Below are 57671 nucleotides of genomic sequence, written 5' to 3'. Positions count from 1 at the left end.
GCTCTTTCTTGTGCGTGCCGGAATCATCTCCCCGAGAAACGAATAGCGCGTCACTATCGGCAATCTGCTTGAACGCCTGGGTAGCCTCTTCGAGACCTTGAATACTGGCCGGATCACTCTCCGGGCCAACAACGATGAAGTCATTGTACATCACACCCTCGGGCTCGATGCCATAACCCGCATCGACAAAGGCCTTTTCTGCTGCCGGTGCGTGGGTCATCAACAGGTCTGCATCGCCGTCCTGGCCCATACGTAGCGCCTTGCCGGTGCCCACGGCGATGACTTGAACCTGATAGGGATGTTCGGCTTCGAACCGAGGCAGCAGCTCGTCCAGCAGCCCAGAGTTATAGGTGCTGGTGGTAGTCGCCAGTCGAACGATCTCGTTGTCCACCGCTAGCACCGGTGACGTCAGTAGCGTAGCGCCTAGAATAATCGCGGCGTTTCGTAAAGTAGCAGGTAAGTTCATTGAGGTTCCTTTTCCTTTGCGTTCCTGAACCCTTGGCTTGCAAGTAACATGCCTATTCTCATTATACCGGTGGATTGCCCTTTAAAATCGCCTTCTTTACCATGAAAAAAATCAAGGACGCATTTAAAGTGCATCACATCGACCCAAATCGGGACAAACTGACTCGCTCGGTGGAGGGTTGCCTGAATGACCGCTGCTAGTGAACTACCCACCGCATCAATACTGATCGTCGATGACGAGCCTGGCATGCAGCGTTATCTGAGCAAAGCGTTATCGCCGCGCTTCGCCATGCTCGAAACCGCCGGCACTCTGGCGGATGCGGAAGCACTGCGCCAGCGGTTGCATTTCGACTTGTTGCTGGTGGATGTCCGCCTACCGGATCGTAGCGGTATCGAATGGCACGAAGCATTGGAAACCGATCGGCGTAGCGACATCATCTTCATGACCGCCTACGCAGACCTTGAAATGGCCATCCATGCGCTAAGAGTGGGCGCCAGCGACTTCATCATGAAGCCGTTTCGTCTCGAGCAATTGCTCAGCGCCGTGGACCGTTGCCTAGAACGTCGCCGCCTGGCCCGCGAAAACTTCGTTCTACGCCGGGAAACGACGCAGCGACACTCCGCTCAAGGCGGCATGCTAGGCAACAGCCCTGCCATTCGCGAGGTTCAGGCAATCATCGAGCGTGTCGCCCCCACCCCCTCCGCGGTAATGATTACCGGCGAATCGGGTACTGGCAAGGAGCTGGCCGCCCGGGACCTGCACCGTCTATCCCGTCGCTTGGGCGCCTTCGTGCCCCTCAATTGCGGTGCAGTCGCCAGTGAGCTGATCGAGTCCGAGCTGTTCGGGCATGTCAAAGGCGCCTTCACCGGCGCAGTCAAGGCACGCGAAGGCCTGTTCACCTACGCCGATGGCGGCACGCTATTCCTCGATGAAATCGCCGAAATGCCCTTGGCCATGCAGGCCAAGCTGCTAAGAGTCATAGAGTCCAAGCGAATTCGCCCCGTGGGGAGCGAGCAGGAACAGCCAGTGGATGTGCGCATCGTCACCGCCACCCATCGCGACATGGAACAGGAAGTTGCCAGCGGCCGCTTTCGAGAGGACCTTTATTACCGCCTTAACATATTGACGATCAGGCTGCCCACGCTACGGGAGCGACCCGATGATATAGCGCTGCTCGCCCATCATTTCTCGCAACACCTATCCAAGGAGTTGGGACTGACGGCACTCCCTTGGCAACATGCCGATCTTGAACGCATGGCTCGTTACTCCTGGCCTGGCAACATCCGCGAACTCAAGAACTTCATCGAACGCTGCATTCTGCTTGGCAGGCTTCCTCGGGAGCTGCTCGAAGACAGCACCACTGAAAAACATGATGACACTGCCCCCAATGTACCTCTCGACTGGACGATCGAGGTACTGGAGAAGCATCATTTGCTGGCGGTTCTTGAGGCCAATGACGGCAACAAGTCTCGGGCGGCTCGCAGCTTGGGGATCTCTCGCAAGACCCTTGATCGTAAACTTGCGGCTTGGCAGAGTTCAACATGAGGCATTCGATGTGAAGAAGCATGTTAAAGAATTCAAAGCCAAGAGCCTGATGTGAGAACCGTGCGGGGCTGGCTGGACGCATCGGTCCGGCGACGACTGTTATGGATGGCCTGCATGCCATTGCTGCTTTTCAGTCTGGCCCTGGTGGGACTGACCCATTACTGGACCAGTACCTACAGCGATCGACAGCTCTACATGAAAGTGCATGCGGATCTGGCTGTGGCCAGCCGCCTCCTCGACAGTCTGGTCGAACAACAGCGAGAGCGCTTGGCGGAACTGGCGGGCAGCCATGCCCTGGCGACCGCGCTGGACGGTAGTGGCTCGCTTTCCCATGCCGAGGTTCTCGCAGAGATCCGCACCGCCAATGAGCTCGATTGGCTACGCCTGTTATCACCGGACGAGTTGACGGCACAACTAGGCGCCGAGGTGGCGGAGCCTGTGCTTCAAGGCGACACCGTTGCAGGATTCGATGCGTTACCGCCAGAGCGCTTGAACGTCATAGATACACTGCTTACCGACCGGGCGCGAATGGCCTTGAGGGCCACCCCTCGTGCACAGGCGACCGCCCGTCAAGTCGAACGCAACGGACTGGTATCTCGGGTTCTCTACCCGCTTGTAGACCAGGATGGCCGCGTAAAACTCGTGCTCGATAGCGGGCGCCTGCTCAACCGGGATGCAGCACTCGTGGATGACATTCGGGATCTTCTCTATGCGCCAGGCACCCTGCCGGAAAACAGCGAAGGCACGGTCACGCTGTTTCTTGGGGACGTTAGAGTCGCGACCAATGTGCGTCTGCACAGTGGCGAGCGCGCTATTGGCACCCGAGTCTCCAATCAGGTAGCCCAGCAGGTACTCGAACACGGGAAGCGCTTTATCGACCGGGCCTACGTGGTCAGCGACTGGTATGTAGCCGGCTACGAGGCACTGTCGAGCATTCGAGGCAAGCGCATCGGCATGATCTATGCGGGCTACCCCGAGGCCCCCTTCACTCGTCTGTATCGGGAGACCCTGCTGCAGATAGTCATCGTTCTGGCCCTGGTCACCCTGCTCTCCCTGGGGCTCGTGCTGCAGGGCGTCGAACGCCTGGTGGCGCCAATCAAGCGTATGCACCGAATCATTCGCGACGTCCGCGAAGACAATCATTTGCGTATCGGCGAAATTGGCAGCCATGACGAGCTGGCGGCATTAGCACGGGAGTTCGATGCCATGCTTGATCGTCTCGAAACCCATCAGAACGCACTGCGCCGTGCTGCCGTCGAGCTCGAACAGCGGGTCGATGAACGCACTCACTCCTTGAGAGAAAAGACCCGCGCGCTCGAACAGCACATTCTCCTGCTTAAACAGGCGCGAACTCGGCTGCTGACCCAGGAAAAACTCGCCACCCTGGGTGAACTGACCGCCGGCATCGCCCACGAGATCAACAATCCTGCCGCAGTGATCCTGGGTCATGTCGAACTCATCGAGCAGCAGTTGGGTAACGACGCTGCACCGGTCAAGGAAGAGATCGATATCATCATCGCCCAGGTGGAGCGCATTCGGGCCTTGATTGACAACTTGCTGCGCTACTCTCATCAAGGGCAGTCTCGCCTGGGGCATTCGCGCCCCATGCTCCAATGCCAGGATGTCAATGCGATCGTCGCCAGTATCGAGCCCCTCGTGCGTCACACCATCGACAAACACGATCAACGTCTAATCCTGAAGGGCCGTGCAGAACGCCAGGTGGAGTGCAATAGCGCTCAGTTGCAACAGGTATTGGTCAATCTGATTCTCAATGCCGTGCAAGCCGGCAGTGAAGGTCAGCGCATCGTTCTCACCACCCAGGATAGCGACCGATACGCCGCCCCCGGGGTATGCATCGATGTCAGCGATCAAGGTCCCGGCATCCCCGAACATCTACAGACGCGTATCTTCGATCCTTTCTTTACGACCCGTGAGGCGGGCTCCGGGCTTGGTCTGGCAATCTGCGCCGGCATCCTGAGGCGAGGCGGCGGCGATATCAGCGTGAGCTCCACTCTTGGCCAAGGCGCTACCTTTCATGTCTGGCTACCCTGTCACGCGCCCTCCAGCGCTTTCGAGGACGACACCACCCGCAAGCTACTCGAAAGCCTCAGCGACGTTGCTCAAACCGGTGAATACAAGCAATGACGTCGACTGGATCATCTCTTTACGCTTATCGGCTCTTGCATGAAGGGGTATTATACTGTCAAGGATGTTCAACAAGGATGCTCGATGAGCGGATTCAACGTCGGTACACGTCTCAAGCAGCTGCGTCAGAGCCGTGATCTTTCCCAGCGAGAACTGGCCAAACGTGCCGGAGTCACCAACAGCACCATTTCACTGATCGAACAGAACAGCGTCAGCCCATCGGTCAGTTCACTAAAGAAGATTCTCGACGCCTTGCCGGTGTCCATCAGCGAGTTTTTCGCCGGGGAAGAACTTGCTAATGAGCAGGTCTTCTATCGCGCCGAGGAACTGACGGAAATCGGTGACGGCAATCTTTCCTGGCGCCTCGTCGGCGCACGACGCCCGAACCGCAGCATGTCGCTTCTCTATGAGCACTATCCTCCCGGTGCGGATACTGGAGAAGACATGCTCGAACATGCGGGTGAAGAAGGCGGCGTGATAGTCGCAGGCGCCATCGAAATCTCCGTCAACGGGGATACGCAAGTGTTGCACCAGGGCGATGCCTACTACTTCGACTCCCGTCTGCCCCATCGTTTTCGCAACACCGGCGATAAAGAATGCGTGATCGTCAGCGCCAATACGCCCCCGTCCTTTGCCGAAGGCGGCGCCACCCAGCATCATTGACCCCCTCGGCTCAGTGGTAATCCTCACGAGCCGGCGGCAGCACCAGATTCAACACGATCCCCACCACCGCGGCCAGACTGACGCCCTGCAGCGCGAACTGGCCGCCGCCGATCTGCATGCCGCCAATACCGAATACCAGAATCAATGACACCACCACCATATTGCGCGGTGCGGTCAATGGTGCGCCCGCTCGCACCAGCGTATTCATGCCCACCACCGCGATCGAGCCGAACAGCAGCGTCATGATGCCGCCCATGACCGGGCCGGGAATGGTCTGCAGCAGCATGCCCAGCTTGGCCACGAAGGCCAGCACGATGGCCACGCAGGCGGCCACCACCATAATGGTGGGATTAAAGTTGCGAGTCAGGGTCACCGCACCGGTGACTTCGGAGTAGGTGGTATTGGGTGGGCCGCCGAACAACGCCGCCGTGGCGGTGGCCAAGCCATCGCCCAGGAGCGTGCGATGCAGCCCAGGCTTGGTCAGATAGTTCTGACGCGTCACCGAGCCGATGGCGATCATGTCGCCGATATGCTCCACCGCCGGCGCGATTGCCACCGGAATCATGAACAGGATGGCCGACAGATGAAACGTCGGTGCCACGAAATCCGGCAGCGCCAGCCAACTTGCCTCACGTACCGGTGAAAGATCGACCACCCCCATGACCAACCCAAGGGTGTAGCCCACCAGAATACCGCCCAGAATAGGCACCAACCGCAGCATGCCGCGCCCGAACACCGCCAGTAGCAGCGTGACCAACAGGCTGCTCATGGACAGAAAGATGGCCTGGGTATAATCGATGTTGTCGCTGGTTTCGCCGGTGGCCATATTCACCGCGACCGGCGCCAGAGCCAACCCGATGACCATGATCACCGGCCCGACCACCACCGGGGGCAGCAGATGATGCAGCCACGCTGTTCCCTTGAGCCGCACGAACTGGGACATCACGATATACACCATGCCTGCGGCAAACAGCCCCCCTAGGGTTGCAGGAATACCGAAGTTCGCGATCGAGCCCTGGATCGGGGCAATGAACGCGAATGACGACGCCAGAAACACCGGCACGCTCTTGCGCGTCACGCCATGAAACACCAGGGTGCCGATACCAGCGGTAAACAGCGCAACGCTCGGATCGAGACCGGTCAGTAGCGGCACCAGCACCAGCGCCCCGAAAGCGACGAACAGCATTTGCGACCCGGCCAGCAGCGTATGCGGCCAGGACTCCTCGGCGGGTGCCGAATTTACGGCATCGGTCATCGGAAAATCTCCAGAGTTGTCGTTCTTGCGTCATTGCCTGCCCGGTCGGCAGGCAAAAAAATGCCCCTGACGCTAGAAACGCGAGGGGCTTCTGGGAATATGTCTTAATATCAAACGAAACGTCGGCGAGCGAAGCTCAGGCCAGGCGAAGATCGGCGCAAAAGCGCAGTTTACAAGGTGGTAAATGAGCATTTTAAGCCGATTTTCAACGCCGCATGAGCGAGCGCAGCAAGTTCTCGTTTGATATTTTAGCGAGTGCCGAAGATCCGATCCCCAGCATCCCCCAACCCCGGCACGATATACCCATTCTCATCGAGTCGTTCGTCGACCGCCGCCGTGTAGATTTCCACCTCGGGATGGGCTTCCTGCACCCGGCGAATGCCTTCCGGCGCAGCGACCAGCACGATGACCTTCATCGACTTGCAGCCGCGCTCCTTGAGCTTGTCCAGGGTGGCCAACATGGAACCGCCGGTCGCCAGCATCGGGTCGATGACGATCGCCAGGCGCTCGCCGAGATCGTTGGCGAATTTCTCGAAATAGGCCACCGGTTCCAGAGTCTCCTCGTTGCGATACAGCCCCACCACGCTGATGCGCGCACTGGGAATCAGATCGGTGACGCCATCGAGCATGCCTAGCCCCGCTCGCAGGATTGGCACGATGGTCACTTTCTTTCCCTTGAGTTGCTCCACCGCCACGTCGCCGTTCCAGCCAACCACGGTAGAGGATTCGAGCTTGAGGTCCTGGGTGGCTTCATAGGTCAGAAGTTTGGCGACTTCGCCGGCCAGTTCACGAAAAGCCTTGGTACTGACATCCGCGGCGCGCATGAGACCCAGCTTGTGCTTGACCAGTGGATGATCGATGGTATGAACGCTCATTGCACGATGTCCTTATGTTAAATTCGATAATAAAAATGCGTCATAACACGCTGAAAATTGCCGGCAATTCTACCGCGCCTGGGCCGGCAACTGCCAATCGATCGCGCCTTTGCCCTTGGCCTCAAGAAAGGCATTGGCCTGGGAAAAATGGTGCTGGCCGAAGAACCCTCGATGCGCCGAGAGCGGCGAGGGATGAGGCGAGTGCAGCACCAGGTGTTTGTCTCGATCGACGAAACCGGCCTTCTTCTGGGCGTAGCTGCCCCATAACAAAAACACCACGTGGTCGCAGTGCTCATCGACGATCTGAATGGCGCGATCGGTGAAACGTTCCCAGCCTTGATTGCGGTGTGATCCCGCATTGCCCTGTTCGACGGTGAGCACACTGTTGAGCAGCAACACCCCCTGGCGTGCCCAGCTTTCCAGAAAGCCGTGGCTCACCGGCGTCATGCCAATGTCTTCGGCAAGCTCCTTGTAAATATTCTGCAAGGAAGGCGGCGTGGGAACCTCCGGGCGTACGGAAAAACACAGGCCATGGGCCTGATTCGGGCCGTGGTAAGGGTCTTGCCCCAGGATCACGACGCGCACCTGATCGAGAGGCGTTAGCTCGAAGGCGCGAAACCAGTTCGATGAGTGAGGATAAATGACCTTATGGGCTTCTTTCTCCCGGGCCAGGAAAGCACGCAGTGCCTGCATATAAGGCGCATCGAATTCATCGCCCAGGTAGCGGTTCCAGCTTTCCGGCAAAGGGTTGGCGGTCATGTGCTAGATCCTCGCACCTGATCCACCAAGGGCTCCACATAGGCGATACCCATGTCCCAAGGGAACTGAATCCAGCAGTCTTGAGCCACTTCCGTCAGGCATTGATCCACCAGCGGGCGCCCTTCCGGTTTGGCGTAGATGGTGACGAAATGGGCTTTGGGCAGCATGTCTCGCACCACCCGAGCGGTCTTGCCCGTGTCCACTAGATCGTCGATCAGAAGCCACCCGTCACCGTCGTGTTCGACCTTCTTCATGACCTTGAGCCCACCCTGGTCCATATGGTCATAACTCTTGATACAGACCGTATCGATCAAGCGCACGTTGAGTTCCCGGGCGATCAACGCCGCCGGAATCAATCCGCCCCGGGTGATGGCGACGATACCCTTGAAGTCCCGCTCGACGAGTTGATGACACAGGGCACGCACGTCTCGATGCAGCTGATCCCAGGAGACGGTGAAATGTTGCTGATAGCGATTGGCGGTCATGGTCGAATCACTCGCTTTCAAGGAAGGAGCAGACGGCAAACACCTCGTGGCCGGCTTCCCGGATCTTTTGTGAGCCACCCAGTTCGGGCAGATCGATGATGGTGGCGGTCTCGATCACCTGACCTCCGCTGCGCTGGATCAGTTTCGCCGCCGCCAACATGGTGCCACCGGTGGCGATAAGATCGTCCATCACCAGAATGCGATCGCCTTCGCGAAACGCATCGGAGTGCAGCTCCACCGTGGATTCGCCATACTCCAGGGTGTAGGTTTCGCTGATGGTCCTGAACGGCAGCTTACCCTTCTTGCGCACCGGCACGAAACTGCAGCCCAACTCATAGGCGACCGGTGCACCGATGATGAAGCCCCGGGCATCGATCGCGGCAATGGCGTCCAGCTTCGACTCCTGATAGCGATGCACGAAGCTGTCGATCAACTTGCGAAAAGCAGAGTGATTCTGCAATACCGGCGTGATATCCCGGAAATTGACCCCTTCCTGGGGCCAATCCGGCACGGTGCGAATCACGGACTTGATGTAGTCGCCATAGATACTCATGAGAGGCCTTATTCAATAAACGATCGGTGAACGTCAGTCGATGAATAGAAATTTCAGTGCAAACAAGATGGCCAGCACCACCACCGCCGGATTGAGTTCCTTGTGACGTCCGGACAACAGTTTGATGCCAGCATAGCTGATAAAGCCCAGGGCGATGCCGTTGGCAATCGAATAGGTCAACGGCATGGCCAAGGCGGCAATCAGCACGGGCCCCGCATCGGTAACGTCGTCCCAGTTGGCATGGGCCAGGCTACCGCACATAAGTACCGCCACGTAGAGCAGTGCCCCGGCGGTGGCATAGACCGGAATCGAGCCCGCCAGGGGTGCGAAGAACAGACTGATCAGAAACAGGATCGCCACCACCACCGCGGTCAGCCCGGTGCGTCCGCCTGCGGCGATGCCCGAGGCGCTCTCGATGTAGCTGGTAGTGGAGGAAGTGCCCAGCAGCGCGCCACTCATGGTGGCGGTGCTATCCGCCATGAGCGCCTTGTTGAGACGGGGCAGCTTGCCATCCTTGTCGAGCAACCCGCCGCGCTGGGCCACGCCGATCAGGGTGCCGGCGGTATCGAACAGGTCGACGAACAGGAAAGCGAAGACCACGCTGATCATGCCGACATTCAAGGCGCCGGCAATATCCAGTTCCAGAAATACCGGCGCGATGGAAGGCGGTGCGGAGACGATACCGCCGAATTCACTATGCCCGAGCAGAATCGCGGCGAAGGTGACCCCCAGGATGCCGATCATGACAGCGCCGATGATCCGCAGATAGGAGAGCGCCGTGATGATGAAGAATCCAGCCAAGGTATAGAGTGCCGGGGGCTGTGACAGATCACCGATGGTTACCAGCGTTGCGGGATGCGCGACGACGATCCCCGCGTTCTGTAGGGCAATGAGCGCCAGAAACAGACCGATGCCCGCCGCGATGCCGAGTCGCAGTGACATGGGAATCGAGTTGATGATCCATTCGCGCACGCGAAAGATGCTGAGCAGCAAGAAGAGTATCCCGGACAGGAATACCGCGCCCAGAGCGGCTTCCCAGGTGTATCCCATGCCCAATACGACACTAAAGGTAAAAAATGCGTTGAGCCCCATACCCGGCGCCAGTGCAATAGGATAATTGGCCCAAAGCCCCATGATCAGACAGCCAATGGCAGCGGCCAGGCAAGTGGCCACGAACACTGCACCACTGTCCATGCCCGCCTGGGCCAGAATGCTCGGGTTGACGAAGATGATGTAGGCCATGGTCAGGAAGGTAGTGATACCGGCGACGATTTCGGTACGTATCGACGTGCTGTGCGCTTCCAGCTTGAAATAGTCGTCAAGATGCTTTTTCAACATGGGTTCGACCCTTCGCATGATTGTTATGTGGGTAAATGGGCTGTCAACCAAGCGAGACTATCTGAAATCGCGAGATGCCAACACCCGCTCCACGGTCTCGACGATGGCCTGAGTCTGAGGGTCGATCTCGATGTTGACGCGACTACCCGGCTTACGCTCCCCCAGGGTGGTACGCGCCAGCGTCTCGGGAATCAGGTTGACGCAAAACCGCGTGCCCTGCACCTCGCCGATGGTCAGACTGATACCGTCGATGCCAATGTAGCCCTTTTCGAACAGAAAACGCCCATGCGCCTCGGGCAGCTCGAACCACAGGCGCTTGTTGTTCGGCACTTCTTCGATATCGACAAGCTCCGCCATGCAGATGATATGCCCGGACATGGCGTGACCGCCGATCTCGTCACCGAAACGCGCGGCACGCTCGATATTGACCCGATCACCCAGCGCCAGATCGCCCAGGTTGGTCAAGCGCAAGGTTTCCCGCATCAAATCGAAGCTAACCCGCTCTCCTTCGATGGCGGTGGCAGTCAGGCAGCAGCCGTTGTGCGCCACGGAAGCCCCCAGCGTCAGCCCCTCGACCAAGGGCGCCGGAAGCGCCAGTACGTGAGTGCGAAACTCGCTTTTTTCCTCGATCGCCACCAGTTCGACGGTGCCTTGTACGATTCCGGTAAACATGTGTTCTCCCGTTGCAAGATCGCTAGGGCCTGTTGACATTTTCTCACGGCCGCGACAGAGGTCCATTGGGTGCAGAACAAGGCGTGAGGAGCGTCGTTGGGTTGTTTCCAATGAGCGACGAACAACGCCGCGCTGCGCCCAACGGACCCTGCCCCTCCGGGTTGCGCGCAAAAGAGCGTCATGCGGCGTTGCGAAACTAGGTAAGGGTACACCATTGCCTGCGTTTCGCGCCTTGCCTGACGCCCTTTCGCGCTGCAACGCGATTCGCGATGAAACGTCAACAGACCCTAAGCTTTTCAAAGGTGGACTAGTCTAGGGAAGATTCGCCCTGCACGTCCACGGCGTATTCATGAACGGCGGCACTTTCCAGCCTACCAACATTGACAGCAGCCAATGAGCTTTCTACCATCGTCGCACTTTATACAGGCGCCGATTTGATCCCGGATTGCGGGCGCCGAAGCGTCGAGGCCGATATAGCCTCGGAGTTTGCAAATGCAGCTAAAAGGGTGGATTCGATTTCGATGATCCCCTGCCCGCATCTTTCCATATTACCGATCAGAGCAACGCCTTGCGGCGGCATACTCGCTGTCGTATCGATGCTCGGCGCCGCGACTCGACCAGGACCATGATCACACTCGAAAACGTTTCCAAGACCTACGGCAGTGGCGCCCAGGCAATCCATGCCTTGAAGCCGACGGATCTGCATGTACCCCAAGGCGCCATTCATGGCGTGATAGGACTTTCCGGCGCCGGCAAGTCGACGCTGATCCGCTGCGTCAATCTACTTGAGCGCCCCAGCAGCGGACGCGTCTTCGTCGATGGCCAGGAGCTGACCGCCCTATCCGCCAAGGGCCTCAATCATGCCCGCCACGGGGTCGGCATGATCTTTCAGCATTTCAATCTGCTCTCCTCGCGCACGGTATTCGCCAATGTCGCCCTGCCCCTGGAGTTGATGGGGGTTCCCCGGCGCGAAATTCGCGAGCGAGTGCAGCCTTTGCTCGAACTGACCGGCCTGACGGACAAGCTCGACAAGTATCCCTCGGAACTTTCCGGCGGTCAGAAGCAGCGTGTGGCGATCGCCCGGGCTCTAGCCAGCCGCCCCAAGGTATTGCTGTGCGACGAGGCCACCTCGGCGCTGGACCCCCAGACCACCACCTCGATCCTCGAGCTTCTAAAAGACATCAACCGCAAGCTAGGGCTAACCATCCTGCTGATCACCCATGAGATGGAGGTGGTTAAATCGATCTGCCACCGGGTCGGCCTGATCGCCAGCGGCAAACTGGTGGAGGAAGCGGATGTCGGCGATTTCTTTACCGCCCCCCAGACGCGCCTCGGGCGCGCGTTTCTCAATGCTTTCCTCGAGCTTGACCCGCCCCAGGCACTACTCGAGCGTATGCAGGCGGAGCCTGACGAACATACCCATCCGGTGGTGCGCCTTGCCTTTCGGGGGGATTCGGTAGCGTTGCCGCTGATTTCCCGTCTGACCCGGGATTGCGACGTGGACGTCAGTATTCTCGAAGCCAAGGTCGAGTCGATCCAGGAGCGCACCCTGGGACTGATGATCGCTGAACTGATCGGCACGCCGGATCGAATTAACGCGGCGCTGGACTATCTTAACGCTCACGACCTGCAAGTGGAGGTGCTTGGCCATGTCCAACGCGATGCTTGAACTGATTCTCAAGGCCACCCTGGATACGCTCTATATGGTCGGGCTCTCCGGCCTGGTGGCAGCCGCCCTGGGCGTGCCCCTAGGGGTAATGCTCTACATCACGCGTCCGGGGCAGATACTGGCGCGACCCTTGACCAACCGCATCCTGGGTATCGTCACCAACGTGGGCCGTTCGATTCCATTCATCATTCTGATGGTAGCCATCATCCCGTTCACGCGCCTGATCGTGGGCAGTTCCATCGGCACCAATGCAGCTATCGTGCCGCTGACCATCGCTGCGATTCCCTTCGTGGCTCGGCTGGTTGAAGGCGCACTCAACGAGATACCACCGGGGCTGATCGAGGCGGCCCAATCCATGGGCGCCACACCCTATCAGATTATCATCAAGGTACTGATTCCCGAGGCGCGGGGCGGCATCATTACCGGTTTGACTATCACTCTGGTTACGCTGATCAGCTATTCCGCCATGGCTGGCGCCGTGGGCGGTGGCGGGCTTGGCGATCTGGGCATTCGCTATGGCTACAACCGTTTCGACCCATTCGTCATGCTGATTACCGTGGTGATCCTAGTAGTGCTGGTACAGGGCTTTCAGAGTCTAGGGGATGCTCTGGTACGAAAAGCAGACCACAAGTGATGCACGGGACACTAAATGCCTGCACGGATGAATTACGGCGTTGCACGGTACTCAAAAACTCGCCTAACACCCAGTTATGTCTCGTTTTTTGCGTTCCGTGCGCCTTGTTCTTCATTCCGTTCGGCAATTTAGTAACTCTTCCTCAACAAATATCTTTTGCTGATTCACATAAGGAGCAACACCTATGAAAAACACCCTGGCACAGATCATTCGCCCAACCGGACTGCTGGGCGCGACGCTCTTGAGCGCAACCCTGCTGGCCGGTTGCGGTGGCAGCGACGAAGGTGATTCGAATTCGATCAAGGTGGGTACCGTAGCGGGCCCGGAGACCGAGGTGATGCAGGTCGCCAAGCGTCTGGCCAAGGAGCAGCACGATCTCGAGGTGGAGATCGTCGAGTTCACGGATTATGTCTCGCCCAACGCAGCGTTGGCGGACGGTAGCCTGGATGCCAACGCCTTCCAACATGAACCCTATATGCAGAGCATGGTCGATGACCGGGGTTACGATTTCGCTATCGCGGGTCGTACCTTCGTTTATCCCATCGGGGCCTATTCCGAAAAATACGACAGCATCGAGGATCTGCCGGATGGGGCCACCATCGCCCTGCCCAACGATCCGTCGAATGAAGGCCGCTCGCTGATTCTGATGCACAACGAAGGGCTTCTCGAGCTCGAGGATGTGAGCAATCTCGAGGCGACCCCCATTGATATCGCCAAGAATCCGCATAACTTCGAGTTCCGCGAAATCGAAGCGGCCCAGCTGCCCCGGGTTCTGCCGGATGTTGACATGGCCTTCATCAACAATACCTTCGCCCAGCCGGCGGGTTTGAGCCTGGACGATGCGCTGATCAAGGAAGGCCCGGAGTCACCCTATGTCAACCTGATCGTGGTACGCGGAGGCGACGAAGAACGCGAGGCGATCCAGCAGCTGGTCGAGGCCTACCAGAGCGAAGAGGTCAAGGAAAAAGCGAAGGAGCTATTCGATGGAGCGGCGGTTCCCGGCTGGGAGTAATCAGCATGGCGAATTATGAACTGCTCGCCCGCCAACTCGAAGCGTTGCTCGATACCCGGGACTGGTTGACCAATGCGGCTCAGACCTGCGCCTTCATCATGCAGGAAGTGCCGCAGCTCAACTGGGTGGGGTTCTATCTACAGCGCGAGCCGGAACTGCTCAGCCTGGGGCCATTTCAGGGCAAGCCCGCCTGCAACCCGATCCCCTTCGACAAGGGGGTTTGCGGTGCTGCGGCGCGCAGTCGTGAAACCCAGCGGGTGGAGGACGTGCATGCGGTGGCGGATCACATTGCCTGTGATGCGGATTCCCGGGCCGAGCTGGTCATTCCCATCCTCGTGGCGGAGCGGGTATGGGGCGTACTGGACCTGGACAGCCCGTTTCCTGAGCGCTTCGGTAAAGAAGATCAATCGGGAATCGAGAGTCTGGCGCAAGTATTCGTCCAGGCCAGCGATCTGAACCAAACGTAAATTTATCCAGACAGGCTGAAATGCAAAAGGCTCCGACGAGGTTTCTCATCGGAGCCTTTCTGAATCTGGTAGGACCAAGCGGATTTGAACCGCTGACCTCCACGATGTCAACGTGGCGCTCTAACCAACTGAGCTATGGTCCTGCAAATGCACACTCTTCATTCATGAAGATAAACTCGCGATGATGGTAGGACCAAGCGGATTTGAACCGCTGACCTCCACGATGTCAACGTGGCGCTCTAACCAACTGAGCTATGGTCCTGCCGAGTTTTTGCGCTATGCGCGCATCACGCTTTCATCGAGCTGCGCGTGGCAACGGATGGGTATTCTACCCATGGTGCCGTTGAATGCAAGATCGAATGCATCGTAAACAGGATAGCGTATTCCAGTTCATGCGAAGAAGCGTAAGAAAATACACCTAGTCAAACGAAGATTAGTAATGATTCAGCTTCGCTTGAATGGCACCATGGCGCTCAAGCAAGAAACAACAATCCCTGAATGGGGGAAGCCCATTCAGTCAGGAGAGATTTAAATGCTGGACATCATTCTAGGGTTAGTAGCGGTTCTTTTGCTGATCGCGACCCTGCTTCCCTTTCTGCCTTTCTATCATTGGTCTGTGCGCGGTTTCGATTTCCCTCGTCTGCAACTGGCCTGTCTAGCCCTCGTCATCGCAGTGGTTCAAGGGATTTGGGGCGATACGGATTGGCGCTGGCTGTCGGTCGCTGCCTGCGCTCTGGTTGCTCTCATTCAAGGCGGTTATATCCTGCCCTGGACCCCCTTCTGGCCCAAACAGGTCAAGTTCATTGGCAACGACAACGAGCAGCGCCACATTACCTTGCTTGTCGCCAACGTACTCACGCCCAACCGCAACGCCCAAGGGCTATTAGGACAAATTCATGAGCATCAGCCCGATGTAGTGCTGACCCTGGAATCCGATGCCTGGTGGGGGCTACAGCTAGAGCATTCCCTACAGCAGGAGTGGCCACACAGCGTTGAAATCCCTCTGGACAACCTGTACGGCATGCATCTATTTTCGCGCATTCCCCTCGAAGATGCGGAGGTGAAGTGGCTCATTCAGAGCGATATTCCCTCGATTCATGCCTGGCTACCCATGGAAGATGGCACACGCATTCGCTTTCATGCGCTACACCCGCGGCCACCCTCTCCCAGCGAGAGTGATGTTTCGCTATGGCGTGATGCGGAGCTGTTGTTGGTAGGCAAAGGCATCGAACAGTCCGAACACCAGCCGACGCTGGTTGCCGGAGATCTCAACGACGTCGCCTGGTCCGACACCACCCGAAGATTCTGTCGCGTCAGTCGCATGCTCGATCCACGCCGAGGCCGGGGCATGTTCAGCACTTTTCATGCCAAATACCCCTTTCTGCGCTGGCCACTGGATCACATCTTCATCAGCGATCATTTTCAGCTGGTCATGATGAAGCGTCTTAAATACTACGGCTCCGACCATTTCCCCATTTTAGCTACCTTCAGCTTTCAGCCTGCACGGGTGGACGAAAACGAGCCGTTGGAAGCGGATGACGCGGACCAGCAGGATGCCAAGGAAACCATTCAGGAGGCTAGAGATAAAGGCGATGGCGAAGCCTGAGCCAGGCGTCGCCATGCAGGTGAATCACTCTGGAACGCCGCCTCGCGTCAGCTGATCCGGGTCGAGCAGGCGTTCCAACTCATCCCGTTCAAGATCGGTTTCCTCTTCTGCTACATCGAGAATCGGTCGCCCCGCCTGATAGGCCTTCTTGGCCACTGCCGCCGCGGCGTTGTAACCGATTACCGAATTGAGAGCCGTCACCAGAATCGGGTTGCGGGACAGCGGTGCCTCGATGTTGTCGCGGCGCACCTGGAATGTGGCAATGGCCGGGTCCGCCAACAGCTTGCTGACGTTGGTCATCAGAGTGATCGAGGTCATCAGGTTGTGGGCAATCAACGGCAACATGACGTTGAGCTGAAAGTTGCCACTTTGCCCCGCCACGGTAATGGCGCTATCAAGACCGATGACCTGGGCCGCCGCTTGGGCCGCCGCTTCGGGAATGACCGGATTGACCTTGCCCGGCATGATCGAACTGCCCGGCTGCAGCGCCTTCAGCTCGATTTCGCCCAGGCCGGCCAAGGGTCCGGAGTTCATCCAGCGCAGATCGTTGCTGATTTTCATTACCGCGCAGGCGTAAGTGCGCAGATGCCCGGAAAGCTCCACCGCTGCATCCTGAGAACTCAAGCTGGCAAAGAAGCTGTCGTTGGGGCGCAGGGACAGCCCTGTCTGCTTGCTGAGCTTATCCGCCATACGGCTTGCAAACTCCGGATGGGCGTTGATGCCGGTGCCGACGGCCGTGCCGCCCTGAGCGAGCCGCGATAACCGTTGCTGACCGTCGTTCAGGCGCTCGATGGCCTGGCCCACCTGACTGGCCCAGCCGCTCAGTTCCTGGCTCATGCGTACGGGCATGGCGTCCATCAGGTGCGTGCGCCCGGTCTTGACCACATCATCGAGTTCCCCTGCCTTGTGCTCGATGGCGCTTTTCAGCTGCTCAAGGGCCGGTAGCAAGCGCTCCTTGACCTCCAAGGCTGCCGACAGATGAATCGCCGTGGGCACTACATCGTTGCTCGACTGGCCCATGTTGACGTGATCGTTGGGGCCAACCTCGAGATTATCCCTGGAAGCCAGATGGGAGATCACTTCATTGACATTCATATTGCTCGAGGTACCGGAGCCGGTCTGGAATACATCGATGGGAAACTGATCCGCATGCTTGCCGTCGATCAACGCCTGGGCGGCCTCGACAATGGCCTCCGCGCGGGGCGCATCGAGCAATTCGAGATCGCGGTTGACCTGGGCCGCGGCCAGCTTGATGCGTGCAATCGCCTGAATGAAGGCTGCCGGCATGGGTTGACCGCTGATCGGGAAGTTATTCACCGCTCGCTGGGTCTGGGCGCCATAGAGCGCATTACCGGGTACTTCAAGCTCGCCCATGCTGTCGCGTTCGATGCGGGTATCGCCCATGTGACGTCCTCCTGTCCTGTGAAACGCTATTCGGTGTAGTCACTAAAGCCTTGTGCTGAATCGTGAATTTTTCAAGGTCATTATCCGCTATCCGTGCCCGAGGAGTTCTTTGTTCACGGTTCAGCATTGGTCGCGTGATCGCACCACGGTAGACTGATACCGATCAACGATACGAGGAAGGATGACATGGGCAAGTGGATCGCCATCGCACTAGCAGGGTTGTTACTGGGTGGGTGTGAGTTCGTGGGAAGAGGACCGGATACAGGGCCGCCGGTTGTCGAAGATCGCACCGAACCGCCACCCGAGCAGGTCGAGCGCAAGATCGCCTTTCCCGAACAGGAGTATGCCAAGCTGGATAAAAACGGCACCGCATCGATCTCGGGTCGGCTGTTCATTCGCACAGCCAGCGGCGTTGTCTATGGCGCTGGCGAAACCGTCTCGGTGGCGCCGGCGACCCGTTACTCCGCCGAGGCTGCGGAAGTCGCGCTGGCAGGAGGCTACATAGAACCTGCGGATCCTCGTGCCCAAGCCTATACCCATTACGCCAAGGCCGATGAGCAAGGTTATTTCAAGATCACCGGTTTACCAGCGGGGGTCTTCTATGTGGCCGGCAGGGTCGCTCGACCCGGCGGCGAACGCGTGGTCATCATCAATCAGGTCAGCCTCGGCAAGGGCCAAGGCAAGAAAATCGAGCTTTCCAGATAGCACGTTGCAGAAAGAACGCTTCAGATAGAGCAGCTCAAGGAAGCAAACATCATGTGGATTCAACAGCGTATTTCCTTGAAGCCCCGGAACCGGGGCTTTCATCTGATTACTCGAGAAGTCGATGACGCCCTGCCCCAGCTGGCGGAGCTGGATATTGGCCTGCTACATCTACAGTTGCTACACACTTCTGCGTCATTGAGTCTGAACGAAAATGCCGACCCGGACGTGCGTCACGACATGGACGCTTTCTTGCGAGACAGGGTGCCGGGAGACCTGCCCTATTTTCGCCATACGCTCGAAGGACCCGACGATATGCCGGCACATATTGCCGCCAGCCTTTTCGGCACACAACTGACCATCGCCGTCAGCAGCGGTCGTTTGGCACTGGGCACATGGCAAGGCATCTGGCTGGGAGAACATCGCGATCAGGGCGGTACACGACAGATTCTTGCGACGTTGAACGGGGAGTAAAAGCAGCGCGGGCCTCACCAGCTCGCTCTTACCAATTCAAGGTCTGCTTCACGAACGGGATCGTCACCTTGCGCTGAGCGGAAAGCGAGGCGCGATCGAGTCGCTCCAGCAAACGAAACAGTTCGTCGAGGCGCCGCGGCCCGCGATGCAGGATATAGCGCGTTACCTCATCGGACAGCTGCATTCCCCGGACGCGGGCGCGCAATTGTAGCGCCTCAAAACGCCCTTGATCATCGAGGCGCTGCAAATGAAAGGTCGTGCCCCAGGCCAGTCGCGAGGCCAGATCCGCTAGCGCCACATTCAGTTGACGGGGCGCGGCAGACGCACCTATCACCAAGCGCTTATTGGCATCACGTAGACGATTGAAGCTGTGAAACAGCGCTTCTTCCCAACGCTTGCGCCCTATCACTCGATCGAGATCATCGATCGCCACGAGATCGAGCCGCTCTATATCCTCAAGCATGTGGGGTGGAAAATGTCCCAGCTCGTTCAAGGGAAGATAGAGCGCCCTCTGGTCTTGGGCGCCGGCCGCATGACAGGCTGCCTGCAATAGATGGCTGCGACCGGAGCTCGAAGCACCCCAAAGATAAACGAAAGACTCCCCACTTGGGTCGAGTTGACGTTTCAGGGTGGCCGCCGCAGTTTCGTTACCCCTAGACAGAAAATTGGCAAAGGTGGCGTCATCGCGCAATCCGATACCCAAGGAAAGCTGTCCGGTCGCGCTCGTCATCAAAGCTCCCCGTCGGCATTCGAGGATTCTGTCTCTTCGTATAAATCGCTGCTTTTGTAGCGCTCATGAAGATAGCGCAACAGCACCATAACTACCGCTGCAACCGGCAAGGCAAGCAATATACCGGTGAAGCCGAATAGCTGCCCGCCCGCTAGCACTGCAAAAATGACCGCCACTGGATGCAATCCGATCTTGTCTCCTAGCAGCAGCGGTTGTAGCACCATCCCTTCGAGCATCTGTCCAATGGCAAACACTACTCCGACCCCTGCCAAATGCAGCAGATCACCATATTGGAAGAACGCCACCAGTGCCGCCACCACCAGCCCGACGATTACTCCAAGATAGGGCACGATACTAGCAAGTCCCGCCAATAAGCCGATCAATATGCCGAATTTGATACCGATGACTGACAGCCCCACCGCGTAGACGACCCCCAAGCTCAACATCACCAATAGCTGACCGCGTAGAAATGCCGAAAGCACTTCATCACACTGAACCGCCAAATGAGTGATGGTCGGCTCGTAACGCCGAGGCAGTAGATCACGAATGCGGCGCTTGAGCCGATCCCAATCCAACAGTAGATAGAAGGTGACAACGGGGATCAGCGCCAAATTGGCGATCCAGAGCGCCAGGGCCAGGCCCGATCGAGAGATCTGCGCCAGTATGACCGCTGCATAGGTACTGGTTTCCTTCCAGTTGCTCATCAACGTCTGGCGCAGTTGATCAAAATCCGTCGAGAAATCCACACCGGTAAAGGACTGCACCCAGGGCACCGCGACCGTTTGCACCCAGGCAAAAACCTCAGGCAACGCCTCTATAAGCTGGCGAAACTGGCGGCCCAGCAACGGCACCAGCACAATAATGGCAAGGGTTAGCGCCAGTGACAGCACTAGAAACACCACGCTCACCGACCAGCGTCGCGACAATCCCTTAGCCTCCAATCGATCCGTCAGCGGATCGCCTAGATAGGCCAGGATGATGCTGATGAAAAACGGCATCAGAATCGGCTCCAACAACACCAGTAGCCAGATCGTGACGGCCAACACCAACAAGGACCAGATATGTACTCGCGACATGACTTCTTCTCAAGAAAGTGCCAAAAGAAAGTGAACCCCTGTGACTCATGCAGCACGGCAAACGCGATGCTACAATGCGCGCGCTTGTCCTAACCAGACCCTTTGGCTATTTATGACCGTTCATTCACGACGGCCCATTCACCATAAACCGTTCATGACAGCCTTTTCATACCGGCTCTTCATGATGGCAATCGATTCCAGGACCTGCCATGACTTCTAATGCCTCCGACAAGCCCCAGTCTCCATCATTGAGCTACAAGGATGCGGGCGTTGACATCGATGCCGGCAACAAGCTGGTTGAGCGCATCAAAGGCGTTGCCAAGCGTACCAGTCGCCCGGAAGTGATGGGGGGACTTGGAGGTTTTGGAGCGCTCTGCGCACTACCCAGCGGTTATCGCGAGCCGGTACTGGTCACTGGCACTGACGGAGTAGGCACCAAGCTACGCCTGGCCATGGACCTGAATCGTCACGACACTATTGGCATCGATCTTGTCGCCATGTGCGTCAACGATTTGGTAGTGGCCGGCGCCGAGCCGCTGCAATTTCTCGACTACTATGCCACGGGCAAGCTCGATGTGGATATCGCCACGGACGTGGTGACCGGCATCGGCGAGGGCTGTGTGCAGGCCGGCTGTGCCCTCGTCGGGGGTGAAACCGCCGAAATGCCGGGCATGTATGCAGGTAGTGACTATGATTTGGCGGGTTTCTGCGTCGGCGTGGTGGAAAAATCGGAAATTCTGGACGGTAGCAAGGTAGCCGAGGGAGATGTGATTTTAGGCCTGGCTTCCTCAGGCCCTCACTCCAACGGCTATTCCCTGATCCGCAAGGTACTGGAAGTCAGCGGCGCCGACCTCGATACCGATCTGGATGGCCAACCCTTGGGCGACGCCCTGCTCGCACCGACGCGCATCTATGTCAAGCCGCTGCTTTCCCTGATCCGGGACAGCAATATCGAGGTGCATGCACTCTCCCACATCACCGGCGGCGGTCTGCTCGAAAACGTGCCGCGGGTATTGCCGGACCACTTGACTGCACGGATCGATGTGAGTGCCTGGCAGCGCCCGGCGGTATTCGATTGGCTCCAGCGCCAGGGCAACATTGCCGAGCGCGAGATGTACCGGGTACTCAACTGCGGCATCGGCATGATCCTGGTAGTTTCAGCTGCCCAGGCCGAGGCCGCCCAGCGCCACCTGGAAGCCTTTGGTGAGCAGGTGGTTCGCCTGGGGGAGATCGTCTCTCGGAAAGGATCGGGTGAAGGCGCTGACGACAACCCCGAAGAGCAGGTGCGCCTGGAGAACCTGGAACGATGAGCGATATGAATTCGACCAGCGACACTCTCAACGATTTCGAGGCCGAAAAGGCCGATGCACGGCGCGTTGTTGTACTGATCTCCGGCAATGGCAGCAACCTGCAGGCACTGATCGATGCCCAGTCCTTCGATGAACTGGGCGGCGAAATCGTTGCGGTAATTTCCAACAAGGTCGATGCCCATGGCCTCAAACGTGCCCGAGACGCGAGTATCGATGCCGTGGCACTGCCTCATAACGAATACGACAGCCGCGAGGCCTTTGATGGCGCGCTAATCAAGGTGATCGAGCGTCATGAACCCGATCTCATCGTACTCGCGGGTTTCATGCGCATTCTTTCACCGATCTTCGTGAATCGTTTCTACGGCCGTCTGCTCAACATTCATCCGTCGCTGCTACCCGCTTATCAAGGGCTCAATACCCACAAGCGTGTGATGGCCGATGGTGGCGAAGAGCATGGCGCCAGTGTGCATTTTGTCACCGAAGAACTCGATGGTGGTCCGGTGGTGATGCAGGCCGCACTCAAAATCCGTCCTGGCGATAGCGAGGAAGAGGTAATCGAGAAGATTCACGCCCGGGAGCATCTGATCTATCCCATCGCCGTGCGCTGGTTTCTCGAAGGTCGCCTACAGCTCGGCCCCGATGGCCCGACCCTGGATGGCATGGCCCTGCCGCCACAGGGCATGCGGCTTTCTCATGAAGACGCCGCCGAGGAATTGGATGAAGATCTTCAAGCCGACTAGAGTCGTATAGCGCATCCCAAGTAAGCGATCATATTGACGCCTCTGATGCGCCGCTACACTCATGCTTCTGACAAGACCGAAAAAGGAGAATCACGATATGGATTATCGTCCGCTAGGCAATTCAGGCCTGATGGTATCGAAGATCGTTCTTGGAACCGTACCCTTCGGTGGGGCAAACGGATTCGAGAAGGCGGCCAGCGTCGATGTCGACGGGGCCAGAAGAATTCTCGACGTCGCCTTTGACGCTGGAGTCAATCTCGTCGACACGGCGGATCTTTATTCCGTAGGTGTCACCGAAGAAGTCACCGGCAAGGCCCTGGGCAACAAACGCAACGACATCATTCTTGCGACCAAGGGCCGCAGCCCCCTGGGTGACGATCCCAACAACACCGGCGCATCGCGCTATCACTTGATTCGCGCTGTGGAGGCAAGCCTCAAGCGTCTTGGCACGGATCACATCGATCTTTATCAACTGCACAACTGGGATGGGCTCACGCCAATCGAAGAGACCTTGGAGGCGATGCACCATCTCGTCACCAGTGGCAAGATCCGCTACTACGGCACCTCGAACTACAGCGGCTGGCAGATGATGAAGATGCTCGGCAAGGCCGAAACGCATAACCTTATCAAGCCGGTCAGCCAGCAGATTTATTACACCCCCGAATCACGTGAAGCGGAATACGAACTGATGCCCCTGGCGCTAGATCAGAACGTCGGCAGCCTGATCTGGGGTCCTTTGGGTGAAGGATTCCTGACGGGTAAGGTGCGGCGCGGTCAGGAAACACCGCCCAACACCCGCCAGGGCAACGGCTGGCCAGAGCCTTACATCCACGACATGGAGCGGGCCTACGACATTATCGAAGAGCTGTTTGCCATCGGTGAAGCCCATGACTGTTCACCGGCTCGTGTCTGTCTGGCCTGGCTGATGGACCGACCAGGGGTCACCTCGCTGATCGTCGGTGCCCGCACTGAAGAGCATCTACGCGACAATCTCGCCGCCACGGAGCTCACGCTCAGCAACGAGGAACACCAACGTTTGGAGCAGCTAACCCGGCCCGCGCCACTCTACCCCTATTGGCACCGCATCGTCTCCGGCATGGATCGCTGGGATCCGGCAGAAAAGCCCTTTCTGGACCGCTACGCCGAGACCATCGAACATCGCAACGATGACCGCAGCGCTAAATCGCAAAGCGATAAATAAGTACAAAAACGGCGGAGCCCTTTCGGCTCCGCCGTTTATCATCAAACACAAGCAATGACGAATGGCTCTCAGAAAACGAAGCCGGCGCCGACGTGAACATACGGCGACCATTCATCCCAACCCTGGGCACCCCCTCCAACGCTGAGCCGCGCATCGCCTAACTGCACACGCAGGCCTGCGTCGGCGCGCAGATAATTGTCGTCCTCTCGTTCACGGGTCTCGCCGGACCAGCTATTGGTGGGCAGCGATGCCAAACGCACCTCGGCACCGTCGCGCTCGTCTTCCAGATACTGACCCCAGGCGAACTCGCCATAGAAACCGATGCCACCTTCGAGGCCACGATCCAGCATCAAACCCGCCTCCCACTGGCGATCTTCGGCATCCTGATCCGAGACGATCAGCGCATTGGCGTTCGACCCCCTCTCCGTGTAGCCATCGACCTCGACTTCGCTATGTCGATAAGCCACGAACGGCGCGGTGTACCAGGGGGAGTCCGCAGCTGTGAGACGATAATCGAGACGCAACTCCGCCGACCAGCCGCCGCTGTCCGCATCTCCTCGAAGGGTGCGCTCGGCAGGCCCCAGGATGACCTGACGACGCAGATCGAGATCGAAATCGCCACCGCTGACGATGGCCTGCACCCCTACACTGCCCAGGTGCTGACGAGCGAATACACTGAAGGTCTGGCCCTCGAGATCGAAATCCGCCGGGTCGTCCATGTCCGCCTCGCGCTGGGCCACTGCCGCGCCGAGCCAGCCCAAGCCGACCGGTACTACGGCACCGACTCCCACGCCTCCTTGAGACGATTCCGGTCTACCATCTTCATCGAAAGCCTCGGGTTGATCGTATTGATAATCGCCTTGGGCGAAGACCCGCACATCGTCGCTTTGCTGGCCAGGGCGTAACTCGTTACCGATGGCGCGCTGCTGTGCGTTGAGGGCTCCGAGGGTCAGCTCCCCCGCCAGGGATAGAATCTGCGGCGCCTCGATCAGGGCGTAGGTGTAATCTGCCACGATCTGCTGACCCGCCGTGGTCGGATGCACGGTGTCGTTGAACAGTAGCTTGCTGGGGTCGGGGTTGCCGGAACTCAGGCCGAAGGCCTCGGACTCGCAGCTCGGATCGCTGAAGCAGACATCGGTCAGAGCCACATCGGTAGCCAGACCGAAATCCGACGGCTCGGCCACCACTTCCTCGAACAGGGCACCGATATTAAGGCGGATGATATTCACCTGGCCATCGAAGCGCGCCAGCCGCTCCCCCAGCGCCTGGTTGAAGACGCCCCCCAGAGCGGAGGTCACCTCGCGCTGACCGCTCTGCGAGCCCGCTGGTGTAGCGCCGACATCCGGCAAATTGGAGACCACGACGGTCTTTACCCCCGCCGCAACCAATGCCTCGACACCATCGGCCAACGTATTACCCGCTGTCGATGCGGTGGCAGGATCGGTGACCAAACCATCAAAGAAGTCATTGCCACCACCATTGACATAATAAAGCGCATTCGGATCCGCTGCCCCGACGCTAACCAGATAACCATCCTGGCTTCGCGAGGTATCGATCCCCAGCGCCGCCAGTAATGCCACGAGGGCCGGCGTCAGGTTCGGCACCTCAACCACCGAGCCACCCGGCTGGGTAATGGAGGCGAGAATATCTTGGGTGGTATAGCCACCCACGGCGTAATTGTTGCCATCGGGTAATCCCTCTTGTTCGCGCAGGATCGAAGTGGAAGGCAACAGGGGGCCAAGACCCAGCGCCAGGGCCAGGCGTTGCGTACTGACGTCACCGTAGGCCGCGGGTGGCTGATACGGCTTTTCCCGATTGGTGAAGCGCAGGCTGCCAGGCTCACCCAGCAGGAGTCGCTCGACATCAGGAAACTGCCCCGAATCGCTGAGGCTGTCGCCGAATACGATCAGGTCGGAATAAGCCCAGACGCTTGAGGGAAGCAACGCAAGGGACAGTAACGCCGCTGCGGAACGGCGACGAAGTTTAAAACCGGCGGAACCAGTACGAACGATTACGGGCATGGGAAGCCTTCTTATAACCAAGGAAACGATCAATCACTTCCCAAGCATAGAGTATCCCATGGATAAACTCAGGGGTTGTTCTCAGGTTCGCGGCAAGGTAACTCCACGTTGCCCCATGTACTTGCCACCGCGATCCTTGTAGGAAATATCGCAAATTTCATCGGATTCAAGAAACAGCATCTGCGCCACGCCTTCGTTGGCGTAGATACGCGCCGGCAGGTTGGTGGTGTTGGAGAACTCCAGGGTCACATGCCCTTCCCATTCCGGTTCCAGCGGGGTCACGTTGACGATGATGCCGCAGCGCGCGTAGGTCGACTTGCCCAGGCAGATGGTCAACACGCTGCGCGGAATACGGAAATATTCCACGGTACGCGCCAGGGCGAAGGAATTGGGCGGAATCACGCAGGCATCGCCCTTGATATCGACGAAGCTTTTTTCGTCGAACCCCTTGGGGTCCACCACCGCCGAGTGAATGTTGGTGAACACCTTGAACTCGTCGGCGCAGCGCACATCGTAGCCATAACTGGACGTTCCGTAGGAGATCACCCGCTGGCCATTGACGTGGCGTACCTGATCCGCCTCGAAAGGTTCGATCATGCCGTCGCTTTCGGCCATACGGCGGATCCACTTGTCGGATTTGATACTCATCGGGCGTCCTTGAAGTTCATGCAAATAGAAACAAGGGCCGTATCATAACGGCCCTTATCGTGTATAGAAAGCAGCCCCACCTGGCTAATCGCCGAAGGTGATACTCGGGCCCGGCCTGACAGAACCGCTCGCAATAAAGTAGACACTGAAGACTTGCCGGCAATGGGCTTCGACAGAACCGGAGAAAACACCGGCCTGAAAGATGCAGGTGTCATTCCAACCGCTGACCGACTATTCGGGCATTAGCTTAAATTCTTTTCATATAAAGCTAAATTACGCAAACCGAACGACTTTTGCATAATCTTAACAATGAGCAACGAGGCGTTTCGCCCATCTTGGGAGCACGCAACCATGGCCGAAAAGAACAAGTCACTCGCCCAGCAGGTCGATGAACTGGCCGCGCGGCTCAAGAAGCTGGAAACGCGGCTCGGTAAGGCGAATGCGCCGGATGCAGGTAGCGAAAAGGGCGAAGAGGCAGTGAGCTTATGCGCCCTGCCTGAGGTGCCCGAGCGCACCTTCGGGACGGAGGTTTCGGCGCATCGGGCCCGGCTGATACGCTGGATCGACAAGAAGTGGGTCAATGGCACTCGGCTGCACTACTACTTCTTCGATAGTGGCAGCTACGCCGGAGGCAGCGATCAGCAAGAGATGGTGCGGGAAGGCTTCGAGGTATGGCGGAGCCTCGGCATCGGCATCGCATTCGAGGAGGTGTCGAATATCGCCGATGCCGAGATCCGGATCGGCTTTCTTAGCGGTGATGGGGCCTGGTCCTATCTCGGCCGGGATGCAATCGACATCCCCGGCCAGCACGAGCGCACCATGAACTTCGGTTGGGACCTGACCCGCGATCCCAGGGGCGTGGATACGCCAGTTCACGAGATCGGACACACCCTGGGTTTTCCCCACGAGCATCAGAATCCCTTTTCGGGCATCGTTTGGGACGAAGAGGCCGTCTACGCCTACTTCGGTGGATCACCGAACCATTGGCCCCGCGAGACGACCTTCCACAATGTGCTGCGCAAGCTGCCCGCAGGTGAGGTCGAAGGCTCGGCGTGGGATCCGGACTCGATCATGCATTACGGCTTCCCTGCCGGCTTGATCATCGAGCCGGAAGCCTACCGAGAAGGCCTGCGCCCAGCGTTGGGGCTGTCGGATCATGACATCGCGGAGGTGCGCCGCTTCTATCCCGCCCTGGAGGATGCCAGGAATGCGCGGCTTGAGCCGTTCCGGCTGGAGTTTCTCACCCTCGCACCCGGCGAACAGAAAAACTTCAACATCACGCCGCAGAGTACCAACGACTACACGATCCAGACCTTTGGGCGTTCCGATACGGTGATGGTGCTCTTCGAGGAGGTCGACGGGCAACTGAACTATGCCGACGGTGACGACGATAGCGGCACCCGCCAGAACGCCCAGATCAACGTGCGCCTGCAGCAAGGCAGGCGCTACGTATTGCGTATCCGCCTCTACCTCAACTATGCCAGCGACAATACCGCCGTGATGTGGTGGTGACCTTGTACGTGCGCATGCGGTACCGGTTCGACGACGTTGGCCTACTACCGGTCTGGCCTGTCCCATGGCTTCCGACGTGAACCGTCAACACGCCTAATCACCGAAGGAAATACTTGGCCCTTCCTCGCTCTGGCTCTCGACGCCTTTGACCACCGATCGTGCAATGCTGCGGAAAATGGCCGTCACCTCACCTTCAGGTTCGGCCACCACTGTCGGTTTTCCGCCATCGGCCTGCTCGCGGATAGCGAGTTCCAGCGGCAACTGACCCAGTAGCGAGGTACCGTACTGCTCGGCAATATGCTCGCCGCCACCTTCGCCGAAGATGGGCTCCTGGTGACCGCAGTTGGAACAGACATGCAGGCTCATGTTCTCCACCACACCGAGCACGGGAACGTTGACCTTACGGAACATCTCGATGCCCTTGCGTGCATCGAGTAGAGCGATGTCCTGAGGGGTGGTCACGATCACCGCCCCAGAGACCGGTACCTTCTGGGCCAGGGTCAACTGAATGTCTCCGGTGCCCGGCGGCATGTCGATGAACAGATAATCCAGCTCGCCCCAATCAGTCTGGTTGAGCAGCTGCTGGAAGGCGCCAGCAACCATCGGACCCCGCCAGACCATGGGTTCGGTGATATCGACCATGAACGCCATGGACATCGCCTTGATGCCATGCGCCTCCAATGGCTTGAAGCTATTTTCGCCGGCTGCTTGCGGGCGTACGCCCTGCCCGATTCCCAGCATTTGCGCCTGGCTAGGGCCGTAGATATCGGCGTCCAGCAGCCCCACGCGATAGCCTTCTGCCGCCATGGCCAGGGCCAGATTGGCAGTCACGGTGGACTTGCCCACGCCCCCCTTGCCCGAGGCCACGGCAACGATATGCTTGACTCCTTCGATCACGGCTCACTCCTTGATTGGCTTATGGACGGCACCGGTGTGACAGCACCTGATATGGCCGCAGTATAACCTGTCAGAGAGGGCAATAACCAAGCGTTCCAGTCAACTTCTTCAGGATAGCGTCCAGGGGTTGCGGGTAAGCGGTACGGCACCACTTTCGGTCACCCGTACGGTATCGCTGCAGCCGATACCCCACTCGCCGGGAATACGCAGGCAAAGCGGCAGGTGAAAGATCATGTTCTCCTCGAACTGACGATGCTGACCACGCGCGATGAACCCCGAACCCTCGACCCAGGAAGGCGGGAACTGGGCGCCCACCGCATAACCGAACACACCGGAATGAAACACCTCCGAAGCCAACGGCGCCAGGGCTTGCTCGGCGGCTCGGGCGGCGGCGTCGAAATCCTTGCCCGGTCGCATCTCCTCTAGCATGGCGTCGTAAATACGGCGACAAGTGTCGAATACCTGATGCATGCGCGATGTCGGCTCCCCGGCCACCACGGTACGCATCATCGGTGCGGTATAACGCTTCCAGGCGGAGCCGAACTCGAGGAATACCGGCTCGCCCTGGGCGATTTCTCGTCGCTGGTGATTGAGATGGATCACGGCGCTGCGTGGCCCGGTAACGACGATTGGCTGCATGCTCATGAATTCGCTGCCGGCGGCATGCAGTGCCTGAGCACCGATACCGGCAATTTCGCTATCGGTGGCTCCGGCACGCACTGCATTCGCTGCCGCCTCGATACCCAGACCGGTGATTCGGGCGCTTTCGATCAGACATTCGATTTCCGCCGCGGATTTGACGATACGAATCTCCTGCAAAAGATTGGCGGCATCGATAAAACGGTGTTCCGGCAACCGCCATTGCAAGCCACTCATGACACTATGACGCAATGAGCCATGCCAGGGGTCTACGCCGACGTTGGTGCCTGCTTCGTGAAGTGCCTCCGTCAGCGGTTCGAGAATTTCATCGACGTTCTCCCAGCGATAGCCACGAATATCCTCGACATGGGTGCAGGCCACCGCCGGCCCGGTTTCGATGGAAGGCACCTGAAGCACCAGATGATGTGCAGTGAACACCAATGCGGTATGCACCGAGACCTCGAACGTGCTGTAGCCGGTGAGATAGAAGATGTCGGCGGGCGCAGTGAGCAGCAGTGCATCCAGATTCGCCGCTTCCATGGCCTTGAGTACGGCCTTGTGGCGACGTTGGAATTCGACTTCCGGAAAAGGGCATTCCTTGCCGGCCATATGCTGACGAAGCGTGAGTCGATAATCGTTGAAATCCATGGCTCCGGCACCCAAACAGTTTTACTGACATGACCTTACTGTAGTCGTTGAAGAGATGGATCGCTTCGCTACTTATCAGACAGCAAAAAAAATGCCAGCGTGGAAAGCACGCTGGCGTAGATGATCGTTAGATAGCGTCTCACATCAAATGGAAGAGCGGCAACCACTCTGAGTCGATAACGTGGCACAGTAGCCGGCCACCAGCTGCGCTAGCGCCGGGTAGAAATCGCTGGCCGTATCAATCTGCTGGCAACGCTGGGCGAAGGTGGGTAGCCAGGGCGTGAGTTCTTCATCGACGAACTGTACTAGGCCACCCTTGATCTCTTCGCACTCCGCGTCGCTGGACGCTTCACCAAGCCGTTCATAGCCCGTGGCGAGATAGTCCAGCATCACCGCGAGATGATCCGCGGGTTCGCCGAAGTCCTTGACCACATCGTAGCCGGCAGCCCTCAATCGCATTTCCATGCGCTCGGTGGGCTGTTGATGAAACAGCGCCTGGCCGGGCTGGTAGAGCGATGCATAGGGAGGTGCCGAGGTGCGCCCGTCCATGAGAAACAACGTGGCGAAATCCGCGGCCAGTTCGAGCCGTGGCTGCTCGAATAGCCGCAGCGCGTTCAAGGCCTGATTGAAACGCTCGACCAACGGCGTTAACTGCGCATGGTCCCGCAATAGCTCGAGTAGCGGTTCGGCCTCGCCCTGCAGATACGCCTTGAGCGTTACCTCGTCGAGCTCCTTGGCGAGCAGGGTCGACAGCCAGCGGCACAACAGGGTCCGCTCATGCCACAGCTCGCATTGGGTTTGAGGGGGCAGGCCTTGGCCTGACGGAGCGTCTAGCATCATAGTTCGACCATTTGAGGGCCGCCGAAGGACGTCACCGCCGGCGCCTCACCGGTGTATCTTTCCATTTCCACCACGCAGGTATTGGCGCTAGTGGCCTGGGCAAGTTTCGAGGTGCCCACGTCCATGGTCAGCGTATTGGGATCGCCGTAGGTATCCAGGGCGCCAATACTGGCATCCACCGGCCCGTACCAGGCGCCTTCGTGGATGCGCACCACGCCGGTCGGGAAGTCATTTGATACCCGCGCGCCGGCCAGCAACTGGCCGCGATCATTGAATACCCGCACCAGATCGCCGTCGGCGATGCCCCGGGCTTTCGCATCCTGCGGGCTCATGTAGATCGGCTCGCGGCCCTGCACGGTATAAGTGGCCCGGTACTCGTCGGCTTCGCACATCTGGGAGTGCAAACGTTGATCCGGATGGACCGATTGCAGCCACAGCGGGTACTTGTCCGAGTTGGGACCGCCATGGGAGCGTTCCGCTTTCTCCATCCAGGTGGGATAACCCTTGCAGTCGTCGTAGCCGTAGCGGTCGATCTTGCGGCTGGTGATCTCGATGAAGCCGGACGGTGTTCCCAGGGCGTTGACCTCCGGCGCCTCCCGGAAATCCGCATGGCGCACCCAGGGGTCGCCGGCGCCGAAGTCGACATAGCCATCCTGCCAGAACTGCTCGAACTCCGGCATCGGAAAGCGCACTTTCGGGCCAGAGGGCGAAGACACCTCTACACTGTTGGCGTCCTTGCACTCGTCATAGAGCTTTTTCACCCACTGCATCTCATCCATGCCCTGAGCGTATTCATCATGTCGCCCAAAACGCCGACACAGATCGGTGAAGATGTCGAAGTCGGTGCGCGAGTGGAACAGCGGATCGACCAGCTTGTGCATGGCCAGCAAACCGCGATTGGAGTAGGAACCGTAGATATCGATGTCGTTGCGCTCGAACTGGGTACAGGCCGGCAGCACCAGGTCCGAGAAGCGACAGGTAGCGTTCCAGGAGTAATCGATGGTGACCACGGTCTCGAGCTTGTGGAAGGCCTTCTTCATGCGATTGTGATCCTGGTGGTGATGCCAGGGATTGCAGCCGCTGAAGATGCACATCTTGATGTCCGGGAAGGTCACTTCGCTACCGTTGTACTGAATCTTGCCACCCGGATCGAGCAGGCAGTCGATCCAGCGCGCCACGGGGATAGTGTCGTTGGTGCCCTTGAAATCGGCATTGTCGTACTTGGGCGTTTTACCTGCATCGACATTACGTGGAAACGCACCCGGCGCACTGGCACCCGAGGCCGGCACACCGATGGAACTGTAGTGGTGGGCATAGCTGATGCCGCCGCCGGGAAGACCGATCTGGCCCAGCATGGCGGCTAGCACCGCCCCCATCCAATAAGGCTGCTCGCCGTGCTGCTGGCGCTGGATCGCCCAACCGAAGATGAGCTGGGTGCGGTCGCTGGCCAATAGCCGCGCGAACTCCCTGATCTCGCCTGCCGGAACGCCGCAGATAGTCTCGGCCCACTCCGGCGTCTTCTCGGTGTTGTCCTCCGCCCTGCCCAACACGTAGTCCATGAAGGGCTCGAACCCCAGGGCATAGGCCTCGATGAAGGCCTTGTCGTAAAGCTCTTCCTGATAAAGGGTATGCGCCAGGGCCAGCATGAAGGCGACATCGGTCATCGGGTTGATGTAGAGCTGTTCGCATCCCAGGTACTTCTGGGTCTTGGTGCGCACCGGATCGACGCTGATGACGCGAATGCTGCCGTCGGCGATCTTGCCCTTGAGCTGCTCCAGGTACTCGTAGGCCTCGTGGGTTTCGCAGTTCCAGCCCACCTGCAGGTTCTTGTAGGGGTCGTTGGCCCACAGCACGATGGTCTTGCTGTTATCGAGAATCAGTGGCCAGGAGGTGCCCTGGCTATAGACCTCGGTGGAGCCGAGCACGTAGGGCAGGATGCTCTGCCCTGCGCCAGTGGAGTAGTCGCCGACCTTCTTGACGAAGTGGCCATGCATCGCTACCGCGCGCTGCATATGGTTGCCGCAGCTGTGCATCTGGCCGGTCTGGCGCCATCCGGTGGCCCCGGCATAGAGCGCCCAGGGGCCGTAGTGCTTCTGAACCCGCTCTAGTTCCTCATAGAAGAGATCCAGCGCCGAATCCCAGGTCAGGCGCACGAAACGATTATCGCCGCGCTGGGTGCGGTCGCCGTTCTCCCGGTTCTTGAGCCAATCCAGACGCACCATCGGGTAGCGAATGCGCGACGGATTGTAGATCAACCCCTTGATGCCGTTGAGCATGTCCGTCGGGTAGCGATCGACGTCGAACGGCTTGATCTCCGCCACCCTGCCGCCCTTGACCAGCGCCTTGAAGGCACCCCAGTGGGAGCCGGCCATCTTCCATGTGCCCTCTACCGAAACGCTGGCCGTCGCGCTGCGAGCCAATAGCCCTGGGCCGATCAACGAGGCAGCTCCGCCCGCCGCCATGCCTTTGAGAAAGGTTCTACGTGAAATTGCCATATCTCTTTGCCTCAATGCTCGCCAGCGTAATCGGATGAGTGCTTCTGCAGATACTTCAGTACCAGGTCCTGGGTCTGGGCATCCATGTTGGTGAAGCCCACCATGCCCGCGAACATTGCCGGCCAGGTATTGGTATCGAAGTGCGCTGGCGCCGGTTCGGTATGGCAGATGCTGCAGCTGGCACCGTAGGTTTCGCTGGCGTAGTTCCAGAGCTCATCCCGGGAGGAGAGGAACGCCTTGGTGTCGGTCCAGAACTGCGCCTCGACCTTGACCCAGGGCAACCCGGTCAGGTCATCGATTTTCTCTTCGCCGCTGGTGAACAATGCCTCGTTCTGGGCCGTTTCCTTCTCGAGCACCGCGCTGGTGATGTTCTGACCGAAGTCCTCGTAGAGCACACGACCGAAGCCCTTGGCCTTGCGCCACTCGTCGATCGCGAGCTTGAACTTGTCGCCTTGAGCTTCGAGGATCGTCACCTCGCTGGCGGATTCGAGTACACCGGCGCGTTCGGTCAGCGCCTCGTCCACATAGAGTGTGACTGGCTTGACGGTGTAATAGGTTTCACCTTCGTCGAGGCCCACGCCTTGAGCCTGCTGTTCGAGCCTGGCCAGCATGGGGTTCTTGAAGTTCATCTGCTTGGGCAATTCGTGGGCGATGCCTTTGTGGCAATCCAGGCAGCTCTGATTCTTTTCCGCGGCGCGCTTCATGAAACGCGCAGCCTCGTCGGACATCGCATCCCAGTCCATGCTGTCGTAGTCGTGGCAATTACGACACTCCAGGGACTTGTTGGCGGAAAAGCGCTCCCATTCGTGTTGGGCAAGCTCCAGGCGCTTGTCGAGAAATTTCTCTCGGGTATCGATGGTCCCGAAGATGGCGCCCCAGACCTCCTTGCTGGCCTGCATCTTGCGCGCGATCTTGTCCGTCCAGTTGTGCGGCACATGACAATCCGGGCAGGTGGCACGTACGCCGGTACGGTTTTCCCAGTGCACGGTGGTTTGCAGCTCCTGATAGACGTTATCGCCCATCTCGTGACAGCTGACGCAGAACTCCTCGGTATTGGTCACTTCCAGGGCCGTATTGAAACCGCCCCAGAAGACGATCCCGCCGATGAAGCTGAATAACACGATGACGCCCAGGCCGATATGCACCGGCGGGCGCTTCAATACACGCCAAAGATTCTTCATTAATTTGCCCATGTCGGACCTCGTTCAAAAAGCCTGTCGGTAGCGTTCAGAAGTTGTGTCCGGGAGGGCCGAAGAACATCTGGAATATCCAGACGGCAAAGCCATAGCCACCGACGACCATGACGCTCAAGATGGGGAAGAAGACGAAAACGACAAATAGCATGGCTATCCATTCTCGCCTCTTGGAAGACTGGGGGGTCGTGGTTTCTTTTTGCATGATGCTGTCCCTGAATAATCGCAATGACGTTTTTAATATCAGTTTGTACACATTTTCTTTTTTAGACTATTTTAATGTGCTCACTGATTTGCGTGTTGACCGAAATCAATATTGATTGATGTCATGCATATCAATGGGAGAGGCGTGCTTGGTAAATCGTATACATAAAAAAAACCGACCGGCGCTAAGACCGGTCGGTTTCTTGAGGGTCGCGTTAGTCGGCTATCGCCGACTCACGCTTGCAGTCTCACTAGCGCTTTACTGCTGCTCGCTTGATGACTGCTGTTGTTGATCTTGCTTTTCCTCATTGGGTGGACGCAGCCGCTCCTGCTCCTGCTCCTTTTTTTGCTGCTGTTGCTTTTGACTGTCCGATTGATTCTTCGAGGACTGGCCATCGCTGTTTTGCTTGTTGCCTTGCTGATCACTCTGCTGATCGCCTTGCTGGCCACTGTTTGCCTTTTGCTGCGCGGATTCGACGCTCTGTGACAAGTCGGACAAGGACGACTTCATATCCTCGATGCGTGACATCTGCTGCTGCACGTTGGTAATGAGTACTTGCAGCTCATTCAGACGCTGGCTACGAGACTGAATCTGCGACTGCAGATCATCGAAACGTGACTGGGCAGAATCAACTTCCGACTTCAGTGACTGCTGGCGTTTCTGGAGATCCTCAAGGGATTTCTGAACCTGCTCGAGGTTTTCCTTGGCAGTGGCGGTTTGCCCCTGTGCATCAGCCAGCTCTGACTCGCTATCCTTGATTTGCTCATTCAGATCATCGAGCCGATCATTACGACTGCTGATCTTCTCTTCGAGTTCAGCATTGCGACCTTCGGCCTTGGCAATCTCGTCTTGCGCCTTTTTCAACTCGGACTGAATGGAGTCGAGCTCTTCCTGAACGGACTTGCGCTGCTGGGTAATGTCATCGAGTCGGGACTGAGCCTGTTCCGTCTTGTCCTGCACGGACTTGAGATTGGCAGAGACCTCCTGAGTCTGCTGCTCTTGCTCCTTTTCCTGCTGCTTGAGCTGCTCGATCTTCGATTGCAGTTGAGATTGCTGCTCCTGAGCCTGGGCAATCTGTTCTTCCAGCGCCTGCTTTTGCTTCTCTGCTGATTCGACGCTGGAATACGCTTCTTCAAAGGCGGAATTTCGCTCCTGAAGCGCATCGTTGTCACTCACAAGGGTCGTAATCCGTTCTTCGTACGCATTACGCTCATTGCTCCACTGCTCTCGCTGACTGCTTGCGTTGGAGGCAATAAAGATAGCAACGATAATGGCAATTACTGCCACGATAACGACGGCGCGAACCCGATTGTCCTTGAAAGGTCCGCCTGCGCTGCCTCCGCCCATACCGCTACCGCCGCCACCGCTTCCACCGGACCCGCCGGCAGTGGTTCTGGAACCTCCGGAAGTCACTTTGGCTCCGCTTGCGCTGGTTGCGCTGGTACTGGAGCTTGAACCGCTTGTACCAGCACTCGAACCGCTGGTGCCTGAGCCTGTAGTGTTGCTCCCGCTACTGGCGCCTTGCTGTGAAGCGGTTGCTCCTTTACCGCCGGGGCTGCCGGTATCTTTACTAGCTCCGCTTGCAGCACTGGTGCTGCCTGTACTACTGGATCCTTTATCTGCCGGGGCAGAGCTCTTGTCATTCGAAGAGGGACCCTTGCCGGATGCGGTTGAGTCCTTGTCGGATCCACCACTGCCCTTGGCAATGGCCGCTGCCTCGGCTGCACCCCTTTGTGCATCAGCCTTTGCATCGCTGTGCGTGCCGGCCGTGCTTTTACCGGACTCGTTACTACTCGCGCTATTGGCCGAGCTACTGGTCGACTTATCAGTGCCGCCGGTCTTGTCGGTTCCGACCTTGGTGGTACCGGAGTCGCTGGTGCTTTTACCCGCTCCAGCCGGCTTGTCATTCGGCCCAGCAGCGGTCTTGTCGGACTCTTTATCCTTGATGGTCTTCCCTGGCTTATCCGTATTGTTACCGGGCTTGTCAGACGATTCTGCCATGAGTTTTTTCTCCCTTGTTCTGTCACATACTGACCATGAAGCATTACTACTCTGTCGAGCATACAGCCTACATCAGATTTTCGCTTGGCATGACGGTGTGATTTCACTCATCGAACATGGCTGTCACAACCAGCCTGCCTTGCGAAAACGGTAATACAGTCCGCCACAGGCAACCCCCATCAACCCTAGTGCTAGAGGATAGCCCAATTTCCAATCGAGCTCCGGCATGTGCTCGAAGTTCATGCCCCAGATGCCTGCCAGTATGGTCGCCATGGCGAATATGGCGGCCCAGGCAGCCAACGCCTTATGTACCTCGCCTTCATCGATGGCGACCACGGAAAGGTTGACCTGAATAGCCGTAATAATAGTCTCTCGTATTGTGTCTACAGCCATTTCGATACGATGTAAATGGTCGTAGACGTCGCGATAGTATTCCTGGGTATTGGCGCAAAGCACCGGTACGCGCCCGCCGAACAGATGCACCGTGGCCTCTGCCAAAGGAGTCACCGCATGCTTGAGCGTCATGACCTTGCGCTTGAGTTGATAGAGTCGCTCGATGTTGGTTCGGGCAGCGGCATCCTTGGTGAAAATCTGCTCCTCGATGGTTTCGAGCTCCTCTTCAAACGCCTCGGCCATCGGAAAATAACGATCGACAATGGCATCCATCAAGGCATAGAGCACGAAGGAAGGCCCTTGCTCGAGTAGATCCGGCTCCCGTTCGCAGCGGCTGCGCACTTCGGCAAACCCTTGCTGGGTGTGTTTGCGAACCGAAAGGACATAGTTGGGCCCAGCAAAGACAGCCACCTCGCCTTCGCGTATCTCGTCTTCCTCGATATCGAGCACACGCATGAACACGAACAGGGCAGCGCCATACTCTTCCACTTTGGGCCGTTGTTGGCCGTGCAAGGCGTCTTCTATCGCCAGCTCATGTAGATCGAAGACATCCTGAAATATCTCGAATTCCCGGGGTTCAGGGTCGCTCAGGGCTACCCAGACAAAACAATCGGGTTTATTGACATAATCGGCGATTTCGGACGTATTGATGTCGCCAAGCTTGCGACCTTCCCGATAAGCCACGCAATTGACGATCATGATGGTCGAACTCCTGTGTGTATAAGCGAAAGCGCGAACGAACACTTATTGTGCCCGATAAGCGTTCGAGGATAGAAGTTCAAGAGTGATAGGGGAAACTGCAAGGCGGAAATGTAAATGCCGGAATGGGAGGCGCAATGTCAACGCGCCTCTTGTGGATGTAAGGCTAGGCGTTTACCGGGAAGCGCTCGCGCAGGAAGGCCTGAAACTCTTCGGAGGAGAGCGCCTTGCTGCATAGATAGCCTTGGTATTGCTGACCCTTGATCTCGCGAATGAACGCTAGCTGCTCCTGTGTTTCGATGCCTTCGGCAACGACCTCGAGGTTCAGACTATGGGCCAACGCCACGACGGCTTTGACGATGGCCGCATCCTGAGCATCGGAATTTACGCCCGAGGTGAACGAGCGGTCGATCTTCAGGCAGCTGATTGGAAAACGCTTGAGCTGAGACAGATTGGAGTAGCCTGTGCCGAAGTCGTCGATGGAAAGCGCGATACCCAGCTTGCGTAGGCGGCGCAGAATCATCGATGCGCGATCGGGATTCTGCATGATCGCGCTCTCCGTGAGCTCCAGTTCGAGATAATGGGCTGGCAACTGTGTCTGGCTCAATACTCGCCTGACCACTTCCATGAAATTCCGATTGTTGAGCTGGATAGCGGAAAGATTGACCGCCATCTTGAGTAACGGATAGCCTTGGGCATGCCAATCCATCGACTGCTGACAGGCGGTTTTCAATACCCATTCCCCGATCTGCAGAATCAATCCGGTCTCCTCAGCTACAGGAATGACCTCATCCGGCGTCACGTGACCGAGCTCCGCATCGTGCCATCTCAGCAGGGCTTCTACTCCCGTGATCTCACCAGTCACCACGTTGACCTTGGGCTGATAGGCCAGGCTCAAGGCATCATTGTCAATGGCGTCGCGCAAACGACTTTCAAGGCGCGCCCGTTTCTCGGTAATCGTATTCATTCCGGGTTCGAAGAACTTGAACGTGTTGCGACCGGCATCCTTGGCGATATACATGGCCGCGTCTGCATGAATCATCAGCGCATGTTTGTCGGCGCCATCTACAGGATAACGACTGATCCCGACACTGGTGGTAATACGTATCAGGTTGCCGTCAATTTGAAAGGCCTTGCTCAAGGAACTCACGATCCGCTTGGCGATCGTGGCACTGCTCGCTCTGTCGGTGTTTTCGGCACTGACGATCATAAATTCATCACCGCCTACTCGGGCAAGCATATCCGAATTGCGTACTGCCACTTTCAACCGTGAGGCAACCTGCTGAATCAGCTCATCACCAATATGATGACCCAGAGAGTCGTTGATGGTCTTGAATCGATCGAGATCGACGAAGAAAACGGCGAACTCTTTTCCCGGCCCACTTCCCCCTCGGGCCAATAAGGTATCGAGGCGCTCTTCAAGCAACAAACGATTAGGAAGCCGAGTGAGCGGGTCGCAAGAAACCAGGGCTTTCAATTCGAAATTGGCCTTACGTAACGATGCTGCCAGGCGCGCATTGCTAGAAGCCAGATGCGCATCGTAAATCGACAGCATCAGCACGATAAGCATGATGCCGATGGCAACGAAGGCAATCGTGAACGCCAGCCGATCCGGCACCGTAGAACCGATCTGAAGTGCAGCACCCTGCTGGGGAAATTCCACCGCGGCAATTGCAGTGTAAACCATGCCTGAAATGACCATGCCCATGACCAAGGCCCCCGAGCAGGTTTTCCATAGCGTGATCTTTTTGCCCTCCTCCGGCCTTAAGCGAAAGCTTAACCACAACGCACCCATGGAACCGCTCACGGCAATGACGATAGAGAGCATGAACAGCAGCGGATCGTAGGACGTCGGACCGCTATTATCCAGGGCACTGATGCCGACATAATGCATAAGGGCAATACCGGCACCCATGACGCTTCCACCAAGTGCCAGCTTACATACGCTGAGCCGGCGTGTCCGGACAATGGCCAGGGCGAGCGCCGAGGTCAACACTCCGAATAGCAACGAAATCAGTGTCGGCAACAGATCCCGGGGTAGGTCCGCCATGACCGATGTGGCACGGCTACCGATGAAGTGCGTCGACCATATACCGAGTCCCATCACTAGAGAGCCACCGGCCCACCATAACCTATGAGAGAGTCCTTGGCTTACGTGTACTCGAGGCGCCAAACAAAACCCTGCCAGCGATGCCATGACGGCAACCAGCAGAGTAAGTGCGACCAGGGTCGGAGCATAGCCGGTATAGGCGTCGGTCATCGATCTATTCCATTGATGGCGTACTGCGATTCCTTGAAGCAGCAATACGTGAAATTCATCCTTTCGGACGCTTGCCAACTCTATAACGGCAAATCGAACCGCAACCTTGAATCAAGACAGCATTTGTTGAGGTCGTTTTAATGCCGCACCCAGGGATATTAAGTAAGATTACCTACGGCTCGGTGCGTGTGAAGGCCTTAGCCAATGGCTATGCTCAGGAAAGCCTGCACATTGCAATGGATGGACGAACGAATATCAGGGAGGCTCATGGGTAAACGAGAACGCGGCAAGGAACACGTGATCGTGATCGCACCGAAGCTGTATCGCTTCTCTCTGCGTGTGCTGGCAGCCTTCTTCAAGAACCGGGGCATTCTGCTTGCGGGGGGGGTGGGTTACAATATACTGCTTTCGGCCATACCCTTGTTTGCCGTGCTCTCGGTGCTGTTGACGCATGTCGTCGATGAACAGCGTCTGCTGGGCATCATTGCAATACAGGCAGGACATCTAGCCCCAGCCCATGCTGACATATTACTCGATGCGGTCAACGCCCTGCTGGAGTCGCGGGATGTGGTGGGAATTGTCGGCACTCTGATACTGCTGTTCTTTAGCTCCTTCGCCTTTCGCATGATTGAGGATTCAATTTCCCTGATCTTTCACCAACCCAACATTCCTACACATCGACGTGTCTGGGTATCGGTGCTGATGCCTTATTTCTTCATGATCATGCTGGGATCAGGGCTTCTGGCGCTGACCTTGCTGGTGGCCATCGCCAACGCCTTCAATGAGCTGCTTCTCATGCTTTTCGGATTCGAACTGCATTCTCCGTTCGTCTCCAAGGCATTGCTCAACCTGCTCAGTTTCGTCGGCATGTTCGGATTGTTCAGCGCCATCTACAAGATCATGCCGGTGGTACGCATCTCCCCCACACGCGCACTAATCGGGGGGTTCGTCGCTGCCTTGCTATGGGAAATCACTCGCTTCATTCTGGTTTACTACTTCGCCAATATCTCTTTCGTCAATGTCATCTACGGGTCGCTTGCGACGCTCATCGTCGTATTGCTGAGCCTGGAGATAGGCGCCGTCATCTTGCTGCTTGGTGCACAGGTAATTGCCGAGCTCGAGCGTAGTGCTCGCGCATGCCTACCCTGGCATGTGGCGCCGGAGGATCATCACAAAGTGCATAATGAAAACGTGTGAAACGATAAAGTAACGTCAGCCGTTCATTATTTTGCTTCACCGCGTTTTTCCAGAACCCGCAGCTTGGTGCGGATGAAGTCGCTGTGGCGCACGAACAAGAGATCCGCAAGCTTGCGGATACGATGCTCTTCATAGGCATCCAGCTCATCGTCTGCGTAAGCGAGTTCCCACATCAATTCGACCAATACGACCTTGTTACCGTAGTCGTAATGCTCATTGATCAGACGTACGAACTCAAAATGATCCACCGCTTGATCCGCCTCTTCCTCGGCGGATCGTATCAATTCGCCTACAGCACCATCGTCCAGCTCGAAACGTCGCTGCAGTTTGCGTTTTAGAAGCTCCAGCTCTCGTGGATCACGCTGATAGTCCGCGCGCACGATTTCGCAAAAGAGAACTGCGGTGGCCAGTTCCAGGGTTACACGGCGCTCCTGCTCCTGAGTGGGCACGACGAGCGCGCGATTGAAAAACTGCTGAAAGGTAGAGAGCATAAGAAACCTTGGCGCGATGAATGCATTGCCAGTATTAGACCCTATCGGCAAGAAAGGTTCGCTGCAAAATGTCTCTTCAAGAATCACTCGTGAAAACGGGCATGCTGCCACCAGGAGGGGCCTGGTGACAGCATGAAGTGTTGGAAGATCCTGACGCGTTGGTGATTATTCAGCGCAGCCCTAAAAAGCTCAGGATGAACAGTACAATGACGATCAAGCCAACGATGTAGATGATATTTCTCATAGCGTGGTCCTTATGCTGAAAACTTGTTTGCAAAACGTTCTGCCCGTATCACCTATACCAGTTATCACATGGCAATGCCTAATATATTTAAACGGCGCGCTAGAATGTCGATAGCCCCGTGGACTCCATCACGCGATACAGCCAATAACGGGACAATGATGTATCGGCATTGATGGAATAGGGCAAGCTATGCAGTTTTCTCTGACTATTACGCCAGTAGCGCTTGAAGTACTTCGTGGCATCGACAATGGCGGCTGTTTGAGTATTGCCCCTCAATCGCACGCTGGTCTCCAGATTGAGATTGTCGAGATTACGCCGGGTGAAATTGGCCGAGCCGAGAATCAGCGCGGCGTCACCGCTTAACGAGCGCTTGAGCAGCATCTTGCCATGACACTGTTCTCCCATGGTGGCGCACCAGCGTACCGGGACTCCTGCCGCGTCAAGATCTGCTGCCGCCTGACGGTTGGGTATACCATTCTTCTCCATACCGAAGGCATCCTTGTTGGGGTCGAGAAGCACTCGGATACGCACCTCACGCTCATGGGCGGCCATGACCGATGCCAACAGGTCGCGATGAGAAAAATAAAACACGGCAATATCGATACGATCACCGGGCTCGGCACTATCGATGGCAATTCGCAGCGCATTACCGATTCTGGACTCGGTCAATATCTGCATGCGTGAACCATCGCTTTCCACACTCCTTTCATGGATCGGTGTATCGAAATTGATGCTGGCGCCGGACATCGCCACCACCGCCCGTTCACTTTCCAGCAAATCGATTGCTGCCTCCCCGGTGAAACGTAGCGCTACGTTATCGTGGGCGCTGCTGGCATCATGAGGGTTGGCCGAACTAACGAGCCCCACCCAGCTTTCCCCGGAGTCCACGACCAGCGTCTTGCGATGGTTGGCATTGAAATTGAGCAACTGCAGATAACTGCGCAGCGTGACGTCACCTTCGCCCAAGGGATTGGGCAACCAGCCACCCTTGGTGCTGTTACCGAGCCAACTACAGCACCAGTACCACAGTCCCGACCAGAGAGAATTCGAAGCCCGCAGCTCGGTCAGATCCGTCATCACGATCTTGATTCCGGCGGCACGCAGCGCCTTGAGATGATCCGGCTCCAATCCGCCGTACATGGTGTTCAGTGGATCGGTGATCAGCACCACTTCAAGCCCCGGCATCTGATCCTTGCGCTGCGTCAATGCTCGGGTAAGTTCAGCGGATAACGCCCGGAAATCACCGGTAGCCGCCCCGCTGAAGTCGTTGAACAGGAACATGTCCAGCACCACGAGACGATTGGCCTGGCCGATCAGGCGCAAAATTTCATCGAAGATCACATGATCCGACTGACGCTGGCCCCACTTGTCCAGATAGGTGGTATCGCCGAGAAAGGCAACCTCCTGCGCCGGCCTCAACGGGAAAGCCGCGTTGACGCCCTTAGGTAACGGCTTGAATGTCTGGTAGAGCGCCATGCCTAGATAAGCTACAAGAACCAGAATTAGCAATACTTTCCCTTTGCCCATACCAGCCTTCCGGCCAGTCGAATTCTTGTCATCCTTCACTCTATCTCCTGTCGCTGACGCCTAATGGTTTAGAACCAGTATAACGGCTGGAAGCCAAAGATCATGTCGAATAATCCTTTCACCAAAAAGGCTTGGGTATAGATGATTCAAATTCACTGCTTTTACTGGCAGAAAGCCTGCAGCGTTAAAGCCGATTTTTTTAAGGCCGATAACTTATGTTATTAAATAAAAAAATAGAGGTGCTCGTTCGATGCCTTCACACTTTTTACGCCCACGAAATTTTTCGTTAAGCCTGCAGGGCAAGATGCTGCTGCTGACCTTGGTCCCTCTGCTACTGATCACCCTGGCCCTGGTCTCGTTTGCTGCCTACGATCGCATTCAGGATAACCGAAGCACCCTGGCCGAACAGCGAGAGATGTTGATCGAAGCACGCAAAACGGCGGTGAAGGATCTTGTCGAGGCCGCCGAGTCCTCGATCGCCCCGATCGTCGAAAATGCCGGCCCTAACGATACGGAAGCCCAGGAACGCGCAAAAACCATCCTGCGTAACATGCGCTTCGACGGCGGCAATTACATCTTCGTCTATGATTATCAGGGGACGAATCTGGTCACCGCCCCGATGCCGGAGCGCGAAGGCACCAAAATGCTCGACGCTCAGGATAAGAAAGGCAATTACCTGATACGCGACCTGATCGAGATCGCCCAAGAAGGTGGTGGCTTCTACCAGTACTACTGGCCGCACCCCAGTAACGGCGAGATAGAGGCCAAGCAGTCTTATTCCATCGGCATCGACAAATGGGGCTGGATGTTGGGCACGGGTGTCTATACCACCGACATCAATGCCATCATGTCAACAATTGAAACTGCCGCGGCAAGCAGCCTGCGTCAATCTCTCATCATCGCGGTACTGATAGGTGCGGCAATGTTTCTCGGCGCCGCTGCCATCGCCTATTGGCTGGTCCGGCGCACGGTGCAGCCGATTCGCCGCACCGCAGGTGCCATGCAGGATATCGCTGAAGGCAAGGGCGACCTCACCCGTCGCTTGAGTATCGAGAGCCATGACGAGATCGGCAATCTAGCCACTCAATTCAATGCTTTTGTCGAACGCATGCAAGACACGTTGAAGGAAGTACGCAGCAGTACTCGCAGCGTCAATCAAGCGGCCGAAGATATTGCCCAGGGCAGCGATGAGTTGGCGACACGCACCGAGCAGGCCGCCGCCAATCTGCAGGAGACCTCGGCTTCCATGGAGGAGATCACCTCCACAGTGAACCACAGCGCGGATTCCGCCCAGCAGGCCAATCAGCTGGTGCAGTCCACCGCCGATGTGGCGCGCCAGGGCGAGGCGGTCATGAGTCAGGTCGAGCACACCATGGAGGACATCAACACCTCTGCCACCAAGATCGGCGAGATCATCACCATGATCGATGCCATCGCCTTCCAGACCAACATTCTCGCACTCAACGCCTCGGTGGAAGCCGCCCGGGCCGGCGAGCATGGCCGTGGCTTTGCGGTGGTGGCTCAGGAGGTGCGTACTCTTGCCAGCCGCTCAAGCGATGCGTCCAGCGAAATTCGCACGCTGATCGACACCTCGGCCACTCACACCAAGTCAGGGGCGCAGCTAGTGCGCAATGCAGGTCAGACCATGCAGGAGATAGTCGCCAGCGTTGCCCGGGTCACGGATGTGATCGGCGAAATCAGCGCCGCCACCAAGGAGCAAAGCAGTGGCATCGGTCAAGTCAACACGGCGGTAATGGAAATGGACAGCATGACCCAGCAGAACGCCGCCATGGTGCAGCAGTCCTCGACTGCCGCTACGGACATGCGCCGTCATGCTCAGCGCTTGAACGACCTGATCAACACTTTCGTGCTGGGTGAAGAGACCACTGCCGCAACGAAAGGCGCCAGCATAGCCAAACCGTCGGCGCCCTCTTCTATTGTGAAAGAACCATCCGCTGCTTCAAAACAAGTACCGTCCAAACAGCCTGTAGCCGAAGGCGCCGATGAATGGAGTGACTTCTGATCCCGATATCATCGAGCAAACGCAAAACGCCTGGCCATGTGGCCAGGCGTTTTGCATTCAAGACGCTATCAACTTCAGGAGCGGTCAGTCACTTCCAGCAGATGATAGCCAAATTGCGTCTTGACCGGGCCATGCACGGTATTGAGTTCTTCATTGAACACCACCTTGTCGAACTCAGGCACCATTTGGCCCTGGGTAAAGGTACCCAGATCGCCACCGCTACGCCCGGACGGGCAGGTGGAGTGCTCTTTCGCCACCTCGGCGAAATCACGCCCGTTCTCGATTTCAGTCTTGAGTTCCTGACACTTTGCTTCGCTATCCACCAGAATGTGACGCGCACTTGCTTGAGCCATCGTGATTCTCCTTTGTTTATAATTCGAGCAGGGGTTGGATAGAGAATCCTGACGTCATGAGGATGCGCTGACAAGTATTTCTCTCAAAGCGGTCATGCCCGAGCTTGCGTCCCACACCCGCTGAGCCCAATTGAAGCCGACAGACTTTGTTCATCGCGACTCGTCGAGCGTTTCGATCCGCTGCGCTTCCAGCTTACGCCCTGTGTTCTGCTCATACTGGAATTGGCCGACGATACGCACCTGCTCACCGAGATAGGGCGCGATGCGCTCCTGAGGAAATACCTCTACCCGGTTCAGGCCATCATCCTCGATCCAGTAGTGACGAGGCGCTTCAAAGGTGCGCACCACTCCTTGGGTGGCAACGCGCTTATCTTTATAAGCGGCTGGTTGCGATGCCAATATCGAGAGAGGCACTTCGGCGGGCTTGTCCTCGGCACAGGCCACCAGCGTGATGAACAGCATGGCGACAACCCACCCTCTACGGCGTAAATGCATAATCAGCTCCAGCGCAGTCGAACACTCAAGAAACGCATCTTCAACATACGCACAAGACCGCACCCCGACAATCTGACACCATGACGATCTCGAACCTTGTACTCGTGAGACCAATGCATGCTGGACCTGACCCAAACGCCAATTACCCTGGCGCTGCTCATCATCAATATTGTCGTCAGTATTTACGCACTGAAAAGCCGCCCTCGGCTCATTGATCGACTGGCTTTCAAACCCGAACGCATCCTGCGCCATGGCGAGATCTACCGGCTCGTGACCGCCGGCTTCGTACATGCCAATGGCGCGCATTTGCTGGTCAACATGCTCACCCTTTACTTCTTCGGCCCCTGGCTCGAAGTCGCGCTTGGTCCAGTCAGCTATCTGCTCCTCTATTTCGGCTCTGAGCTCTCAGCCCACGGGCTGTCGTTGATCGTCCAACGCGGCAACCTTCGCTATTCAGCGGTGGGCGCTTCCGGCGCCATCACCGGCGTGCTGTTCGCCTTCTGTCTGTACGAACCCTTCCGGATGCTTTATCTCTTTTTCGCCATTCCCATTCCCGCCATCCTGTTCGCCATCGGCTTCGTGGCGCTCTCGCTCTATGCCATGCAGAATCGCGATCCTAATCAAGTCGGAGGCCTCGCCCACGAGGCCCATCTTGGCGGCGCCATCGGGGGCGTGGTGATTACCATCCTGCTCGATCCCCGCGCTCTACCGCTGTTTCTTCAGCAAATAGGCGCTTAAACATGCACTCAACACCCAAACCCGCAGCGTTGGCAGTGGTTCTACGTGGCCAGGACGCCCTGCTGGTACGGCGCAAAAACGAACCGGACGCGGGGCTTTGGGGATTCCCCGGCGGACGCATCGAATCCGGCGAAACCGTATTCGAGTGCGCGGTACGTGAACTGGCCGAAGAAACCGGCATTCATTCCAGTGCCCAGGATTATCTGACCACGATCGATGTCATTCGCCGTGAAGACGACGAAGTGAGATTTCACTACGTATTGACTGCAGTACTTTGCGACTATCTCTCCGGCGTCCCGCAGGCGGCGGATGATGCCATGCAAGCGGCCTGGATCAAGCTGACAGACATCGCCGAAGCCAGAATCCCGTTGAGCGAGCATGTGGCTAGCGTTGCGCAAATGGCGCTGGCACTTCGCGAAGGTTCTATCGACTCCTGAACCGCAAGCGCGCTCATGCTCCAGATTGAACCACGCCACTAATCGGTGGTTATGCGCTGCTGTCTTGGATAAAACACCCCGCGCCATAAAAAAGAGCGCTCTCGGCGCTCTTTTTAACAACGGCGTATCATCTAGCTCTATACCTGCTGACCGCCCGGCACCATGACGTCCTCGAGGCTAGATTGCTTGGGTGTTGTGTCATTACCCATCACGCTAAACGAGCCATCGGTTTCCAACACCACAGCCTGCACCTCGCTCATGTCGATATAGCCGGAGGCGCGCACTGCCGCCCGTAGCTCGTCCTGCGTCACTCGCGCTTTACGCAAGGCATCCGGTAGCGTTTGCCCCTGATAGAACAGCAAGGCCGGCTCACCGGTCACCACCTGGCGCACCCACCCTACCCGCACACTGGACCAGGTCACGGCGTACTGCATGCCGATGAGCAGCGCCAGCGCCAAGGCCCCTTGAAACAGCGTAACGCTTTTGCTGAGAATGATACTGGCAAGCACCGAGCCCAGCGCCACGGTCACCACCAGATCGAAGGCATTCATCTTCGCAAGTGTCCGACGACCGGAAATGCGCAGCAAGAGCACCAGAGTGACATAGCCCAGCACCGCAGATATCGCGACCCGCAAAAGCGCAGGCCATCCGGCGAAAAAAAGATCATCCATGATTATTTCCTACTTGATAGTTGAGCCTGTAGTGTAGCTTAGAGCAAATCAGAAAATGCAGATCGACAATGACCAGAGGTGTATTGTCGTATTTGCTGAAGATAACGGAGCGGATAACCCGCTCTTCTATCTGCTCATGCTGGTGCATACTGGCATATCTTTATATTTAGCGCCCGTCCTTTATAAGCGCTTGAGAATCCCGACCAGCAGCGTTGCCTTGTATCGATATGAAAATCTCCACACCTCGGCCAAACCTGTTCGCTTTAATCAACCGATTGGCGCGAAACATCAGCAGGCTCTAGAGAATTTATAATATTTTCAATCATCCACTGTTGTGGATTGAACCGATCAGCATGCCAGTTTAATTGGCTATCCCAATAACCTGGAGCTTCGCTTATGCCTCGCGCCCCGAAACCATAACTCAACTCAACAATTAAAGGCTTCCCTTCTTCATCTAACACGAAATCAAAAGCCACCGCTTGCAACCCTAGCCTTTTCGACACTTCAAAACTTATTTTTACAGCATTTGTATCGATATTATCGTAACTAAAACTTCCACTACCTGACGCTCGAAAATCGTTTTTTCTAACGTATCTTTTTTCAGCAGCAGCTTTTTGGCCGCCGATAACTACAACCCTGGTATCGTGGTTATTATCCGGTATAAATTCCTGAAAATAGACATACCCTCTTTCTGGGCTTTGCTGTTTAGCAAAATCTGTCGGTATAAAAAGACGTGCAACACCCTTCAGCACCAATAGCAGTGAGCCTGAGCCGCTCCTGAATTTTTTATAACGGTCGGATAAATTGCCCATACGATCAAACTGGGAAAAACCTTTACCAAAGGATTTTCCAATAACCTTAAAAGCCTCAGCCCGGCTTTTTATCAACTTGACGTTGGCAGCCCCTGCCCCACCCTTCAACTTGAATACTTTTGGGTAGGTGGTTTGCTTTGCCCAGTCCTCGGCTTCTTTTCTATCATAGAACACATAACTAGGAACTAGCGGCGCATCAATTGCTTCCAGTATATATTTTTGTGCCACTTTATCATCAAAGTGCCATCCTGTTTTAAAATCAGGAAAAACCTTAACGCCTGCATGCTCTAACGCAAAAAGAATCTTCCTAGCTGCTAGCACATCTTTGAAATGCCCATGATGGTGGTGCCACATCAGTGCATCACAATCTTTCAATTGACAAATAATATCGTTATCAAAGGCATTTACGATCTTGTAATTGATATTGTTTTTTTTGCAGTATTCGATCCAATGATCCGAAAAACTATCTGATGTGTGGTGAATAGCTATTTGCATGTTAAGAAAACCTTATACTAAAGCATGGAATTAATTTTTGGTCACATTGCTACTGAACGGCTTTGTTCAGATATTTCTATTTACCAGCCTATAAGAGACTTTCTTTCAACGCTGCACCTAGTCAAGTACCGAATCATCTGAGTATTCGAAGTCGTTTTGCGATTTCTTGAGAATCATGACCAGCACTCCCGCATTGCGTAGGTGCAAGAACTTCAGTAACACAATACGAGCTAGCTCTTTTATCAGCAGTTCGAAAAAATGCTAATAGACTTTGAGGCCAGAGTCGAGCCGAGTATCCTCATCATGTGAGACCCAAAAGCATCCATCTTCTCCACTGTCCGACAGCCCAATCTCGACATAATTACCGAGTTTACATCGTGATTAGGCGCCGTTAAATACGAGTGAAGTACGCGCACTATTCGTGTACCGCAATCAATTACTGCAAGACAGGCCGCGCATTGACCGGCTGTAGCGAACGATTATTGGGCTCATGCAGGACATCGGCGAAGCGCTCAATCTGTTCTTGCGATGCCGTAAGCGGTTGCTTCATCACCAGCCAGCGTACGCCTTGCGTACAGGGCGGCGTGGTCAACGAGCCATTGAAGCGGTAGTAGTCGCGATCGGAAGGTAGCAGAGCACTGGCGCTTGCTTGCTCGGAAAGCGGGTGTTCGTCCCCGGCCTGCTCAGGCATATTGGCCCACCCCTGCTTCAGACCTTCATTTGCCTCACCCTCTTCGAACATCACCGCCACCACTGCCAAATCACCCTCTTCGCTTGCATGCACAAGATGCGCTTCCAGCGGATAGGATTTACCCTCGATATGGTTCTCGCTCGGCGCATGGAAGTGAAACTGCTTCAGATCGAAGTTGATACCGTCGACTTCAATACTGCTGCCCGAGGCATAATTCACCTGCACGGTATGACCGTTGTTGAGAATCTCCTGGCCACCCTTCTGGTAGTCGAAGGTTATTGGCTGCAACTCCGCCTCGATAAACCCGGTCAGGTTGATCGGTGATTGATTCTTCCCTGAGCATATGGCGTTGTCCGGGCTCAATGCCGCCCAGTTCTCTGGCCCTTTGTCGCCAGAATACCCCCATTTCGCCTCGCCTTCGGCATTTGCAGCACCCGAAGCCAATAAAACCGCGCTCAAACACAATGCTTTTTTCATGACAGACTCCGAATCTAGATTGCAAGACGCGGTAGCATACAAGTGGAGCCAACCAGCTGCACCCATACCGCATAATACAAATCAAGCAATCACCGACTTGACTACCAAGCGTAGAGTCAAGCCTTGGGCGCAGTCCATTCCCGGCAGATCTTCAGAGTCTGCTCCGGTTCCAGCGGCTCACTGGTCAAACCGCAGCGATAGCCCTCACCCTCTTCCAGAAAATGCACGCAATGCCGGCAGACATTGAATGCTTGATGATCGTTCTGGCGCTGTAGCGCCACAAGCACGCCGCGCAGCCCCTCTTCCAAGGAAACCGCATCCACGTCCCGCGCCTCCTTCAGCGCCGAGGTCAAACGGCTGGCCCAGCTGTCATCAAGCAGTTCCTGTCCTGACTGAGTAAGGTGCAGGTGCACACGTTTGCCATGTCGACTATCCGGCTGCTTGACGATCAGCCCCTTGCGTTCCAGCACGCCGAGCGTCTGCGACACCGTTCCTCGCGTGATACCGAAATACTCGGCCACTGCGATAGGAAAGTCGCTGTAATGATTGGCATGCGCCAGATACGCCAACACCTGTAGCTGGATCGGCAATAGCCCATGGCGGGCGGCGTCATCGCGCACCGATTGGTGGATCAGGGCAGCGAGACGCTCGAGAAGGGTCGCGGCAGGGATCATGTTCGCAGTGTATCGACTCGATGCATTGCTTGACAAGAAAGCTAGACCATTCTAAATCTAGTTATGTATCGACTCGATACATAACTAGAAAAATGACCGCTGAGGCGACGCCTCTGACGCAACGAGCGCTACCGACGCCTTCCTCGACGGCCCGTCCTCTGGAGGAATATGACATGCATGCTTCTACATTTTTACCCACAAGCCTGCTCGGCGGACTGCTGGTCGTCGGTACACTCATGGCTGACGATACAATCACGCCATTGGCCGCGACCGATGACCTGTCGATTGCCGCGACCGGTGGATATTATGTCGCTGACTACGACATGCTGGTCTTCGAAGTGAAGGTAGCAGGACAGGCAGGCGCCACCGCACCCAAGGCCAGGGGCCAGATGGACGGCGCACCAGTGCTCACCTATGCCTTCCCCACGACCCTGTCTCCGACCGTGGTCGGCTTCGACGACGTCGAGGGTATCCTGACCCTGGTCGCGACATCACACCCCGATTTCGATGACACTCCGCTGTGGGACGAACAAGGCGACGGACGTTACGACAACGATGGCATCGTCTTTCATAGCCATTGGGTAGTACTCACCGAGGACGACCGAGCCCCCGGCGGCCTGGCAGTTCGCGAAATCACCGACGGTGACTCGGCAACGTTGCCGCCAACGAATGCAGGCATGCCACTGTACCTGGATTCCCCTGGGCTGAGTGTGGTCCTGCAAGGTGATACTTTGCGAATCCTGGTGCCGGCCTGGCGAGTACAGAACGCCCGAGAGTTCTCTTTCGATGCCGTCACCGCCTATCTGGAGGTCAACACCTCGGACGACAGCCGGCCCATGCTGGGCATCTACGAGGTCTACGACGTAGCCTCCGGCGATTTGTCCCTGCCCTATCGGCTAGAGGATCGGTAGCTCTTACAAGGTCGGTACTGTCATGAAATAGAAGAGCCGATACCGCGGTATTGGCTCAACTCAAAAGAGCCCCAACTGCCGATCGATCAGCGCACTGAAGTCATCCTCGACGAACGGCAGAATGGCGTCGGCCACCGGTTGCAATTGGCGAGTGAGGTAATGCTGGTAATCGATGGTCGAGCGGCGTGTTTCCAGCGGTTCCGGCCCGGCCACCGTGATTACGTAGCTGATCCAGCCACCGTCCTGGTACTGGCGCGGTCGGCCCAACTGGTCGTTGTACTCATCGGCAAGGCGCGCCGCCCGCACATGGGGCGGCACATTGCGCTGGTAATCGTCGAGCTTGCGACGCAGGCGCTTACGATAGATCAACCGCTCGTCGAACTCCCCGGCCAGCGTACGCTGTACATAATCGCGCACGTAATCACGGTAAGGCTCACCGACGAAGATGCGTCGGTAGAGTTCCTGCTGGAAGACCTTAGCCAGCGGCGACCAGTCGGCACGCACCGTTTCCAGTCCCTTGAACACCAGCCGCTCGCTGCCATCGGCCTCCCTCACCAGCCCGGCATAGCGCTTCTTGCTGCCCGCCTCCGCGCCGCGAATGGTCGGCATCAGAAAGCGCCGGAAGTGGGTCTCGAGCTGCAACTCCAGTGCACATTCCAGGCCATATTCGTCGCGCAGATGTTCGCTCCACCAGACATTGACGCGCTCGGCCAGATGTCGGCCAATCCGCGCCGCCGCATCCTCGTCATGTGCGCTTCCCAGCCATACGAAGGTGGAGTCGGTATCTCCGTATATAACGGTATATCCTTCGGCCTCGATCAGTTCGCGGGTCCGATGCATGATCGCGTGGCCACGCAGGGTGATCGACGACGTCAAACGCGGATCGAAGAACCGACAGCCCCTGGTGCCCAGCACACCGTAGAACGAATTCATGATGATCTTCAGCGCCTGGGAAAGCGGCGCATTGCCCTCGCGCTTGGCGGCCTCGCGCCCCTGCCAAACCCGCGCCACCATGTCAGGCAAGGCATGTCGCCTGCGGGAGAAGTGCGCCCCGACGAAGCCCGGCACCGAGCTTTCATCATCCGGCTCGCGCAAGCCCTCGATCAGCCCCACCGGATCGATCAGGAAGGTGCGGATAATCGAGGGATACAGGCTCTTGAAATCCAGCACCAGCACCGAATCGTAAAGGCCGGGGCGCGAGTCCATCACAAAACCGCCGGGGCTGCCTTCTCCTGCCCGCTCGCTCTGACTCTGGACAAGATTGGGCGCCACGAAGCCCAGCCGATGCATATGCGGCAAATAGAGGTGCGAGAACGCCGCCACCGAACCACCGCTGCGATCGGCGGGCAAGCCGGTAACGGTAGCGCGCTCGAGCAGGAAGTCGATCAGTTTCGTCTCCTCGAAGATCCGCGTGACCAGCTCGCAGTCCTTGAGGTTGTAGCGGGCCAGCGCCGGCTTGTCCTCGGCGAACATGCGGTTGATGTCGTCCATGCGCTGGTAGGGGTTGTCGATCGCCTTGCCCTCGCCCAGCAGCGTCTGGGCGACATTCTCCAGGCTGAACGAGATAAAGCTCCAGGTCGCCGAGCGCAACGCCTCGATACCATCGATGAGCAGCCGTCCCGGCGCGGAAGCGAAAAAATGGTTGGCATTGCTGCCATGGGCGCGCCACTCCATGGGCTCACCGCCCCGCCCCAGCAACAGCGGCACGCCGAGGCGCTCGGCGTGCCGCTGTAGAATACGCAGATCGAACTGCACCACATTCCAGCCGATGATCGCATCCGGATCGTGCCGCGCCATCCACTCATTGAGACACTCAAGCAGCGCCTCGCGGCGGTCGCAATACTGAAGGGAAAAGTCGAGGGGAAAATCGAGAGAAGCAGCGGGCTCATCCTCACTACTAGCCGATCCGAGCATATACACCTGGCGCTCGCCGCAACCCTCCAGCGCGATGGAATACAGCTCGCCGCGCTCGCTGGTCTCGATATCCAACGAGGCCAGTCTGAGGCGCGGGCGATAGTCCGGCGCGGGTTTTAGGTGTGTGTCGACAAACGAACCGTCCGCCGCTTCCTGCCCCATGAACATCACCGGCGCGGTGATGAAACGCTCCATCAGGTAACGCTCCGGCGGGCGGATATCGGCTTCAAAAACCTCGACGCCCGCATCCGTCAGGCGCCGTTCCAGGTTCATCAACTGGCGATGATGCTGGCAGTAGAGCCCCAACACCGGGCGATGGTGGAAATCACAAAGCTTGAGTGGCTTTAGCTCGACATCCCGCTCGCCGTTTAGCACCCGCTCGGCCTGGCTGCGCTGTTCGGAGGGGATAAACGCCACCGACACCTGCACCGGCAAGCGCACATGGCGAGGGCCGGCGTCGGTTGCCAGCCAGAACGACACCTCGGTGCTTTCAGGCGTATCCCGCCAGTGGCGGGTAAGGATGAAGCCTTGTTGCTCCACGGTGGTACTTTGTGATGGTTCGCTAATAGGTAGCACTCGCAGTGTTATCATTGGTCGATCTGCTGAAAGCCTCAGCTCGAAGGCGCTCAATTAGCCAGACCTTGATGATCGATTGCCGTGTGGCATCCATATAAACCGCTTCTGGTGCTGGAAGACAACGAGCACAGCCAAAAGGAAGCCCGTTATCACGCCCTTGGTGAAACCGACGATGCACGTTTATTGCATATCACCTTCACATTGAGAGGTAACGGTACTCTGATCCGAGTGATTTCCGCTCGTGATATGCACCGCAAAGAGAGGGCAATTTATGAGCAAATTGAAAAAGATGCCTGAATTCAAAACCGAAGCAGAGGAAAGAGAGTTCTGGGAAAGCCATGACTCCACTGAGTACGTGGACTGGCAGCGCGCTCAATCTGCTTCTTTTCCAAAACTGAAGCCTTCAACCAAGACAATATCGCTCCGCTTGCCGGAAACACTGCTTGATCGTATCAAAATCGAAGCGAACAAACGTGACATGCCTTATCAGTCACTGATCAAAGTCTGGCTTTCGGAAGACGTGGAGGAAAAACGCCGCGCCCGATAACGTGCTAACGGAGCGGCGTACAGCGGCCCGTTGGCCGGCAGACGCATATTGCGAAGGCCGGCATCAGTGACAAAGCCGCAGCGAAGCGGAGGTTTTGGCATCCGTTGCATAGCTGGGTTCGCTACCGATCTTCACGCAAGCGACCTTCCACGTACTTATGGAGAATACTGGCAACAAGGGTTTGATAAGGAATGCCTTCAGCCAGCGCTTTCTTCTGAAGCCCCCGAAGATCCTTGGTAGAAAGCCTGATGTTAATGCGGGCATCTTTCTTGAACATGGCCTCTGCATACTGCTGATGCCGTGCTTTCCGATCATCAATGTCTGGTGCCCGCTGTAGCTCTCCGGCCTCGAACCCCTCCAGGATTTCCTGCTCCTCTTTATCCAGCCTGCTCATTTTGGACCTCCCAAATAGGTTTTGGTCGCTTTCCGACTCGGAATGATCGTTTTAAGAAAAACTTCATCTTCCGACTCTACAAAAGGTACCAGATAGACGTACCCTTCTATTTCAATTACGTGAATCTGCTGGCCCAGTGTAACCACTCCCTAAAATCAGCCATTACTCTTCCTAAAACGCGCTGCGATATTTCCGTCGACTAAACGCCCACCATCGGTAACTGCTTTGGAGCGGAGCCGAAAGAGCAGCGGAAAAGCAGCCGGGTGTATAACGCTTTCAGATTTCGAACGCTGGATTGTCAGTTATTAACGGTGATGAGTGCAAAAATACAGCCTTAGCAGCTGCATTATCTTCAATGATGAAACTCTGCTCGCGATTCTTGAACGCTCGATTAGACAACCAGTTATGACTTCCACATACAACACGGCGTTTGTCGACTACTAAAGCCTTTTGATGATTGTTGAACCTTCCGACATGCAAATTGCGATGCTCTCGTGCTAAGCGTTCGAGAGACACCAATGCACGCTTGGCGGGGCGCGTCATCTCATGATGTCCCTCCGAGTTTTCATAACCAAAACCAACATAAATATCTACGCCGCGCTCAAGAGCTTGGGCAGCAACGCGAAGGAATCGCCCATCAATCACTTTGTCGGATATCCAGCCCGAGAGAATCATGATGCTGGAATCAGATCGCCCCATCTCTAGCAACATGTATTCATAGTGCGACGAATCCGACAGCAATGTAAAACGCCCCTTCTCCTTTGCCTCAATCAACGCTTTCTTATCGTCTTTGCGAAACCCATCAAGTGCTGCTTTGAACTCAGTAAGTTGCCTGCTCTGTTTGGTGAATGCATCTATAGCAAAGAAGGAACCCCAAGCCGAGAACATCTGCAAGATGACGAGTGGCCCGTAACTTAGCATGGCAAATGTCCATAACGTCCATGCACCCGCGACACCAACACAGATAATTCGCGAACCTAACAAGTATGCAACGCCTGTACTGCCAGCTACAACAATTTGCCAATAGATTACTTCCACAAAATTACTTCCTACTTATAGGAATTTAACGTCCGGCTCACGAGTCGATTTGTAGCCGCAATGCGGCGGGAAATGAGTCGTTGAGCAGCCATTTTTTATCACTACTTTCTGGTTATCCAATTTGCAATAAGGTCTGGATTTATCAATAAGTAAGATAAAAACAACAAAAAGATAACAAAAAATAACCAGGCTTTTCCTGAAAAAAAAGAAGTATATTTTGTTAAGAAAAGCCAAAACTTTTGCATCGCTCCAAGCGAGCGCTGATTCATCAGAGCCAGATAATGAATTGACGAAAACGCTATAAAAATAATCGCTAGTATAAGGAATGCAATGCCAGACACGTGGGTAAACATAAAATTTCGCCCATACTCATTTAACCAATCTTTATAAAAGGTCCAAAAGGTGTTGTTCAGCGCACCCTGTTGAATACTCGGATCGAAATTTATCTTCGCCAAATTAAGTATGTAGATAGAAACAAAAAGCAATATAATTGGTACAACTGTGTAAAACCACCATTCATCCGATGTGTACTGCCCTTTAACCAAAGAAACAAGTATTGTCGTAACTGAAAAGCTTAATACTGACAATATTACAGCTGCCAAATAGTACTGTATTGCATCGAAATATATAGCATATTTCCAAACCACAAAGATCAGAGAAAACCCGCCTATTATTAAAAACGCTATCCCGCTATCTACCTCATTAGATGGTCGATTTCTTTCAACGACCTTAGT

The 57671-nt window shown here is 56.7% G+C and carries 55 protein-coding genes and 2 tRNA genes (2 of these 57 cut by a window edge); 21 read left to right on the top strand and 36 right to left on the bottom strand.

Going from position 1 to position 57671, the window contains the following annotated elements:
- Positions 1-466, bottom strand: the 5' portion of a protein-coding gene (locus H7850_RS04295) for a substrate-binding domain-containing protein (RefSeq protein ID WP_227368142.1). Its footprint begins 398 nt before the window's first position; the window shows 466 of its 864 coding nt (coding positions 1-466); it begins with the start codon at positions 464-466; its stop codon lies beyond the left edge, outside the window.
- A gap of 186 nt (positions 467-652) precedes the next feature.
- On the opposite strand from H7850_RS04295, the gene H7850_RS04290 reads away from it, so the two are divergent.
- From H7850_RS04290 to H7850_RS04280, 3 genes are all read left to right on the top strand, one after another.
- Complete coding sequence (locus tag H7850_RS04290; RefSeq protein ID WP_227368141.1) at positions 653-2011, top strand: sigma-54-dependent transcriptional regulator; 1359 nt, start codon at positions 653-655, stop codon at positions 2009-2011.
- A 114-nt stretch (positions 2012-2125) separates the two neighbouring features.
- Positions 2126-4156, top strand: a complete 2031-nt coding sequence (locus H7850_RS04285) for a cache domain-containing protein (protein ID WP_227368140.1) — start codon at positions 2126-2128, stop codon at positions 4154-4156.
- An 84-nt stretch (positions 4157-4240) separates the two neighbouring features.
- Positions 4241-4819: a cupin domain-containing protein gene (locus tag H7850_RS04280; RefSeq protein WP_227368139.1), complete on the top strand. Its 579-nt coding sequence runs from the start codon at positions 4241-4243 to the stop codon at positions 4817-4819.
- A 10-nt stretch (positions 4820-4829) separates the two neighbouring features.
- Here the strand turns inward: H7850_RS04280 and H7850_RS04275 are convergent, their stop codons facing one another.
- The 7 genes from H7850_RS04275 to H7850_RS04245 form a co-directional block, all read right to left on the bottom strand.
- On the bottom strand, positions 4830-6074 hold the full coding sequence (locus H7850_RS04275) for a uracil-xanthine permease family protein (RefSeq protein WP_227368138.1): 1245 nt from the start codon (positions 6072-6074) through the stop codon (positions 4830-4832).
- Positions 6075-6322: 248 nt separating this feature from the next.
- Positions 6323-6949 (bottom strand): uracil phosphoribosyltransferase, encoded by a 627-nt coding sequence (gene upp, locus H7850_RS04270; RefSeq protein ID WP_227368137.1) that lies wholly within the window; start codon positions 6947-6949, stop codon positions 6323-6325.
- Between the two features lie 69 nt (positions 6950-7018).
- Positions 7019-7708, bottom strand: coding sequence for a uracil-DNA glycosylase (ung, locus tag H7850_RS04265; protein ID WP_227368136.1), 690 nt, complete (start codon positions 7706-7708; stop codon positions 7019-7021).
- Entirely contained in the window at positions 7705-8193 is a 489-nt protein-coding gene (gene gpt, locus H7850_RS04260; protein WP_227368135.1) for a xanthine phosphoribosyltransferase, read from the bottom strand. Before gpt ends, ung begins: the two co-directional genes overlap by 4 nt.
- A 7-nt stretch (positions 8194-8200) precedes the next feature.
- Positions 8201-8746: an adenine phosphoribosyltransferase gene (locus H7850_RS04255; RefSeq protein ID WP_227368134.1), complete on the bottom strand. Its 546-nt coding sequence runs from the start codon at positions 8744-8746 to the stop codon at positions 8201-8203.
- 33 nt (positions 8747-8779) lie between these two features.
- Entirely contained in the window at positions 8780-10084 is a 1305-nt protein-coding gene (locus H7850_RS04250) for an NCS2 family permease (protein WP_227368133.1), read from the bottom strand.
- A 57-nt stretch (positions 10085-10141) separates the two neighbouring features.
- Entirely contained in the window at positions 10142-10756 is a 615-nt protein-coding gene (locus tag H7850_RS04245) for a riboflavin synthase subunit alpha (protein WP_227368132.1), read from the bottom strand.
- Positions 10757-11381: 625 nt separating this feature from the next.
- Between H7850_RS04245 and H7850_RS04240 the strand changes: the two genes are divergently transcribed.
- From H7850_RS04240 to H7850_RS04225, 4 genes are all read left to right on the top strand, one after another.
- Complete coding sequence (locus H7850_RS04240) at positions 11382-12425, top strand: methionine ABC transporter ATP-binding protein (RefSeq protein WP_227368131.1); 1044 nt, start codon at positions 11382-11384, stop codon at positions 12423-12425.
- Positions 12406-13059 (top strand): methionine ABC transporter permease, encoded by a 654-nt coding sequence (locus tag H7850_RS04235; RefSeq protein ID WP_227368130.1) that lies wholly within the window; start codon positions 12406-12408, stop codon positions 13057-13059. Before H7850_RS04240 ends, H7850_RS04235 begins: the two co-directional genes overlap by 20 nt.
- A 184-nt stretch (positions 13060-13243) precedes the next feature.
- Positions 13244-14071: a MetQ/NlpA family ABC transporter substrate-binding protein gene (locus tag H7850_RS04230; protein WP_227368129.1), complete on the top strand. Its 828-nt coding sequence runs from the start codon at positions 13244-13246 to the stop codon at positions 14069-14071.
- A gap of 5 nt (positions 14072-14076) precedes the next feature.
- Positions 14077-14538 (top strand): GAF domain-containing protein, encoded by a 462-nt coding sequence (locus H7850_RS04225; protein ID WP_227368128.1) that lies wholly within the window; start codon positions 14077-14079, stop codon positions 14536-14538.
- A 66-nt stretch (positions 14539-14604) separates the two neighbouring features.
- Here the strand turns inward: H7850_RS04225 and H7850_RS04220 are convergent.
- Positions 14605-14681 (bottom strand) — tRNA-Val (locus tag H7850_RS04220).
- Between the two features lie 42 nt (positions 14682-14723).
- Positions 14724-14800: transfer RNA gene (locus H7850_RS04215), tRNA-Val, on the bottom strand.
- Positions 14801-15070: 270 nt separating this feature from the next.
- On the opposite strand from H7850_RS04215, the gene H7850_RS04210 reads away from it, so the two are divergent.
- Positions 15071-16144 (top strand): endonuclease/exonuclease/phosphatase family protein, encoded by a 1074-nt coding sequence (locus H7850_RS04210; protein ID WP_227368127.1) that lies wholly within the window; start codon positions 15071-15073, stop codon positions 16142-16144.
- Between the two features lie 24 nt (positions 16145-16168).
- Here H7850_RS04210 and H7850_RS04205 read toward each other — a convergent pair whose 3' ends face one another.
- Positions 16169-17548: a class II fumarate hydratase gene (locus H7850_RS04205; protein ID WP_227368126.1), complete on the bottom strand. Its 1380-nt coding sequence runs from the start codon at positions 17546-17548 to the stop codon at positions 16169-16171.
- Between the two features lie 186 nt (positions 17549-17734).
- On the opposite strand from H7850_RS04205, the gene H7850_RS04200 reads away from it, so the two are divergent.
- Both H7850_RS04200 and H7850_RS04195 read left to right on the top strand, forming a co-directional pair.
- Positions 17735-18253: a carboxypeptidase regulatory-like domain-containing protein gene (locus H7850_RS04200; protein WP_227368125.1), complete on the top strand. Its 519-nt coding sequence runs from the start codon at positions 17735-17737 to the stop codon at positions 18251-18253.
- A gap of 51 nt (positions 18254-18304) precedes the next feature.
- Positions 18305-18724 (top strand): secondary thiamine-phosphate synthase enzyme YjbQ, encoded by a 420-nt coding sequence (locus tag H7850_RS04195; protein ID WP_227368124.1) that lies wholly within the window; start codon positions 18305-18307, stop codon positions 18722-18724.
- A 28-nt stretch (positions 18725-18752) separates the two neighbouring features.
- Here H7850_RS04195 and hda read toward each other — a convergent pair whose 3' ends face one another.
- Both hda and H7850_RS04185 read right to left on the bottom strand, forming a co-directional pair.
- Positions 18753-19454 carry a DnaA regulatory inactivator Hda gene (gene hda / locus H7850_RS04190; RefSeq protein ID WP_227368123.1) on the bottom strand — a complete coding sequence of 234 codons (702 nt, stop codon included), beginning with the start codon at positions 19452-19454 and terminating at the stop codon, positions 18753-18755.
- A complete protein-coding gene (locus tag H7850_RS04185) occupies positions 19454-20530 on the bottom strand; it encodes an AI-2E family transporter (RefSeq protein ID WP_227368122.1) in 1077 nt (358 codons plus the stop codon). The genes hda and H7850_RS04185 overlap by 1 nt, the downstream gene beginning before the upstream one ends.
- 209 nt (positions 20531-20739) lie before the next feature.
- On the opposite strand from H7850_RS04185, the gene purM reads away from it, so the two are divergent.
- The 3 genes from purM (at position 20740) to H7850_RS04170 (ending at position 23781) form a co-directional block, all read left to right on the top strand.
- Entirely contained in the window at positions 20740-21840 is a 1101-nt protein-coding gene (gene purM, locus H7850_RS04180) for a phosphoribosylformylglycinamidine cyclo-ligase (protein WP_227368121.1), read from the top strand.
- On the top strand, positions 21837-22580 hold the full coding sequence (purN, locus tag H7850_RS04175; RefSeq protein WP_227368120.1) for a phosphoribosylglycinamide formyltransferase: 744 nt from the start codon (positions 21837-21839) through the stop codon (positions 22578-22580). The genes purM and purN overlap by 4 nt, the downstream gene beginning before the upstream one ends.
- A gap of 97 nt (positions 22581-22677) precedes the next feature.
- Complete coding sequence (locus tag H7850_RS04170; protein WP_227368119.1) at positions 22678-23781, top strand: aldo/keto reductase; 1104 nt, start codon at positions 22678-22680, stop codon at positions 23779-23781.
- Positions 23782-23849: 68 nt separating this feature from the next.
- Here H7850_RS04170 and H7850_RS04165 read toward each other — a convergent pair whose 3' ends face one another.
- Positions 23850-25802 (bottom strand): autotransporter domain-containing protein, encoded by a 1953-nt coding sequence (locus H7850_RS04165; protein WP_227368118.1) that lies wholly within the window; start codon positions 25800-25802, stop codon positions 23850-23852.
- An 81-nt stretch (positions 25803-25883) separates the two neighbouring features.
- On the bottom strand, positions 25884-26450 hold the full coding sequence (gene dcd, locus H7850_RS04160) for a dCTP deaminase (RefSeq protein WP_227368117.1): 567 nt from the start codon (positions 26448-26450) through the stop codon (positions 25884-25886).
- A 351-nt stretch (positions 26451-26801) separates the two neighbouring features.
- Between dcd and H7850_RS04155 the strand changes: the two genes are divergently transcribed.
- Entirely contained in the window at positions 26802-27962 is a 1161-nt protein-coding gene (locus H7850_RS04155; protein WP_227368116.1) for a matrixin family metalloprotease, read from the top strand.
- A 93-nt stretch (positions 27963-28055) separates the two neighbouring features.
- Here the strand turns inward: H7850_RS04155 and apbC are convergent, their stop codons facing one another.
- The 9 genes from apbC to H7850_RS04110 form a co-directional block, all read right to left on the bottom strand.
- A complete protein-coding gene (apbC, locus tag H7850_RS04150) occupies positions 28056-28859 on the bottom strand; it encodes an iron-sulfur cluster carrier protein ApbC (RefSeq protein WP_413614137.1) in 804 nt (267 codons plus the stop codon).
- Positions 28860-28967: 108 nt separating this feature from the next.
- A complete protein-coding gene (locus tag H7850_RS04145) occupies positions 28968-30146 on the bottom strand; it encodes a M24 family metallopeptidase (protein ID WP_227368115.1) in 1179 nt (392 codons plus the stop codon).
- A gap of 144 nt (positions 30147-30290) precedes the next feature.
- On the bottom strand, positions 30291-30986 hold the full coding sequence (torD, locus tag H7850_RS04140) for a molecular chaperone TorD (protein ID WP_227368114.1): 696 nt from the start codon (positions 30984-30986) through the stop codon (positions 30291-30293).
- Positions 30983-33481 carry a trimethylamine-N-oxide reductase TorA gene (gene torA, locus H7850_RS04135; protein WP_227368113.1) on the bottom strand — a complete coding sequence of 833 codons (2499 nt, stop codon included), beginning with the start codon at positions 33479-33481 and terminating at the stop codon, positions 30983-30985. The genes torD and torA overlap by 4 nt, the downstream gene beginning before the upstream one ends.
- An 11-nt stretch (positions 33482-33492) precedes the next feature.
- On the bottom strand, positions 33493-34674 hold the full coding sequence (gene torC / locus H7850_RS04130; protein ID WP_227368112.1) for a pentaheme c-type cytochrome TorC: 1182 nt from the start codon (positions 34672-34674) through the stop codon (positions 33493-33495).
- Between the two features lie 34 nt (positions 34675-34708).
- Complete coding sequence (locus H7850_RS04125; protein ID WP_227368111.1) at positions 34709-34879, bottom strand: periplasmic nitrate reductase, NapE protein; 171 nt, start codon at positions 34877-34879, stop codon at positions 34709-34711.
- Positions 34880-35137: 258 nt separating this feature from the next.
- Positions 35138-36880, bottom strand: a complete 1743-nt coding sequence (locus H7850_RS04120) for a hypothetical protein (RefSeq protein ID WP_227368110.1) — start codon at positions 36878-36880, stop codon at positions 35138-35140.
- A gap of 123 nt (positions 36881-37003) precedes the next feature.
- Positions 37004-37972 (bottom strand): magnesium/cobalt transporter CorA, encoded by a 969-nt coding sequence (gene corA / locus H7850_RS04115; RefSeq protein WP_227368109.1) that lies wholly within the window; start codon positions 37970-37972, stop codon positions 37004-37006.
- A 166-nt stretch (positions 37973-38138) separates the two neighbouring features.
- Positions 38139-40232 (bottom strand): putative bifunctional diguanylate cyclase/phosphodiesterase, encoded by a 2094-nt coding sequence (locus tag H7850_RS04110; protein ID WP_227368108.1) that lies wholly within the window; start codon positions 40230-40232, stop codon positions 38139-38141.
- 267 nt (positions 40233-40499) lie between these two features.
- Between H7850_RS04110 and H7850_RS04105 the strand changes: the two genes are divergently transcribed.
- A complete protein-coding gene (locus H7850_RS04105) occupies positions 40500-41429 on the top strand; it encodes a YihY/virulence factor BrkB family protein (RefSeq protein WP_227368107.1) in 930 nt (309 codons plus the stop codon).
- Positions 41430-41455: 26 nt separating this feature from the next.
- Here the strand turns inward: H7850_RS04105 and H7850_RS04100 are convergent, their stop codons facing one another.
- A complete protein-coding gene (locus tag H7850_RS04100) occupies positions 41456-41920 on the bottom strand; it encodes a TerB family tellurite resistance protein (RefSeq protein ID WP_227368106.1) in 465 nt (154 codons plus the stop codon).
- Positions 41921-42263: 343 nt separating this feature from the next.
- The gene (locus tag H7850_RS04095; protein WP_227368105.1) at positions 42264-43691 is read right to left on the bottom strand and encodes a phospholipase D-like domain-containing protein; all 1428 of its coding nucleotides are present in this window, start codon (positions 43689-43691) and stop codon (positions 42264-42266) included.
- A gap of 250 nt (positions 43692-43941) precedes the next feature.
- Between H7850_RS04095 and H7850_RS04090 the strand changes: the two genes are divergently transcribed.
- A complete protein-coding gene (locus tag H7850_RS04090; protein WP_227368104.1) occupies positions 43942-45714 on the top strand; it encodes a methyl-accepting chemotaxis protein in 1773 nt (590 codons plus the stop codon).
- A gap of 74 nt (positions 45715-45788) precedes the next feature.
- On the opposite strand, the gene H7850_RS04085 is transcribed toward H7850_RS04090, so the two are convergent.
- Together H7850_RS04085 and H7850_RS04080 are read right to left on the bottom strand one after the other, a co-directional pair.
- Positions 45789-46067, bottom strand: a complete 279-nt coding sequence (locus tag H7850_RS04085; protein ID WP_227368103.1) for a peptidylprolyl isomerase — start codon at positions 46065-46067, stop codon at positions 45789-45791.
- A 150-nt stretch (positions 46068-46217) separates the two neighbouring features.
- Positions 46218-46562 (bottom strand): hypothetical protein, encoded by a 345-nt coding sequence (locus tag H7850_RS04080; protein WP_227368102.1) that lies wholly within the window; start codon positions 46560-46562, stop codon positions 46218-46220.
- 117 nt (positions 46563-46679) lie between these two features.
- Between H7850_RS04080 and H7850_RS04075 the strand changes: the two genes are divergently transcribed.
- Positions 46680-47300 (top strand): rhomboid family intramembrane serine protease, encoded by a 621-nt coding sequence (locus H7850_RS04075; protein ID WP_227368101.1) that lies wholly within the window; start codon positions 46680-46682, stop codon positions 47298-47300.
- 2 nt (positions 47301-47302) lie between these two features.
- A complete protein-coding gene (locus tag H7850_RS04070) occupies positions 47303-47737 on the top strand; it encodes an NUDIX hydrolase (protein ID WP_227368100.1) in 435 nt (144 codons plus the stop codon).
- A gap of 137 nt (positions 47738-47874) precedes the next feature.
- Here the strand turns inward: H7850_RS04070 and H7850_RS04065 are convergent, their stop codons facing one another.
- From H7850_RS04065 to H7850_RS04050, 4 genes are all read right to left on the bottom strand, one after another.
- Positions 47875-48408, bottom strand: a complete 534-nt coding sequence (locus H7850_RS04065) for a DUF421 domain-containing protein (protein ID WP_227368099.1) — start codon at positions 48406-48408, stop codon at positions 47875-47877.
- Positions 48409-48671: 263 nt separating this feature from the next.
- Complete coding sequence (locus H7850_RS04060; protein WP_227368098.1) at positions 48672-49715, bottom strand: ATP-grasp domain-containing protein; 1044 nt, start codon at positions 49713-49715, stop codon at positions 48672-48674.
- Between the two features lie 436 nt (positions 49716-50151).
- On the bottom strand, positions 50152-50883 hold the full coding sequence (locus H7850_RS04055) for a carbonic anhydrase (protein ID WP_227368097.1): 732 nt from the start codon (positions 50881-50883) through the stop codon (positions 50152-50154).
- A 116-nt stretch (positions 50884-50999) separates the two neighbouring features.
- Positions 51000-51557 carry a MarR family winged helix-turn-helix transcriptional regulator gene (locus H7850_RS04050; RefSeq protein ID WP_227368096.1) on the bottom strand — a complete coding sequence of 186 codons (558 nt, stop codon included), beginning with the start codon at positions 51555-51557 and terminating at the stop codon, positions 51000-51002.
- A 173-nt stretch (positions 51558-51730) separates the two neighbouring features.
- On the opposite strand from H7850_RS04050, the gene H7850_RS04045 reads away from it, so the two are divergent.
- Positions 51731-52468 carry a hypothetical protein gene (locus H7850_RS04045; protein WP_227368095.1) on the top strand — a complete coding sequence of 246 codons (738 nt, stop codon included), beginning with the start codon at positions 51731-51733 and terminating at the stop codon, positions 52466-52468.
- Positions 52469-52528: 60 nt separating this feature from the next.
- On the opposite strand, the gene H7850_RS04040 is transcribed toward H7850_RS04045, so the two are convergent.
- Positions 52529-54973 carry a DNA polymerase II gene (locus tag H7850_RS04040; protein WP_227368094.1) on the bottom strand — a complete coding sequence of 815 codons (2445 nt, stop codon included), beginning with the start codon at positions 54971-54973 and terminating at the stop codon, positions 52529-52531.
- A gap of 66 nt (positions 54974-55039) precedes the next feature.
- Here H7850_RS04040 and H7850_RS04035 point away from each other — a divergent pair, with 66 nt between their 5' ends.
- Positions 55040-55255: a BrnT family toxin gene (locus H7850_RS04035; protein WP_227368093.1), complete on the top strand. Its 216-nt coding sequence runs from the start codon at positions 55040-55042 to the stop codon at positions 55253-55255.
- The gene (locus tag H7850_RS04030) at positions 55230-55505 is read left to right on the top strand and encodes a BrnA antitoxin family protein (RefSeq protein ID WP_227368092.1); all 276 of its coding nucleotides are present in this window, start codon (positions 55230-55232) and stop codon (positions 55503-55505) included. Before H7850_RS04035 ends, H7850_RS04030 begins: the two co-directional genes overlap by 26 nt.
- Before the next feature lie 121 nt (positions 55506-55626).
- Here H7850_RS04030 and H7850_RS04025 read toward each other — a convergent pair whose 3' ends face one another.
- From H7850_RS04025 to H7850_RS04015, 3 genes are all read right to left on the bottom strand, one after another.
- Positions 55627-55899: an antitoxin gene (locus H7850_RS04025; protein WP_227368091.1), complete on the bottom strand. Its 273-nt coding sequence runs from the start codon at positions 55897-55899 to the stop codon at positions 55627-55629.
- A 276-nt stretch (positions 55900-56175) separates the two neighbouring features.
- Positions 56176-56937: a phospholipase D-like domain-containing protein gene (locus tag H7850_RS18225; RefSeq protein ID WP_227368090.1), complete on the bottom strand. Its 762-nt coding sequence runs from the start codon at positions 56935-56937 to the stop codon at positions 56176-56178.
- Positions 56938-57038: 101 nt separating this feature from the next.
- On the bottom strand, positions 57039-57671 hold the 3' portion of the coding sequence (locus tag H7850_RS04015; RefSeq protein WP_227368089.1) for a hypothetical protein. 159 nt of this gene lie beyond the right edge of the window; only the last 633 of its 792 coding nucleotides appear in the window; its start codon lies off the right edge, out of view; its stop codon occupies positions 57039-57041.

Source organism: Halomonas sp. M20 (assembly GCF_020622265.1).
Classification (GTDB): domain Bacteria; phylum Pseudomonadota; class Gammaproteobacteria; order Pseudomonadales; family Halomonadaceae; genus Modicisalibacter.
This window is presented reverse-complemented; position numbering and strand designations above follow the sequence as displayed.

Excerpts from the sequence above, each read along its gene's own strand:
- H7850_RS04290 (WP_227368141.1), top strand. The coding sequence starts at position 653 with ATGACCGCTGCTAGTGAACTACCCACCGCATCAATACTGATCGTCGAT.
- H7850_RS04285 (WP_227368140.1), top strand. The coding sequence starts at position 2,126 with ATGCCATTGCTGCTTTTCAGTCTGGCCCTGGTGGGACTGACCCATTAC.
- H7850_RS04280 (WP_227368139.1), top strand. The coding sequence starts at position 4,241 with ATGAGCGGATTCAACGTCGGTACACGTCTCAAGCAGCTGCGTCAGAGC.
- H7850_RS04275 (WP_227368138.1), bottom strand. The coding sequence starts at position 6,074 with ATGACCGATGCCGTAAATTCGGCACCCGCCGAGGAGTCCTGGCCGCAT.
- upp (WP_227368137.1), bottom strand. The coding sequence starts at position 6,949 with ATGAGCGTTCATACCATCGATCATCCACTGGTCAAGCACAAGCTGGGT.
- ung (WP_227368136.1), bottom strand. The coding sequence starts at position 7,708 with ATGACCGCCAACCCTTTGCCGGAAAGCTGGAACCGCTACCTGGGCGAT.
- gpt (WP_227368135.1), bottom strand. The coding sequence starts at position 8,193 with ATGACCGCCAATCGCTATCAGCAACATTTCACCGTCTCCTGGGATCAG.
- H7850_RS04255 (WP_227368134.1), bottom strand. The coding sequence starts at position 8,746 with ATGAGTATCTATGGCGACTACATCAAGTCCGTGATTCGCACCGTGCCG.
- H7850_RS04250 (WP_227368133.1), bottom strand. The coding sequence starts at position 10,084 with ATGTTGAAAAAGCATCTTGACGACTATTTCAAGCTGGAAGCGCACAGC.
- H7850_RS04245 (WP_227368132.1), bottom strand. The coding sequence starts at position 10,756 with ATGTTTACCGGAATCGTACAAGGCACCGTCGAACTGGTGGCGATCGAG.
- H7850_RS04240 (WP_227368131.1), top strand. The coding sequence starts at position 11,382 with ATGATCACACTCGAAAACGTTTCCAAGACCTACGGCAGTGGCGCCCAG.
- H7850_RS04235 (WP_227368130.1), top strand. The coding sequence starts at position 12,406 with ATGTCCAACGCGATGCTTGAACTGATTCTCAAGGCCACCCTGGATACG.
- H7850_RS04230 (WP_227368129.1), top strand. The coding sequence starts at position 13,244 with ATGAAAAACACCCTGGCACAGATCATTCGCCCAACCGGACTGCTGGGC.
- H7850_RS04225 (WP_227368128.1), top strand. The coding sequence starts at position 14,077 with ATGGCGAATTATGAACTGCTCGCCCGCCAACTCGAAGCGTTGCTCGAT.
- H7850_RS04210 (WP_227368127.1), top strand. The coding sequence starts at position 15,071 with ATGCTGGACATCATTCTAGGGTTAGTAGCGGTTCTTTTGCTGATCGCG.
- H7850_RS04205 (WP_227368126.1), bottom strand. The coding sequence starts at position 17,548 with ATGGGCGATACCCGCATCGAACGCGACAGCATGGGCGAGCTTGAAGTA.
- H7850_RS04200 (WP_227368125.1), top strand. The coding sequence starts at position 17,735 with ATGGGCAAGTGGATCGCCATCGCACTAGCAGGGTTGTTACTGGGTGGG.
- H7850_RS04195 (WP_227368124.1), top strand. The coding sequence starts at position 18,305 with ATGTGGATTCAACAGCGTATTTCCTTGAAGCCCCGGAACCGGGGCTTT.
- hda (WP_227368123.1), bottom strand. The coding sequence starts at position 19,454 with ATGACGAGCGCGACCGGACAGCTTTCCTTGGGTATCGGATTGCGCGAT.
- H7850_RS04185 (WP_227368122.1), bottom strand. The coding sequence starts at position 20,530 with ATGTCGCGAGTACATATCTGGTCCTTGTTGGTGTTGGCCGTCACGATC.
- purM (WP_227368121.1), top strand. The coding sequence starts at position 20,740 with ATGACTTCTAATGCCTCCGACAAGCCCCAGTCTCCATCATTGAGCTAC.
- purN (WP_227368120.1), top strand. The coding sequence starts at position 21,837 with ATGAGCGATATGAATTCGACCAGCGACACTCTCAACGATTTCGAGGCC.
- H7850_RS04170 (WP_227368119.1), top strand. The coding sequence starts at position 22,678 with ATGGATTATCGTCCGCTAGGCAATTCAGGCCTGATGGTATCGAAGATC.
- H7850_RS04165 (WP_227368118.1), bottom strand. The coding sequence starts at position 25,802 with ATGCCCGTAATCGTTCGTACTGGTTCCGCCGGTTTTAAACTTCGTCGC.
- dcd (WP_227368117.1), bottom strand. The coding sequence starts at position 26,450 with ATGAGTATCAAATCCGACAAGTGGATCCGCCGTATGGCCGAAAGCGAC.
- H7850_RS04155 (WP_227368116.1), top strand. The coding sequence starts at position 26,802 with ATGGCCGAAAAGAACAAGTCACTCGCCCAGCAGGTCGATGAACTGGCC.
- H7850_RS04145 (WP_227368115.1), bottom strand. The coding sequence starts at position 30,146 with ATGGATTTCAACGATTATCGACTCACGCTTCGTCAGCATATGGCCGGC.
- torD (WP_227368114.1), bottom strand. The coding sequence starts at position 30,986 with ATGATGCTAGACGCTCCGTCAGGCCAAGGCCTGCCCCCTCAAACCCAA.
- torA (WP_227368113.1), bottom strand. The coding sequence starts at position 33,481 with ATGGCAATTTCACGTAGAACCTTTCTCAAAGGCATGGCGGCGGGCGGA.
- torC (WP_227368112.1), bottom strand. The coding sequence starts at position 34,674 with ATGGGCAAATTAATGAAGAATCTTTGGCGTGTATTGAAGCGCCCGCCG.
- H7850_RS04125 (WP_227368111.1), bottom strand. The coding sequence starts at position 34,879 with ATGCAAAAAGAAACCACGACCCCCCAGTCTTCCAAGAGGCGAGAATGG.
- H7850_RS04120 (WP_227368110.1), bottom strand. The coding sequence starts at position 36,880 with ATGGCAGAATCGTCTGACAAGCCCGGTAACAATACGGATAAGCCAGGG.
- corA (WP_227368109.1), bottom strand. The coding sequence starts at position 37,972 with ATGATCGTCAATTGCGTGGCTTATCGGGAAGGTCGCAAGCTTGGCGAC.
- H7850_RS04110 (WP_227368108.1), bottom strand. The coding sequence starts at position 40,232 with ATGACCGACGCCTATACCGGCTATGCTCCGACCCTGGTCGCACTTACT.
- H7850_RS04105 (WP_227368107.1), top strand. The coding sequence starts at position 40,500 with ATGGGTAAACGAGAACGCGGCAAGGAACACGTGATCGTGATCGCACCG.
- H7850_RS04100 (WP_227368106.1), bottom strand. The coding sequence starts at position 41,920 with ATGCTCTCTACCTTTCAGCAGTTTTTCAATCGCGCGCTCGTCGTGCCC.
- H7850_RS04095 (WP_227368105.1), bottom strand. The coding sequence starts at position 43,691 with ATGGGCAAAGGGAAAGTATTGCTAATTCTGGTTCTTGTAGCTTATCTA.
- H7850_RS04090 (WP_227368104.1), top strand. The coding sequence starts at position 43,942 with ATGCCTTCACACTTTTTACGCCCACGAAATTTTTCGTTAAGCCTGCAG.
- H7850_RS04085 (WP_227368103.1), bottom strand. The coding sequence starts at position 46,067 with ATGGCTCAAGCAAGTGCGCGTCACATTCTGGTGGATAGCGAAGCAAAG.
- H7850_RS04080 (WP_227368102.1), bottom strand. The coding sequence starts at position 46,562 with ATGCATTTACGCCGTAGAGGGTGGGTTGTCGCCATGCTGTTCATCACG.
- H7850_RS04075 (WP_227368101.1), top strand. The coding sequence starts at position 46,680 with ATGCTGGACCTGACCCAAACGCCAATTACCCTGGCGCTGCTCATCATC.
- H7850_RS04070 (WP_227368100.1), top strand. The coding sequence starts at position 47,303 with ATGCACTCAACACCCAAACCCGCAGCGTTGGCAGTGGTTCTACGTGGC.
- H7850_RS04065 (WP_227368099.1), bottom strand. The coding sequence starts at position 48,408 with ATGGATGATCTTTTTTTCGCCGGATGGCCTGCGCTTTTGCGGGTCGCG.
- H7850_RS04060 (WP_227368098.1), bottom strand. The coding sequence starts at position 49,715 with ATGCAAATAGCTATTCACCACACATCAGATAGTTTTTCGGATCATTGG.
- H7850_RS04055 (WP_227368097.1), bottom strand. The coding sequence starts at position 50,883 with ATGAAAAAAGCATTGTGTTTGAGCGCGGTTTTATTGGCTTCGGGTGCT.
- H7850_RS04050 (WP_227368096.1), bottom strand. The coding sequence starts at position 51,557 with ATGATCCCTGCCGCGACCCTTCTCGAGCGTCTCGCTGCCCTGATCCAC.
- H7850_RS04045 (WP_227368095.1), top strand. The coding sequence starts at position 51,731 with ATGCATGCTTCTACATTTTTACCCACAAGCCTGCTCGGCGGACTGCTG.
- H7850_RS04040 (WP_227368094.1), bottom strand. The coding sequence starts at position 54,973 with ATGATAACACTGCGAGTGCTACCTATTAGCGAACCATCACAAAGTACC.
- H7850_RS04030 (WP_227368092.1), top strand. The coding sequence starts at position 55,230 with ATGAGCAAATTGAAAAAGATGCCTGAATTCAAAACCGAAGCAGAGGAA.
- H7850_RS04025 (WP_227368091.1), bottom strand. The coding sequence starts at position 55,899 with ATGAGCAGGCTGGATAAAGAGGAGCAGGAAATCCTGGAGGGGTTCGAG.